Raw genomic sequence first — 57,671 nt, 5'->3', positions numbered from 1 at the left:
TAGCATTTATCGCTGTTTTAGATTATTTTTACCAAAAATTTGACTATGAAAAAAATCTGAGAATGTCGAAGCAAGATATTAAAGATGAATATAAGAATACAGAGGGAGATCCCCTCATTAAATCAAAAATTAAGCAACGCCAACGTGAAATGGCGATGCGCCGAATGATGCAAGAAATTCCAAACGCAGATGTCGTTATTACAAACCCGACACATTACGCGATTGCATTAAAATATGACGATGCGACAATGGAAGCACCAAAAGTAGTTGCTAAAGGTACAGATTATGTAGCGCAAAAAATTAAATTAATTGCGAAAGAACATGATATTGTGATGGTAGAAAATCGACCGTTGGCTCGTGCAATGTATGATCAAGTTCAAATTGATCAACGCATTCCAGATGAGTTTTTTAAAGCAGTTGCTGAGGTACTCGCATATGTTTATCGTATTAAACAAAAAATTTAGGGAGGTACAACAATGAAAATTCGCGATATCGGTGTTTTAAGTGCAGTCATCATGATTGTCGCAATGCTTGTAGTACCTTTGCCACCTTGGTTAATTAGTTTTTTAATCATTGTGAACTTAACATTGGCCTTACTCGTATTACTAACTTCTATGACGATGAAAGAAGCTTTACAGTTCTCGATTTTCCCATCTCTACTACTATTATTAACCCTATTTCGATTAGGTTTAAACGTGTCTACAACGCGAGCTATTTTATCACATGGTGACGGGGGTAACGTAGTAGAAACATTTGGTACATTCGTTGTCGGCGGAAATATTCTCGTTGGTCTCGTTGTGTTCGTCATCCTCGTAATTATACAATTTATTGTTATAACGAAAGGGTCAGAGCGTGTTTCAGAAGTTGCAGCTCGTTTTACATTGGATGCGATGCCAGGGAAACAAATGGCCATTGATGCTGATTTGAATGCGGGATTAATTTCTGAAAAAGATGCACGCGAACGACGTGAAAAAGTAAGTAATGAAGCAGATTTCTATGGTTCAATGGATGGTGCGACAAAATTCGTAAAAGGTGATGCCATTGCTGGTATTATCATTGTATTAATCAACTTAATCGTTGGGATGATTATTGGAATTGTTCAAATGGATATGGATTTTACAGAAGCAATTACACATTTCTCTACATTAACTGTAGGTGATGGTCTTGTTTCACAAATTCCAGCTTTACTTATTTCAACTGCTACAGGTATTGTGGTAACACGTGCTGGGTCAAAAGGTGACTTAAGTGAAGATATCACAGGTCAGTTATTATCAAACCCTAAATTGTTATACATAGCAGCAGCTACAATTTTACTTCTTGGTTTTGTAACACCGATTCAAATTATCTTTACAGTACCGGTAGCGGCAGTTGTGGCATTTATAGGCTACCGTATTCAAAATATGAATAAAGAAACAGAAGAAGCTATTGAGGAAATTGAAGAAGAAGTGACAACAGATAACTTGAAGAGCCCAGAGAATGTGGTGAACTTATTAAATGTAGATCCGATTGAATTTGAATTTGGTTACGGATTAATTCCATTAGTAGATGCATCACAAGGTGGCGATTTACTAGATCGTGTTGTGATGATTCGTCGTCAATTAGCGTTAGAGTTAGGTATTGTCATTCCGGTAGTGCGTATTCGAGATAACATTCAATTACAGCCGAATGAATATCGAATTAAAATTAAAGGGAATGAATTAGCAAAAGGTGAATTATTATTAGATCACTATTTAGCGATGAGTCCTGGTGATGATGATTCAATTGATGGAATTGATACAATTGAGCCTTCATTTGGTTTACCTGCTAAATGGATTAATGAGCAAGTAAAAGAAGATGCAGAAATGCTAGGTTATACAGTAGTCGATCCGCCTAGTGTCGTATCAACTCATTTAACTGAAATTATTCGTGCGAATGCCTCTGAACTATTAGGTCGTCAAGAAACAAAACAATTAATTGATCACTTACGAGAAACTTCTCCAATTTTAGTTGAAGAATTAACACCTACACCAATGAGTATAGGGGAAATTCAAAAAGTATTATCTAAATTATTGGATGAAAGTGTATCTGTACGTAATTTGCCAATTATTTTTGAAACACTGGCAGATTATTCGAAATTAACATCAGATGTAGATGTGTTAACTGAGTATGTACGTCAATCTTTAGCACGTCAAATTACGACACAATATGCTGGAAATCAACAAGAATTGAAAGTACTAACGGTTTCAGCAAAGATTGAAAAAGCGATTGCAGATAGTATTCAACAAACAGATCATGGGAATTATTTAGCTCTCGACCCACAAATGTCACAAGCCATTTTAGAATCGATTGCAGCTGAATTAGAGCGTGTATCATTTATTGATCAGTCACCGGTTATTTTATGTTCACCAGCAGTAAGAATGTATGTACGTCAATTAACCGAACGTTATTTCCCACAAATTCCGATTTTATCTTATAATGAATTAGATGCTTCAATTGAAATTCAAAGTGTTGGAGTGGTGAATGTAGAATGAAAATGAAGAAATATATAGCTCAAACAATGCCAGAAGCCATGAAAAAAGTTAAAAATGATTTAGGAGATGACGCAGTTGTCGTCAGCTCCAAAGTCATTTATACAAAAGGCTTTTTAGGTCTATTTAAGAAAAAACAATTTGAAGTACTTGCAGGTGTTGATGCGGTTGAAGTAGCCGATACAAGACCTGATTTAGATGTGTTTGAAAAACAACGTGATTTTGAAGAAAAATACGCGTTGAGTCAACAAAATGAAGCTATTCAAAAGCAATTAAATGAATTAAAAAAAATGATTAAGCAAACATCAACTCAGAAAACGATTAATCATATCCCTGCGATTATTCAACCAATTTATATGCACTTACAAAAGCAAGAATTGAATGAAGAACTCATCACAGAAATTTGTGATGAGCTTTTTGACATCGTGCGAAATGAGCCGGCTACAACATATGAGCAATTATTGATGCATGCACAAGAATCAATGTATAAGAAATTATCGAAGTACCCAATGGGTGGCGTTAATTTTGAACGGAAATTTGTAAATATTTTAGGTCCAACAGGTGTAGGGAAAACAACAACAATTGCTAAAATTGCTGCTCGTGCCGTATTAGAAAAAAAGAAGAAAGTGGCATTTATTACAACAGACACGTATCGTATTGGAGCAATTGAACAGTTAAAAACGTATGCTAATTTATTGCATGCGCCCGTAGAAGTTGTTTATACAAAGGAAGACTATGAACGCGCAATTAAGCAATTCTCAGGTCATGATCTCGTATTGATTGATACGGCGGGTCGAAATTATAAAGAAGCGAAATTTATCGCCGATTTAGAAGAATTAATTGATACAAAACAAAATGTTCAAAATTATTTAGTACTCGCTTTAACGGCGAAACAGCTTGATATGGCAACGATTATTGAACAATTTTCGACATTTGACATCCAACAACTCATTTTTACAAAGATGGATGAAACAAATACTATTGGCTCAATGGTGAATTTAATGGTTAAATATAATAAAGGACTTGCTTACTATACGGATGGTCAAGAAGTACCAGAAAATATTGAAGAAGGTTCTGTGTCTAAACTCGTGGAATTAATTTTTCAAGGAGTTGAATCATAATGGATCAAGCAGCCCTATTGAGAGAAAAAATGCAACAACAACAGACGACAGTTTGTAAAACAATTGCTGTCGTCAGCGGTAAAGGCGGTGTAGGAAAAAGTAACTTTACTACAAACTTTGCACTTACTCTAGCACAACAAAATCATCGTGTCCTAATTGTAGATATGGATATTGGTATGGGGAATATCCATATCTTATTAGGAAAAACAGCTAGAAATAGTTTAACGAACTATTTACAAGGAGAGTGTTCCATACAAGAGGTTATTCATCAAGATGAAAAGAATTTAGATTTTATCGCTGGTGGTTCCGGAATGTCTTCGCTATTACAATGGTCAGACTTTATGTTTGAGCGTCTTATTTTTGCTTTTAATGAGCTACAAAAGAACTACGACTTTATTCTCTTTGATATGGGAGCGGGTGCTACAGAATGGTCATTGCAATTTATGATGTCTGTCCATCATATCGTAGTAGTGTCTACAACAGAACCGACATCCATTACAGATGCTTATTCCATGATGAAGTATATACATATGAAGGATGAAGAAAAAGATTTTTACCTAGTATGTAATCGTGCATTATCAAAAGATGATGGACTCTTAACGTTGGAAAGGCTGAAAACAACGATGTCTCGTTTTTTAGCAAAAGAGGTATTAGAATTAGGAATGATTCCAGAAGATTTACAAGTTCGTAAAGCAATTAATCAACAGATTCCTTATAAAAAGCGATATCCTACTTGCCAAGCCTCTAAAGCAATGGACGGAATTGTCGAACGCTATTTGACGAATGATTTAAATAATCCAATTCAATTGACGCAAGAAAATCAATTTATTTCAAAATTAAGAGGTCTATTTTCTAAAAGGAGGTCCTGAGTCCATGAAAAAATTGCTCATCGTAGATGATTCAGCCTTTATGAGAAAACTAATTACAGAATTTTTTTCAGAAAATGCACATATAGAAGTGGTTGGGACTGCACGTAATGGTAGAGATGCTTTAGAAAAAGTGAGAATACTAAATCCAGATGTTTTGACAATGGATGTTGAAATGCCAGAAATGACAGGTGTTGAGGCCGTAAAGCAGTTAATGATTGAAAATCCAAAACCAGTCGTCATGCTTTCATCTACTACGACAGCAGATGCAGCTATTACGATGGAAGCAATAGCGAATGGTGCAGTAGATTTCATTGCCAAGCCAAGTGGTACAATTTCACTTGATTTAGACAAAATTAAGGATGATTTAATTGAAAAAGTCATTGCCGCATCAAATATACCAATAGAGAAGTTACGCAGAAAAGAACGTATATCAAAAATACCAATCAAGAAACCGATATTTGAAAAACCTATAATAGTAGAAAAGAGAATACAAGAAAAGACAAATCAAGTTTGGCATAAAAACCATAAAAAAATTATTTTGATTGGTACATCTACAGGTGGACCAAGAGCACTTCAAGAAGTTTTAACACGATTACCAAAAGATATAAAGGCACCCATCCTAATCGTACAGCATATGCCACCAGGTTTTACAAAATCTTTAGCAAAAAGATTGGATCAACTATCCGATATAACAGTTAAAGAAGCTGAGCAGGGTGATTTATTACAACCAGGCACAGCTTATATTGCACCTGGAGGTTATCAAATGACCGCTAGAAAAGTAGGTATGACATATTCAATTCATATTGATGAACATGCTCCAGTCGTAGGCGGGCATAAACCAGCAGTAGACGTGTTATTTGATAGTGTAGCTACATTAACAGACATTGATCGTATTGCTGTCATTATGACCGGTATGGGTGCAGATGGTTCTAAGGGAATTAAAATGTTAAAGCGATCTGGGAATACACGTGTTATTTCAGAAGATGAGCGTACGTGCGTAGTATATGGTATGCCGAAATCGGCAGAAAAAACGGGGTTAGTTGATCGCGTTGCACCATTAGACGAAATACCTCAAGCTATTTTGAATTATTTATACTAGGAGGGGAACTATGGATACAAATCAATATTTAGAGGTATTCATTGATGAAAGTAATGAGCATCTACAATCATGTAGTGAAAGTTTATTAGTATTAGAACAAAATCCAGACAATATCGAGATTGTAAATGATATTTTCCGTAACGCACATACATTAAAAGGTATGTCAGCGACGATGGGATTTGAAGATATTGCCGATTTAACACACAAAATGGAGAATGTTTTAGATGCAATACGTAATCATAAAATTCAAGTAACAGCTGAGTTATTAGATGTAGTTTTCGAATCAGTAGATCACTTAGAAGAAATGGTGTCTGATATTTCAAATGGTGGAGACGGTAAAAAAGATGTCACACAAACAGTTGAAAAGTTAAAACGCTTAGAATCAGGCGAATCAATCGAAAATATTGAAACAGTCGTAGCTGCTGCACTTTCTGAAACTGTAACTGAAGTAGCTGAATCAAAACTCATCTTTGATGACTTTGAACAAACAGTTTTAGAACAATCAATGGAACAAGGATTTTCAGCTTATGAAATCAATATCTCATTACGTGAAGACTGCCTATTAAAAGCAGCGCGTGTATATATGGTATTTGAGATTTTAGAAAAGTTAGGTGAGGTTATTAAATCTACGCCGACAGTTGAAAAATTAGAAGAAGAAAAGTTTGATACGGACTTTTCAGTTGCTTTTGTAACAAAAGAAAATCAAGACGATTTAAAACAAAAGCTTATGAAAGTTTCAGAAGTAGATGTTGTTAATGTACAACCTGTTCAATTGAAGAAGATGGAAATGCCAAGTGATGTAGTAGAAAAGAAAGTGGAAGAAGTAGCGGCAGTAGAGACGCCAAAGCCAACTCCTACAAAAGCCACACCGACAAAAACAGAAGCACCAAAAACCGTGAAAAATAATAATTCAAGTAAAACAATTCGCGTCAATATCGAGCGTTTAGATATCTTAATGAATCTATTTGAGGAATTGGTTATTGATCGAGGACGTTTACAATCCATTTCAATGGAATTAAACCATAACGAATTAAACGACACAGTAGAGCGTATGACACGCGTGTCGGGCGATCTTCAAAATATTATTTTAAATATGCGTATGGTTCCTGTAGAAACGGTATTTAACAGATTCCCTAAAATGGTTCGTCAATTATCGCGAGATTTAAAAAAGAAAATCAATTTAGAAATTATTGGTGCTGAAACAGAATTAGATCGTACAGTGATTGATGAAATTGGTGATCCACTTGTTCACTTAATCCGTAATGCATTGGATCATGGTATCGAATCGCCAGAAGAGCGTTTAGCAGCTGGAAAACCAGAAACAGGTTCAGTCGAATTGCGCGCATATCATAGTGGTAACCACGTATTTATTGAAATTGAAGATGATGGTGCTGGTATTGATCGTGAACGCGTATTACAAAAAGCAATTTCTAAAGGTGTCGTAACTGAAGAAGCAAGTCATTCTATGACAGATAATCAGATTAATGAGTTGATTTTAGCTTCTGGTTTCTCAACAGCTGAAGTTATCTCAGATGTATCAGGACGAGGCGTTGGTTTAGATGTTGTGAAATCAACAATTGAGTCATTAGGTGGAAGTATTAGTATTGAGTCTGAACATGGTAAAGGTTCATTATTCTCAATTCAGTTACCATTAACATTATCAATTATCTCAGTTATGCTTGTTGAAATCGAAAAAGAAGTGTATGCAGTGCCGCTATCTTCAATTATTGAAACATCGATTATTAAACGTAGCGATATTTTAAATGCACATAATCAAAAAGTCATTGATTTCCGAGGTAAAGTTGTGCCACTTGTTTTCTTAGATGAAATCTTTGAAGTACCGCGTGAAGATCATGAAGATGATGGATTCCTATCTGTTGTTTTAGTGCGTAAGGGCGATCGTATTGCAGGTTTAGTTGTGGACTCATTTATTGGACAACAAGAAATTGTATTAAAATCTTTAGGAAACTACTTAACGAATGTATTTGCGATTTCTGGAGCAACAATTTTAGGAAATGGACAAGTTGCATTAATTGTTGATTGTAACGCACTTATTAAATAGAAAGAGGTGTCAGCTATGACAGAATTATTAGATACAGAAGTCGTAAAAGTCATCGTCTTTCAATTAGGCGATAAGGAATATGCTATTCCAGTATCACAAGTACAGGGAATCGAAAAAACGGTCTTTATTACACGTGTGCCAAGTACCGTACATTATGTAAAAGGTGTTATTAATTTACGTGGTGTAGTAACACCGATTATCGATTTACGTGAGCGTTTTGGTATTCATTCAGATGTTCAAGGTGAGGATACACGTATCATTATTATTTCATACGCAGATATGGAAGTTGGATTAATCGTTGATGCAGCAAATGATGTAATGGACTTACCTAAAAATGCAATCGAACCACAACCAGAAGTGGTTGGGTCATTAGAAGAAGAATTCATTGCTGGCGTAGCAAAAATTGATAAACGTTTGCTTATTTTATTAAACTTAGAAAAAGTACTAAATACCTTAAAGTAAAGAAGGTAGATGAATATGACAAATATTACTTCATTTCATTTAGATGTATTAAAAGAGATTGGCAATATCGGTGCAGCACACGCAGCAACTGCATTATCAGGATTATTAAATACAAAAATTGATATGCGTGTACCAGCAGTTGAGATGGTTTCGTTTGATGAAATGGTTGAACGTGGCGGTGGTGCTGAACAAGTAGTCGCAGGAACTTATTTACAAATTGATGGAGATGCAGAAGGTGGTATGTTCTTCATCCTACCAATTGAACAAGCAAATCGTTTTATACGTCGTTTAATTCATGATGAACATTTTGATTTACAGAAACAAAATAACTTGGAGCTAGGCGTATCAGCAATGCAAGAGTTAGGAAATATTTTGTCAGGTTCATATCTATCTGCATTGTCAGATTTTACAGGGCTTAAAATTTATCCCACTCCACCCGCTTTAAGTGTTGATATGTTCGGTGCCATCATTAGTTTTGGATTAATTGAACTGTCACAAATAAGTGATCATGTAATTGTGATTGATACATCGATTTTTGAAGAAACGATGACAGAAGATGAACAAGTTAATGGACATTTCTTTTTACTACCAAACCCAGAGTCTTTTAAAGCCATTTTTAAAGCATTGGGAGTGTCGTAAAATGATTATTGGAAGTCAAAGTGTTGTCAAAGTGGGCATTGCCCAAATGGACATCGTAACAGCACCCTCAACAATTCGAACATCAGGACTTGGTTCATGCGTTGGGGTGGTTGTTTACGATCAATCTAAAGGTATTGCAGGACTTATTCATATTATGTTACCAGATTCAAAAGTAGCTAAAAGTGGAACGATGAATATTGCGAAATTTGCAGATACAGGCATTCCAGCATTAATTGAAGCATTAAAAAAAGCTGGAGCTTCATCTTATAAACTAAAAGCAAAAATTGCAGGCGGCGCGCAAATGTTTCAGTTTACATCTTCAAATGATACGATGCGTATCGGACCTCGTAACGTAGAAGCAGTAATCGAGCAATTAAGAAAATATATGATTCCTGTATTAGCACAAGATACAGGTGGGAATAGTGGAAGAACAATTGAATTTAATCCTGAAACGGGTTTGTTAAATATTAGAACAGTAAATCAAGGGGTGAAAGATCTCTAATGTTTGGTTCAATATTTTATAACTTTTGGTTTGCTTTAGCAGGTTTCACAATTTACTTTTTTGCGCGATTTCAAAGTAATCAAGCTCCTCTAACAACTATTTTATACGGTTTAATGTGGGCAGCTATTGCTTTTATAGTGGCTTATATTGTACGTGCATTAATTGCTTATATTATAGCGACACCTTCAGATCAGTTAGAACAGCCTGATGAAGGTGTTGAATCAGGTACAGAAGCTATAGCAAAAGAGGAAAGAAGTAGCGAAGAGTCATTACCTTCACCAGAACCGACTGTTGAGTTTTCAGATGAACAGTCAGAGGAGATTGCTAAAGCGATTCAAACAATGATGCAAGATGGAAAATAAAAAAGAAGAGGCTAGGAAACATGTTATCTTCCTTTTTTAGAGTTCGCAACGAAAAACTGGAACCGCGCCACAGCGCGATTCCAGTTTTTCTTATGCTCATGTGGGATGTGTTTTTTGTACTTATGTCCCAACCTCTTCTTTTTATCTTATGAATTAGTTACAGCTTGTTTTGAGACATTTACTTGTTGAGCTAGCCACTGCATCGCAATATGTGCGTGTAATGCTGCACCGTATTTAAAAATTTCTTCCTGCTGTTGCATACGTGGGTTATGGACAGGCGCATTTCCTTCTTTTCCTGTTCCTAACACGATGAATGTAGCAGGTACTTCTTGTGAGATATGTGAGAAGTCTTCTGAACCACTCAACATACCTAAATCTACAACTTGTTCTTTTCCAACAATCTCTTCAATGAATGGAGTAAGTAACTTTACCATTGTTGGATCATTATAAGTTGTTGGTGTATGAAACTCAGTTACTGTGTAATCACCGCGCCATGCTTTTACTGTATGGTCAATCATTTCTGGGATTCGTTTACATAAGTGGTCACGAATTGTTTGGTTATAACTACGCATATTTCCTTGTAATACAGCTTTATCAGGAATAACATTCGTGACAGTCCCACCGCTCATCGCACCAACTGAAAAAGTAACGTGCGCGCTCGGGTTAGCCTCTCTTGTAAATAATAGATTTAAACTTGTATATAGTTGATTCATAATCATATTCGCATCAATTGTCTTATGCGGTTGCGAGCTATGACCACCATTTCCTTGAATATCTACAATATAAGAATCCATCGCTTGGGAGACGATTCCCTCGTGAATTGAAACTGTACCCGCTTCTTGATCAGGCATGATATGAATAGCAAAGGCGGCGTTCACTTTTGGATGTTCAAGCAATCCATCATCTAACATGAGTTTAGAACCGAATCCCCATTCTTCACCAGGTTGGAACATCAATTTAACAGTACCTTGTAAGTCAGCTTCATGTGCTTTTAATATTTGCGCCGCACCAAGTAGCATCGCAACATGGGAATCATGTCCACATGCATGCATTTTCCCAGGTCTTGTTGATTGATAAGAAACGTCTACTTCTTCCTCAATCGGTAAAGCATCCATGTCAGCACGAAGTAATATACAAGGTTCACCCTGTCCGATTGTAGCTACAACCCCTGTACAATGTGCTTGCTCTGGGAACCCAGCACGTGCATATTTTTCTCTTACCTCATCTGGTAGTACACCACAAGGCTTCCCTTCAATCCCCATCTCCTGTAAACGATTTAAGATGTATTGCTGTGTTTCAGGTAATTCAAATCCTAATTCTGGATGTTGATGCAAATGGCGACGGTCAGAAATAATTTGTTGTTCAATTTTTTCGGCTTGTTCTAAAATCGTATGCATATTAAATACCTCCTTCATTTGTTATGGTTGTTGTTTCAACTGTTAATTCCTCATCTGCTTTTGGTTTTGTTTTAATTGCGACTGTAAATAAAATGATTTCTGCAACAGTTAATCCAAGTAATACATAAATTAATAAATCGTATGATTGATTAATTGAATAAATGGCACCTGATACAATCGGTGTAATCGCTGCTCCAAGTGATGTGAAGATCGCAACGATTCCATATTTTGCACCATAGTCTTTTTCGCCGAATAAAGCGCCTGTTAAATAAGCAGGTGTTACTGTAACAGCAGTGCCGCCAATACCCATACCAATCGTGAATAAGATACCTGGGATCAGTAGGTTTCCGTGCATCATAAAGAATAATGCTGCGAAAGAGCCAATACAAATAATCGTAATTGTAATAAATAAGCCGAGTGAGTCATATAATTTACCAATTAGTAATTTACCACCGATGACCATAATAGAACCAAGTGAAAGAAGTAGTGCCGCATGTTGTGGTGAAGCACCTAAGTCGGTTAAATATGGAACCATGTTGATAATCAATCCATTGATAACAATACCTGCAACTAAAATAGCTAGACAGAAGCACCAGAAAGATAGAGATAAAAATGTTCTCTTTTGTGAAACACCTGATATAGGTTTGTGAGCGTTTTCATTTGTTGGTATATCTTTCGCGCCTAAAGGTAACAAACCTTTGCTTTCAGGTGTAAGTGTGACAATGAAAAGTGTAAATGGAATAATCGCTACAATGATGATGATCCCAATTGTTAAGTAAGCTGTGCGCCATCCAAAGTCTGTAATTAACCAAGAGGTAATCGGACTTAAGATTGCACCACCTAAACCTGTACCTGCTAAAGCAATACCAAGTGCTAGACCTCGTTTTTCAACGAACCAGTTTGTAATTAATACAGACACAGGAATCATTGCAGCACCAGCAAGAGCAGCTCCCATAGGAATTGCGAATAAATAGAATTGCCAAGCAGTTGAAGAAAATGAAAAACCAATATAAGAAATAGCACCGAATAATGTGAAAGTCGTTAAATAAATACGAATTGGAATACGCTTCATTAAACGACCAGCAAGAGGAGCAGCAACCATCGATGCGAGCGCCATAATCGTGTAATAATTCATAAAATCAGCACGTTCCATTTTTAAATCTTCCGTAACAGGTTTAATAAACAAGGATACTAAGTTTGCAATTGGTGCGTATAAAAAAGTCATAATCATAATTGAAGCGAGTAAAATCCACCAACCGTAAAAAATCTTCCCATCTTTTTTCATAAGTATTTCCCCTTTGTTTTAAAATGGCGAATATTCAGTTTTTTAATTGCAATTATGTTTCAAGAAAGTGTTGCTTTATAATATTAGCTAAATTATATATTATATATTATATATAATTTTATAAAATGTCTACTTGAAATAGAAGATTTGGTAAAATTAAATTATCTTTAACGTGAGAACGAAAAAATGAGGGGCTGACAAGCTGTGGAATTAAAAAATTATTATATGTTAGATGAAGAACAAAAAGAGTTATTACCTTATACAATAGCTAATCAAATTTTACTTAAAGTATTTACAGGAGAACTAAAACATGGCGAACGAGTGAAAGAATCAAATGTTGCAATGGCTCTTGGTGTAAGTAATATTCCTGTTAGAGAATCGTTTTATATTCTAGAAAATTTAGGTGTATTAGAACGCTTACCCCGTAAAGGCGTACGTGTAAAAGAATTTACGGATAAAGAATTTATTGCCTATACAGATGCCTTAGTAGAATTAACGTGGATTATATTGACATATGCACAACAACTTTGGACAACTGAGCAAATTGAAAACTTAAAACAATTAGCAGTAGAAGCAAAATCTAGTTTAAACGAAAGAAATATTGTGGCATATATTTTAGATTGTGATCGTATTCTACGTTTAATGACAGAAGTAGCAGATAATCTAGCATTTAAAAAGATGTACAATGATATTTCTTGTATCACACTAACATACTGCCGTGTGTATTGGACGGACTTCAATCGTTTAGAAGAGCGTTATGAAAGTTTGTTGCAAACAATCGAAGCGATTGAAAAAAATGATATTGAGATGGCAAAAGAACAAGTGGAAATTTTCATTCGAAAGCAAGAACCTTCACTATATCGTTACAAAAAAGTATAGAAGGTTAAGAAGTTCCTTGTTTAAGTTCCCATTTGTAAAAAGTATTTGTTATAATATTTCATAAGTATTGAACGAAGAAATGGAGGGCGTAGCAGATGCAATCGGCTTCAACGCAAGAAACGAAACTATGGCAAGATTGGTCCGCTCACAAAGATCCTCGTGCTGGCGATTTGCTCATGAAAAAATATAAATCTTTAGTGTCATATCATGTGCAACGAATTAGTACAGGATTACCTAAAAGTGTATCAAGAGATGAACTAATGAGCCTCGGGATGATGGGACTTTTTGATGCGCTTAATAAATTTGACATTACACGCGACTTAAAATTTGATACCTATGCATCTTTTCGCGTGCGTGGTGCAATCATTGATGGTTTAAGAAAAGAAGATTGGTTACCAAGATCAGCACGTGAAAAAACGAAAAAGTTAGATGCGAAAATTGAGGCGATGGAACAGCGTCTAAAGCGTCATGTTACACCAGAAGAAGTAGCAAAAGAATTGGATGTACCAATCGAAGAAGTATATCAAACGATGCAAGAGCATCTTTTTTCGAATGTCTTATCAATCGATGAACAACTACAGGACTTTGATGAAGTCGATAATAAAAGTTTCGTCATTCGAGATGAAGTAACAAAAACACCCGAACAGCAAGCGGTTCAAACAGAGTTGTTGCAAGATTTAGCAGAAAGTATTAAGCATCTTAACGAAAAAGAACAGCTTGTATTAAGTATGTTTTATACAGATGAATTAACATTAACTGAGATTGGTGAAGTATTAAATTTATCGACATCACGTATTTCTCAAATTCATTCTAAAGCGTTATTTAAACTAAAAAATTTATTACAGGATGAAATGAATAATACGTGATTTTTTAGTGTGTAGAGGAGAGATGAGCGATGAGTTTAAAAGGCATAGAGTTACAAATTGCGATACCTAAGACTTTTGATGCGGGAAAACAAGTTGAACAAGCGCAGCAACAAGTAAATGCTGGGCAAGACTTGGCAAATGCAGCTTTGAATAAACAAATCGAAAAGAATCACACCTCTTTGTTAGAATCTGAAAAGCTCAAAGAATTGCGACAAGATGAACCGAAAGATCAAGAGAGAGAAAGAAAAGAAAAAGAAGAACGCGAAGAAAATGAAAAACTAAATAAAAATCGAACAAAGCATCCCTATAAAGGAAACTTTTTTGATTTTAGTGGATAAGGAGGAGAGAATGAGATGGTAATCATAGTGACGATTCTATTCATTCTCCTTTTACTTTGTTTTTATTTTTTAGTATTACTCAATATGAAGATGAATCGTTTTAAACAAAATGAACAACGACAAGAGCGATTAATTGAAGAGATGGAAGCGTCAATCTCGTCGTTCTTAGTGGATATTGAAGATGAGAATGCGCGATTGATTGAAGCTTTAAAGAAACAAGCATCACCTTCTAAACAAGCGCCAAATGATCAAGTAACTGAAAAACGACAAGTAAAAGAAGAAGTAATAATTGACGTGCAAGAAAAAGATACGAAAGAACCAACGTTCACACTACCAAAATCTTATGCAAAAAAAGCATATGGCGTACAAACTTCAAAACAGCCAGTACCAGAAGAAAAGCTTCAAACGATTGATGAACGGGTAAAGGAAATGTATATGCGCGGTAAGTCAATTGATGAAATTGCAAAAGAACTAAACCGAGGTAAAACCGAAGTGGAGTTAATGATTAAGTTCCAAGAAAAAAACAAGTAAAATAACTTGTCACACTGTTAATATTATGGTACTATTACAAACGGTGTTAAATACACACGTATTCTGATGCAATGAGTGGTGCTCTTTCAATGAAGGAGTTCTCATGCAGTGGATGAATGCGGAGGAAATCAAATACAAAACCTTTAGGAGGCAATACAAATGTCAGTAATTTCAATGAAACAATTACTAGAAGCTGGTGTACATTTCGGTCACCAAACTCGCCGTTGGAACCCAAAAATGAAAAAATTCATCTTTGTGGAGCGTAACGGTATCTACATCATCGATTTACAAAAAACAGTTAAAAAATTAGAAGAAGCTTACGACTTCATGCGTCAAGTTGGTGCAGACGGTGGTAAAGTTCTTTTCGTTGGTACTAAAAAACAAGCTCAAGAAGCAATTAAAGATGAAGCTGAACGTTCAGGTAACTACTACATCAACCAACGCTGGTTAGGTGGTACTTTAACTAACTTCGGTACAATCCAAAAACGTGTTGCTCGTATGAAACAAATCGAGCAAATGGAAGAAGACGGTACTTTCGCTGTACTTCCTAAAAAAGAAGTTGTTCAACTTAAAAAACAACACGAACGTCTTGTGAAATTCTTAGGCGGTATCCGTGATATGAAAGCTATTCCAGATGTAATGTTCGTGGTTGACCCACGTAAAGAACGCATCGCTGTAGCTGAAGCTCACAAATTAAACATTCCACTTGTGGCAATGGTTGATACTAACTGTGATCCAGACGAAATCGATTACGTTATTCCTTCAAACGATGACGCAATCCGCGCTGTAAAATTAATCACTTCTAAAATGGCTGACGCTTTAATGGAGTCTAAACAAGGTGAAGATGAAGCTCAAGTTGAAGCTGAAGAAGCTGCTGAGTAATTTCTAGGCAAGTTTGAAATAGGTGATAAGCGGCTAAACCCTCTTATCACCTTTTTTTGAGAATATAATAGGATAGATATTAGGAGGAAAAATATCATGGCAATTACTGCTCAATTAGTAAAAGAATTACGTGAAAAAACTGGTGCTGGTATGATGGATTGTAAAAAAGCATTAGTTCAAACTGATGGTGACATCGACGCTGCTGTAGACTTCCTTCGTGAAAAAGGTCTTGCTGCTGCAGGCAAAAAAGCTGACCGTGTTGCTGCTGAAGGTACTACTTTCATCGCAGAAAAAGGTAACACAGCTGTATTATTAGAAGTAAATGCTGAAACTGATTTCGTTGCTAAAAACGAAGGTTTCCAAGTTTTAGTAAAAGAATTAGCTGACCACTTACTAGAAGTACAACCTGCTGACGTAGAAGCTGCTTTAGAATCTACGATGTCTAACGGTGCAAAAGTATCTGATCACATTTCTTCTGCAATCGCTACAATCGGTGAAAAAATCAGCTTACGTCGTTTTGTAATCGAAACTAAAACAGACGCTGACGCTTTCGGCGCTTACCTACACATGGGCGGACGTATCGGTGTATTAGCACTTGTTGAAGGTACTACTGATGCAGAAGTAGCGAAAGACGTTGCAATGCACATCGCTGCTTTAAACCCTAAATACATCTCTCATGACCAAATCTCTGCTGAAGAAGTAGAACATGAGCGTAAAGTATTAACTGAACAAGCACTTAACGAAGGTAAACCAGAAAACATCGTTGCGAAAATGGTTGAAGGTCGTCTTAACAAGTACTTCAAAGAAATTTGTGTTCTTGACCAACCATTCGTTAAAAACCCAGATGTAACTGTTGGTACTTTCTTAACAACTGCTGGTGGTAAATTAACTTCTATGGTTCGCTTCGAAGTAGGCGAAGGTATTGAAAAACGTGAAGATAACTTTGCTGAAGAAGTAATGAGCCAAGTTAAAGGTAACTAATTTCAATAAACATACAATATGTCATTTCTAGGGAGCACAAGCTAAACTTCGTGTTCCCTATTTTTCAATAAAAAAGTATGATGGAGGTCCAGAAAATGCCGCAATATAAACGCGTTGTCATTAAATTAAGTGGGGAAGCTTTAGCAGGAGATCAAGGTTTTGGCCTATCGCCACAAATCGTTAAATCGGTTGCCCAACAAATTAAAGAAGTAGTAGATCTAGATGTGGAAGTTGCCCTAGTAGTAGGTGGCGGAAACATTTGGAGAGGTAAAATTGGTGCCGAAATGGGCATGGAACGAGCAAATGCCGATTATATGGGTATGTTAGCAACCGTAATGAATGCACTAGCACTTCAAGATTCATTAGAGAACCTAGGAGTCGAAACGCGCGTTCAATCATCGATTGTGATGACACAAGTTGCAGAGCCGTATATTCGTAGAAAAGCAGTTCGTCATTTAGAGAAAAAACGCGTTGTCATTTTTGCTGCAGGTACTGGGAATCCATATTTCTCAACAGATACAACAGCTGCATTACGTGCTGCTGAAATTGAAGCAGATGTCATTTTAATGGCTAAAAATAATGTAGATGGCGTATATTCAGCAGATCCAAAATTAGATACAACTGCTGTGAAATATGATCAACTAACATACTTAGAAGTTATCCAACAAGGTCTACAAGTAATGGATTCTACAGCATCTACTCTATGCATGGATAATAATATCTCATTAGTTGTATTCTCATTGATGGAAGATGGAAACATTAAGCGTGCTGTATTAGGTGAACCAATCGGTACAGTTGTAAGTAAATAATTATTAGGAGGAATTCAAATGTCTAAAACAGTTGTCGATTTAGCTTCAGAAAAAATGTCAAAATCAATCGCTGCTTTTTCACGTAATCTAGCAAGTATTCGTGCTGGTCGTGCAAATGCATCTTTACTTGATCGTATTAATGTTGAGTACTATGGTGCACCAACACCTTTAACTCAAATGGCAAGTATTACAGTGCCAGAAGCGCGTCTATTAGTTATTACACCATACGATAAAACAATCTTAGGTGAGATTGAAAAAGAAATTATGCGTTCAGATATCGGTATTACACCAACAAATGACGGTAATGTAATTCGATTAACAATTCCAGCATTAACAGAAGAACGTCGTAAGGAATTAGTAAAACAAGTAAGCAAAGAAGCAGAAGAAGCGAAAGTTGCAGTTCGTAATATTCGTCGTGATGCAAATGATGAGTTCAAAAAACTTGAAAAAGCAGGCGAAATTACAGAAGACGACTTACGTGGATACGGTGAAGACGTTCAAAAATTAACAGATCAGCACATCGCAAAAATCGATGAATTAACTGCTGAAAAAGAAAAAGAAATTCTTGAAGTATAATCATTAGAACTTTGTGGGTTTATAAGACGTCCTATTGACAAAGGGACGTCTTTTTTAAATCAATTGGAAAATACTTTTTAAAAGAGGAAATATATTCGTATTTTTGTTATGATAAGTTCAGTATACGTTCCGATTTGTAAGCTAGTGGAGGATTCTAAATGTTAGATAAACTTGGATGGAAGAAATCAGAAAAAGCAATTCAGTCAATCGATGAACGAGTGGCGAGTTTAAGCCAACAAGATGTACCGAATCATATTGCAATTATTATGGATGGAAATGGTCGCTGGGCAAATAAACGTGCGCTGCCGAGATTTTTAGGGCATCGTGAAGGCATGCAAAATATTCGACGTATTACGCGCGCAGCGAATCGTATGGGTGTTGGTGCGATTACTTTGTATGCTTTCTCAACGGAAAATTGGAAACGACCATCTAAGGAAGTAGAATTTCTTATGCGTTTACCGGAAGAGTTTTTAAATTCTTTTATTCCTGAACTCATGGATTTGAATATTCGTGTTGAGATGATTGGCGAGATGGATGGTGTACCAGAATACACAAGTCGCGCGATTCAACATGCAATGAAAGAAACAAAAAACAATACAGGTATGATACTGAATTTTGCATTCAATTATGGAAGCAGACGTGAAATTGTTTTAGCGATGCAACGTCTAGCGCAACTTGTCAAACAGGGCGATTTGCAACCAGAAGAAATTACAGAAGAAGTCATTTCGGATTATTTAATGACATCTAAGCTACCAGAGCCAGATTTATTAATTCGAACAAGTGGCGAAATTCGTCTAAGCAACTTTTTATTATGGCAGCTGGCGTATACTGAATTTTGGTTTACAGACGTACATTGGCCAGAGTTTACAGACGAAAAATTATTAGATGCAATTGAAGATTTCCAAAAGCGTAATCGTCGTTATGGTGGGTTGAAAGGAGAATAAAAAGTGAAACAGCGTATTATCACAGCCGTAATCGCTGCCGCTTTGTTTATTCCATTTGTCGTATATGGTCATTTACCATTTACGATTTTGGTCTATGCAATGGCAGCGATAGGGCTTTTTGAAATGCTAAGAATGAAAGGACTTTCCTTTTTCTCAATTCCGGGCTTGCTCGGTTTTTTAGCAATGTGTGTTGTATTAATGCCTCGTGAATGGGCAATAAAAGTAGAGGATACAACATCCTTTTCGCAGCTAGAATATCTTTCGATTTTTGTACTTTTACTACTAATTTATACAGTTGTAGTGAAAAATAAAGTAACCTTTGATGCGGTAGCATTTATTGTAGCCAGTGTGTTCTATGTTGGTGTCGGTTTCCATTACTTTATTTCAACAAGAACAGAAGGTATTGCTTATATTGTATTTGCCCTAGTTATTGTATGGTCTACAGATTCAGGCGCATACTTTGTTGGACGTAAACTAGGAAAACATAAATTATGGCCTGAAATTTCACCAAAAAAGACAATTGAAGGTTTTGTTGGTGGTATTGTCATTGCAGTGATTGCGACAGTAATTTTCCAATACTTTGCGCAATTAGATGTGAATTATGGTTTATTACTACTTGTTGCTGTTGTAGCATCGATGATTGGCCAACTTGGTGATTTAGTAGAGTCAGCAATTAAAAGACAATATGGCGTGAAGGATTCGGGTAATATTTTACCGGGACATGGTGGTATTTTAGATCGTTTTGATAGTTTGATTTTTGTTCTACCATTGTTACACTTCATTCATTTTGTTGGATAGGGGAATGAAACATGAAATCAATTAGTTTATTAGGTGCGACAGGGTCGATTGGTCAACAAACACTTGATATCGTAAAAGAACATCCAGAGTCATTTCAAATTTCAGCATTATCAGTTGGACGAAATATTGAAAAAACAAAAGAGATTATTCGAGAGTTTCAACCGAAATTAGTCTCTGTGTTACAAGAAGAAGATGCACGCGCATTACAAAAAGAGTTTCCAAAAACGGATTTTACATTTGGAAATCAAGGTTTAATTGATGTAGCTACATATGCAGACTCAACGTATTTACTGAATTCTGTTTTAGGTTCAGTAGGTTTAGAGCCTACATTAGCAGCAATTCGTCAAAAAAAAGCGATTGCGATTGCTAATAAAGAAACACTTGTAACAGCGGGACATCTTGTGATGGCAGAGGCGAAGAAATATGGTGCGCCAATTTTGCCTGTCGATAGTGAACATTCGGCCCTATGGCAAGCGATGGTTGGAGAAGATCCCAAATCGATTTCAAAACTGATTTTAACAGCTTCTGGTGGTAGCTTCCGCGACCAAACACGTGAGCAATTAAAAGATGTAACTGTAAAAGAAGCGCTAAACCATCCCAACTGGTCGATGGGTGCAAAAATTACCATTGATTCAGCTACATTAATGAATAAAGGTCTTGAAGTAATTGAGGCAGCAGTATTATATGATATGTCTTATGATGATATTGATGTTTTAATTCACCGTGAGAGCATCATCCATTCAATGGTTGAATATCATGATACATCGGTTATGGCGCAACTTGGTACACCAGATATGCGTACACCAATTCAATATGCACTAAGTTACCCAGAGCGCTTACCACGACCTAACGCACAACGTCTAGATTTAGCGAAAATAGGTCAACTTCATTTTGAAAATGTAGACTTTGAGCGTTTCCGTTGTCTTGGATTTGCTTATGAAGCAGGGCGTATGGGCGGCACGATTTTAACTGTAATGAATGCTGCAAATGAAGCGGCAGTAGATGCCTTTTTACATGAAAAAATTAAATTCTTGGAGATTGAAGATGTGATTGATCGTATGATGCAGTCTCATGAAAATATTTTAAATCCTGATTTAGAAACAATTTTACATGTAGACCAAGAAACAAGAAAATCTGTTCGAAGCATGATAAAATAAAAATGTAATACAACTTTTTAACTCGAAGAAGGTGGGAGAACATGCAAGCAGCAATTGCGTTTATTTTAGTGTTCGGTTCCATCGTATTCTTCCACGAATTAGGCCATTTTATTTTCGCAAAACGTTCAGGTATTTTAGTACGTGAATTTGCGATTGGCTTTGGACCAAAAATTATTGGGATTACAAAGGGAGAAACACTCTACACAATTCGTTTACTGCCGATGGGTGGATATGTACGAATGGCTGGAGAGGATATGGATACGACCGAGTTACAACCAGGTTATCGCATTGGTTTTTTATTAAATGATCAAGACGAAATGTCACGTATTGTGTTAAATCAGAATAAACAACTGCCCGATATGCTCTTTTTAGAAGTTGAAAAAGCAGACCTTTTAAAAGGATTATGGGTAGAAGGCTATGATGAAGATGAGAATTTAGTACGTTATAATGTAGCGCGCGATGCTGTCATTGAAGAAAATGGTCAACAGACGATTATTGCGCCTTATGACCGTACATTTAATGCGAAGTCATTAGGAAAGCGTGCAATGACGATTTTTGCAGGTCCTTTATTCAACTTTATTTTAGCGATTGTCTTCTTTATGATTATTGGTCTTGTTCAAGGTATTCCAACGAATGAACCAATTATCGCAAATGTTGTAAAAGACAGCCCTGCACAGCAAGCAGGCATGCAAAAGGATGATTTAGTCGTCTCTGTAGATGGCAAGTCCATTTCAAAATGGGAGCAACTATCAGAAGTGATTCAAAGCAGTGCGAATAAACCAATCGATTTAGAAGTAAAGCGAGATGGCAAAATCGTACCGATTGAAGTAACGCCAAAAGCAGCTGAAGTAAATAAAGAAAAAGTAGGGCAAATCGGTATTCAATATGCGAACACGTATGAAAAAAATCCGCTAAAAGCTATTCCTTATGGATTTGAACAGACGTATAATTGGATAGTGAAGATTGCTGAACTTCTAGGTCTGTTAGTGACAGGTCACTTTACGCTGGATGCTTTATCAGGACCGGTTGGAATTTATAAAGCAACAGAAGAAGTTGCAAAGTATGGCTTTATGACATTAATGAACTGGGCAGCCGTATTAAGTATTAACTTAGGTATTATGAATTTATTACCGCTACCAGCATTAGATGGCGGACGCTTATTATTCTTTGGATATGAAGCAGTTCGAGGGAAGCCAATTGATAAACAAAAAGAAGGTATGGTTCATTTTGTCGGTTTTGCATTGTTGATGGTATTAATGATTGCTGTGACATGGAACGATATACAAAAATTCTTCTTTTAATTAAAGAGAGAAAATAGAATAGCCAAAAGGTGAGGTTAACGAATGAAACAATCAAAAACATTTATTCCAACTTTACGCGAAACACCAGCAGATGCTGAAGTAAAATCGCATCAGTTGTTATTACGCGCAGGATTTATCCGTCAAAATACAAGTGGAGTATACTCTTATTTACCGTTAGCTCGTAAAGTGCTTTCTAAGATTGAAAACATTGTACGTGAAGAAATGGATGCTATTGGTTCAAATGAAATTTTAATGCCTGCTTTACAATCAGCAGAGCTATGGGAAGAGTCAGGTCGTTGGGAAGCATATGGTCCAGAACTAATGCGTTTAACAGACCGTCACAACCGTCAATTTGCATTAGGACCAACACATGAAGAAGTTGTTACATCACTTGTTCGTGACGAGTTGAAATCGTACAAAAAATTACCATTAACGCTATATCAAATTCAAACAAAATTCCGTGATGAAAAACGCCCTCGTTTTGGTTTGTTACGTGGACGCGAATTTATCATGAAAGATGCTTATTCATTCCACGCATCATATGACAGTTTAGATGAAACATATAACGATATGGTGCAAGCTTATACAAATATCTTTAACCGTCTTGGTTTGAACTTCCGTGCAGTAATTGCTGACTCTGGTTCAATTGGTGGTACAGCAGGTACACATGAGTTCATGGTACTTTCTGAAATCGGTGAAGATACAATTGCTTACTCAGATTCTTCAGATTATGCAGCAAATATTGAAATGGCTGAAGTAAAAGTAGAATATAGCCATTCAGATGAAGACATGAAAGAATTAGAAAAAGTAGCAACACCAGACCAAAAAACAATCGAAGAAGTATCAGCTTTCTTAGATATCGTATCTGAAAATATTATTAAAACATTAGTATTTAAAGTAGACGAAGAATTAGTTGTTGTTTTATGTCGTGGCGACCACGAAGTAAATGACATTAAATTAAAAAATGCATTAGGTGCAACTTCTGTTGAACTAGCAGAAGATGCTGAAATTCATGAATTACTTGGTAGCCATATTGGTAGCCTAGGTCCAATTAAATTACCAATCGGTGTGAAAGTCGTTGCAGACCATGCGATTAAGTCGATTCGTAACGGTGTAGCTGGAGCGAACGAAGATGGTATGCATTATATCAATGTAAATCCAGGTCGTGACTTTGCGATTGATCGCTATGAGGATATCCGTTTCATCCAAGTTGGGGACCCATCTCCAGATGGTGAAGGTACAATTAAGTTTGCAGAAGGAATCGAAGTAGGACATGTCTTCAAATTAGGCACAAAATACTCTGATTCAATGAAAGCAACATTTTTAGATGAAAACGGTCGTGCGCAACCATTCATTATGGGTTGTTACGGTATTGGTGTATCACGTATTCTATCTGCAGTAGCAGAACAATGCCAAGATTCATACGGGTTTGTATGGCCAAAACAAATTGCGCCTTATGATGTGCATTTAATCTCGGTTAATCCAAAAGATGAAGCACAATTAGAACTAGGTGAAGAACTGTACAAATTATTAAAATCATATCGTTATGATGTATTATTTGATGAACGTGCAGAACGTGCGGGCGTTAAATTTACAGATGCAGATTTAATTGGTTTACCTGTTCGTATTACAGTAGGTAAAAAAGCTTCTGAAGGTATTGTAGAAGTGAAAATTCGTCATAGCGGCGAAACATTCGAATGTGCAAAAGAAGAAGTTGTGGATCGAATCAACAACATTTTTCAAACACTATAAGTCGATTGAAAAATACGTTATAAACGAATGAAGGAGGAAGGTTGTCTCTAAAAGTCATGTGTATAGATGACTTTTCAGGGCAGCCTTTTCGACTTTTAAACGAAAGGAGATTTATATGTCACAAGAAGCAGCAGAAGCACGTCAACAGTTTCATATTTTGTTACAACAAATTGGTTTAACTGAAGACCAAGATCTTCACTATGTAGAAGGCGGTGAATTACAGCGCTTAACGGTTCAAAAATCAAAACGTGTATGGTTATTTGCTTTGAAACTACCTCGTATTTTACCATATAGCTATTTTGCGCGTTTTGAGCAACATGTGATGAATGCTTTTAAAAGTATTGCAACAACACAATTAGCCATTACAGTTGCACAACCTGAAATAGATGAGGAGCTTATTCGTTCTTATTGGACGCGCGTCGTACAAGACCAAGATGAATTATCGCCCCCATTACGTGAAATTTTATCGAAGCAAGTGCCTGAAATGATGGGACAGAAGCTGGTTCTATATTGTAACCAAGACTTTGAACAAGCAACACTACGTAATAAATATGCAGAAAAATTAAGCGAAACTTATCAGCAATATGGATTCCCATCATTACACTTTGATTTCCAAGTGAAAGATGTTACACAGGAAATGGCGGAAGCACAGCAAAAATTCTTAGAACAGCGTCGTATTGAAGAAGAAGAAATTTCGAAAAAAGCAGTGGAAGACTTACAAAAACGTGAGAAGGAACGTCAACAAAATCCAGATGGTATTGATGTATCAAATCAACCATTCCAACTAGGTATTCCAATTAAGAATGATGAGAACTTTATGGAAATCCATCAAATTCAAGATGAAGAACGTCGCGTCATTATCGAAGGATTTGTATTCGATGCAGAGGTGAAAGAGCTGCGTAGTGGTCGTTCATTACTGACATTAAAAGTTTCAGACTACACAGATTCGATTCTTGTGAAGATGTTTTCGCGTGATAAAGAAGATGCTGCTATTATGCAGATGGCGAAAAAAGGGATGTGGGTGAAGGTACGAGGTTCTGTACAAAACGATACATTCGTGCGTGATTTAATTGTGATGGCACAAGATATCGTGGAAACAAAACCAGTTATTCGACAAGATACGGCACCTGAAGATGAAAAGCGTGTTGAACTGCATCTACATACACCAATGAGTACGATGGATGCTGTTACACCAACGGCTGATTTAATTGCAGCAGCTGCAAAATGGGGACACCCAGCCATTGCAATTACCGATCACAACGTAGCACAGTCATTCCCTGATGCGCATAATGCGGGGAAAAAGCATGGCGTAAAAGTGATTTATGGTGTCGAAATTAATCTTGTAGATGATGGTGTACCAATCGCTTATGATGAACAACATATCGCTTTAGAAGATGCGACATATGTCGTCTTTGACGTTGAGACAACAGGTCTATCTGCAGCCTACGATACAATCATCGAATTAGCAGCTGTTAAGATTGTGAATGGTGAAGTAGTGGACAAGTTTGAGAGTTTTGCAAATCCACACCATAAATTATCTTCTACAACGATTGAATTGACAGGTATCACAGATGATATGGTACAGGATGCACCGGAAGTCGTCGATATGATTGCGAAATTCCATGACTTTATTGGTGATGGCATTGTTGTTGCACATAACGCATCATTTGATATTGGTTTCTTATACGAAGCATACAAACAAGCGAATATTGATGATTTCCATCACCCTGTAATTGATACATTAGAATTGGCACGTTTTTTACATCCAACGATGAAGAACCACCGTTTAAATACATTATGTAAAAAATTCAATATCGAATTAACACAGCATCACCGTGCGATTTATGATACGGAAGCAACAGGTTACTTACTACTTCATTTAATGAAGGAAGCAACTGCAAAAGGAATTGCATATCACGATGACTTTAATAAGTATATCGGTGGTGGCGATGCTTACAAACGTGCACGACCAATGCATTGTACGGTACTTGCAAAAACAAATGATGGTCTAAAAAATATGTTCAAAATGTTGAGTGAATCTTACACAGAAACATTCTACCGTATGCCACGTATTAAGCGTTCAACACTACAGCGTTATCGCGAAGGTTTAATTGTAGGGTCAGGGTGTAGTAAAGGGGAATTCTTTACAGCAGTCATGCAAAAATCATTAGATGAAGCAATCGAAATTGCGAAGTTCTATGATTATTTAGAAGTACATCCACCAGCAGTGTATGCGCCACTTATTGAGTCAGAGTTAATTAAAGATGAGTGGAACATGCAAGATATTATCCGTAAAATTATTAAAGTTGGTAAGAAGCTAGATAAGCCTGTTATTGCGACAGGGAACGTGCATTACCTACACAAAGAAGATGCGATTTTTAGACAGATTCTGATTCGTTCACAGGGCGGTGCGAATCCTTTAAATCGAAATACACTGCCAGACGTACATTTTAGAACAACGAATGAAATGCTCGACGAATTTGCTTTTTTAGGTGATGACGAGGCAAAAAGAATCGTTGTAGACAATTCACGCGCACTAGCGGAACAAATGGATGAAGTTATTCCATTAAAAGATGATTTATATACACCAAAAATTGATGGTGCAGAAGATGAAGTACGTCGTATGACATATGAGATGGCCCATTATATTTATGGTGAGGAATTACCTGAAATTGTAGAAAAACGAATTGATAAAGAATTGAAGTCGATTATCGGTCATGGTTTCTCTGTAATCTATTTAATTTCACATAAGCTTGTAAAAAAATCATTATCTGATGGTTATTTAGTAGGTTCGCGTGGTTCTGTAGGTTCGTCACTCGTTGCGACCTTTATGGAGATTACAGAAGTAAATCCATTGCCACCACACTATGTCTGTCCAAACTGTAAAAAATCAGAGTTCTTCGATGATGGTTCTGTAGGTTCGGGCTACGATTTACCGAATAAAAATTGTCCAGATTGTCATGTTCCATACAGTAAAGATGGACAAGATATTCCGTTTGAAACTTTCTTAGGGTTCAAGGGAGACAAGGTACCCGATATTGATTTGAACTTCTCAGGTGAGTATCAACCACAGGCGCATAACTATACAAAAGTATTGTTTGGTGAAGACTATGCATTCCGTGCTGGAACAATTGGTACAGTAGCTGAAAAGACAGCATATGGTTATGTAAAAGGATATGGAACAGACCATAATATTAACTTTAGAGGAGCAGAAGTAGACCGCCTCGTTCAAGGTTGTACAGGCGTGAAACGAACAACAGGACAGCATCCAGGTGGTATCATTGTTGTACCGAACTATATGGATATTTTCGATTTTACACCGATTCAATATCCAGCAGATGATCAAGGTTCAGAATGGCGAACAACACACTTCGACTTCCATTCAATTCATGATAATATTTTAAAACTCGATATACTTGGACACGATGATCCGACTGTTATTCGTATGTTACTTGATTTAACAGGGATTGACCCGAAAACCATTCCAACAGACGATCCAGAAGTAATGGCAATCTTCCAAGGACCCGAACCACTTGGTGTAACACCTGAACAAATTAAAGCAAAAACAGGAACGTATGGTATTCCTGAGTTTGGTACGAAGTTTGTACGTGGAATGTTAGAAGAAACGAAACCATCTACTTTCTCAGAGTTAGTTCAAATTTCAGGACTTTCACATGGAACAGATGTATGGCTTGGTAATGCAAGTGAGCTGATTGAAAATGGAACGTGTGTATTATCTGAAGTAATCGGTTGTCGTGATGATATTATGGTTTATTTAATCTATCAAGGGTTAGAACCTTCATTAGCCTTTAAAATTATGGAGCATGTGCGTAAAGGTAAAGGGTTAACGGAAGATATGGAAGAAGCGATGATGGCTGAAAATGTACCGAAATGGTATATCGAATCATGTAAGAAAATTAAGTACATGTTCCCGAAAGGTGCGACACGTTGGCAGTACAACCCTAACAGAAATGTTGGATAAAACTGCCCCGTTAAGAAAACGAAGACATTAAACTAAAACAGTTTTCTTATAGAGAACTGTATAAAACGATTCGGAAGGTGAAATCCCTTTCCACTACTTACAGGGAGTAGTGAAACACCCTAAACACTGCGACTGGCTTGGAATTTCTCACAAAGGAAAAGTCAGAGAGCTCGCTAAAGTTCATCTCGAAAGCATGACAAGTAGATGTCAGTAGAGGTGGGGGTCCTATAAAAGTTGCTATGGTAAGGAGACGAACTCTCGCTTGGAAAGGCTCGTAAGGACAGCTTCACTGAGAAGTGGAGACTACTGCTTGCAGTAGTTCATCTGTGGTCATCCTATCTTTTGGGGGTGTGACTGCGTTTATCCATTCGAAGGATATTCGGCACAGCAAGTAACCTGCTTTTGCTGTACTAGGTGACGGGTCAGAGAGAGTACCTAAGGCAACCATAATGAAGGGATAGTTTTATACGGAACGTGTGAAGGCTACTAGACTGATGGAGAAGCCAAATGAAGTCTTGAAAGTAGGAAATGACTTTCTTAAAGTAGCTGGCAGCAGCCCGTAGTAGTGTTGAAGCATTTGTAATGGATGTGGAGCGAAGGGGCATAGTCAAACGAAGGATTTATAAACAATCGCTAATGCTAAGAAACTCCGTTGAGAATAAATTACTTGGTAAGTGTAACTAATACGATTTTATTGTAGAGGTGACTACCATTGAAACTTAGCATACCGAAATCAGAAGAAGAATTTCAACAATTAAAAGATAGGTTATATGAAGAAACGAAAGTAGCTCTATCTCAAAATAAACAACCAATTTTTAAAGGTATGCTTGAAGTAGCACAATGTGACGTTGTGATTCTAACTGCAATTCATAAACTGAAGAGCAATAAAGGTAGCAATACTGCTGGTGTAAATGAAAAAACGATGCGTACTGATATTCTAAATAAAGACTTTAAAAAAGTCTTAAAGGAAGTTAAAAATCAGTTTCAGCAATATACACCGAATATGGTTAGAAGAGTACACATCCTAATAGATAATGGAGAAACAAGACCACTTGGAATTCCAACTATCACTGATAGAGTAGTTCAGGAGTGCATTCGAAGTGTATTAGAACCAATATGTGAAGCTCAATTTTTCGAGCATTCTTATGGTTTTAGACAATGGAGAAGTACAGAACATGCACTCAGTCGAGTAACAGATGTCGTACAGAAAACAGGTTATCATTGGGTTATTGAAGGCGATATTTCAAAATTTTTCGATACAGTCAATCATACGAAATTGATTAAAATACTTTGGTCGTTTGGCATTCAAGATAGACGCATTTTAATGATGATAAAAGCAATGCTTCGATCAGGCGTGATGGATGAGATTATAAAAAATGATTTAGGAACTCCACAGGGTGGTATTATTTCACCACTATTAGCAAATGTATATTTAACTCCTTTTGATAACTTTGTTACAAGAGAGTATGAACGAAAAAAGTTGAGAAAAAAATACAGTTCAGGACAGCGAAGTTTGATACTGCGGGGATTGTCTGGGAAACCTAGAATTAAACCAATTCCATGTTACCTCATTCGTTATGCGGATGATTGGGTAGTTGTAACGAACAGTAAAGAGAATGCTGAAAAACTTGTATATAAATACGAAAAGTATTTGCGGGGAACCCTGAAACTTACACTTTCCACAACAAAGACGAAAATTACAAATGTTCGTTCAAAAGCTATTGAGTTTTTAGGTTATAAATATAGACAAGTCCGAGGAAAAGCACAAAAAGGCTATATTTCTAGAACAAAGCCGATTGAAGATAAATTCGATAAGAAAATGATCGAATTGCTAAAAGACATTAAGATGCTGAAAAAATGTAAAGATACCGAAACACTTATTTCAGATGTAAACATCATCAACTCAAAAATACGGGGGCTTATAAACTATTATCAAGTGACAACTTGGGGTTCTGAGTCTATGAAAAAGTATAATCAACGAGTGAGATGGGCGGCTTATAGAGCGATTAGGCGAAGGCTTGGTGCAAAAAGTGCTAAAGGGAAAAACAAAAAGGTTGACTGGATAAGTGCCAACCTTTGTACAAACTTATTAGAACTGCATAGCAACTATACCACAGCTTTACCAGCACTGAAATATAAAGAGCATGTAATTGGTATAACAGACTTAGCGTTTATTAAGTTTCAACAACCTACTTTGTTTAATCAAATGGAAACACCATTTACTAAAGAAGGTAGGAAACGTCATTTAACACGATTAAGAAAAAGACCAAAACAGTTTCGTATGGATTTTATATTCGGTGCAGATGCCATGGCAACACGAAGATTATTGGCTAGTAAGAAAAAGAAAAAACGGTTGTATAACTTTGAGTTTTATCTAAATAGGGCATATGCTTTTAATCGAGATAAAGGGAAATGTAGAATATGTGGAAAAGAAATTGCTCCACATGAAATTGAGACACATCATGTTAATCCGAATTTAACAACTGAACTTGTTAATCGGGTAAACAACTTAGCTTCATTACATGATATTTGTCACAATGACATGCATAATTCCTCATTAACTGAAACTTTATTATTTGCTAAAGGTTATACTACAACTTCAGTAAAGAAAATTCTTAACTTCAGAAATAAAATAGCGATGAAGTAGTTTATAAACGTTTGATGGAACGCCGTATGAATCGAAAGGTTCACGTACGGTGTGAAGTGGGGGAAAATGAAGTCCTAACGAGTAAGGTCGAGGATGGACTTACCTATCACTATCCCATGCGGCTGCCTATGTCTTAATGGCGGTGCGTATTGCTTATTTCAAAGTTCATTTCCCAATCGTTTACTACTGTGCGTACTTTACAGTTCGTGCCTCTGATTTTGATTTACTTGCGATGGTGAATGGCTCTGAAACAATCAAAGCACGTATTGAAGAAATTGAGAGCAAGGGATTAGAGGCATCGGTTAAAGAGCGCTCTTTACAAACAGTTTTAGAACTTGCTTTAGAAATGACAGAACGTGGTTTAACAATTCAAAAAGTGGATTTATATCGCTCAAAAGCAACAGAATTCGTCATTGATGGGGATTCTTTAATTCCACCATTCAATGCGATTCCAGGCTTGGGAAATAACGTAGCTGAAGCGATTGTACGCGCAAGACAAGATGGTGAATTTTTATCAAAAGAAGATTTACAAATTCGTGGTCGCGTATCGAAAACATTGATTGAGTATATGGATAAATTAGGTTGTTTAGAAGGTATGCCAGATGCCAATCAATTATCGCTATTCTAGGGTTTACTTGCATAAATCGTGAATTGATGCTAAAATAAAAACAATTACTTTGTTGATAGAACAGACGGCAAAAGAGTGGGGATTCCTCACTCTTTTCTGTTTGTATTTATCAGTAACTCTAAAGTCAGGAGGATTGTATGAGCAAAATTACTACGGAAATCGAAGAACTTGTAAAGCCAATCGTTGAGGAGCTTACATTGGAGCTAGTAGAGGTTGAGTTTGTAAAAGAGGGGCGCGATTGGTTTTTACGTGTATATGTTGATACTCCTGAAGGCAATATTGATATCGATCAATGCGCACAAGTGAGTGAGCGTTTAAGCGAAAAGTTAGATGAAAAAGATCCGATTTCACAAAATTATTACCTTGAAGTATCTTCTCCAGGAGCAGAACGCCCTTTAAAAAAGGAAGCTGATTACATTCAAGCAATTGGCCAATACGTTCACATCAAGACATACGAAGCAATTGATGGCAAAAAAGTATTTGAAGGTTACTTAACATCTTATACAGATGAAGGTGCCGCATTAGACATGTTAATCAAAACAAGAAAAGTAAAAGCATTAATTCCGAAAGAGAAAATTGCGACAGCTCGCTTAGCAATTGATTTTTCTAAAGAACAATAATCTAGGAGTGAAACAAAAATGGGCAAGGAACTAGTAGGTGCTCTTAAAGCGCTTGAAGAAAAAGGAATCTCACGTGAAATTATCGTAGATGCAATTGAAGCGGCATTAATTACAGCATATAAGAAGAACTATGACGAAGCGAATGTACGTGTTGACTTAAATCTTGATAAAGGAACAATGCATCTGTATTCACGCAGAGAAGTTGTTGAAAAGTCAGAAGATGATTTATTAGAAATGTCTTTAGAAGATGCACGCCAAATCAACCCAGCGTATGAGATTGGTGACATTGTTGAAACAGAGGAAGTGCCACGCGACTTCGGACGTATTGCAGCAACAACAGCAAAACAAATTATGACACAACGTTTCCGCGAAGCAGAACGTGGCTTAATTTATGAAGAGTATGTAGATCGTGCAGACGATATTATCAACGGTGTTGTAGAACGTCTTGATGCACGTAATATCTATGTAGGAATTGGCAAAATCGAAGCGGTATTATTACCGAACGAGCAAATTCCAGGTGAATCATATGAGCCACATGATCGTATTAAAGTGTACATTACAAAAGTAGAACGTTCTTCTAAAGGACCTCAAGTATTCGTTTCAAGAACACACCCAGGTTTATTACGCCGTCTATTTGAATTAGAAGTACCAGAAATTTTTGAAGGTACAGTTGAAATCAAAACAATTGCACGTGAAGCAGGAGATCGTTCAAAAATCTCTGTTATCGCGCATAACGATGAAGTAGATCCAGTTGGTGCATGTGTTGGTACAAAAGGTGCACGTGTCCAAACGATTGTAAATGAATTAAACGGTGAGAAAATTGACATTGTAGAATGGTCAGAAGATCCAGTTGAATTCGTAGCGAACGCACTTAGCCCATCAAAAGTATTAGATGTTCAAGTAAATGAAGAAGAAAAATCAACATTAGTTGTCGTACCAGATTACCAACTATCATTAGCAATTGGTAAACGCGGTCAAAATGCACGTTTAGCAGCGAAATTAACAGGTTGGAAAATCGATATTAAATCTGAAACAGACGCAACAGAGCAAGGCCTATATGACCCAGCGAATGCAACAATCGTTGTAAAAGAAGAGCCATCTGTAGAAGAAGATCTAGAAATCGATTTATATCACGACGAAGATTAATTGAAAGGTGTTTAGAAGATGCCAGTCAATCGAAAAGTACCATTAAGAAAATGTTGTGCAACAGGTGACATGTTACCGAAAAAGGACATGGTACGTGTTGTACGTTCAAAAGAAGGCGAAGTATCCGTAGACGAGACTGGTAAAAAGTCTGGTCGCGGTGCTTACGTATCGAAATCAGAAGCTGCAGTAGAAGCAGCAAAGAAGAAGAATGTTTTGAAAAATCAATTAGAAGTTGAAATTCCAGAACATATCTATGATGATTTGCTAGCAGTTATTCGAAAGGGTAAATAACATGACAACTGAACAAGCCATTTTAAATTTACTAGGAATTGCAGCGAGAGCAAGACAAGTAGTATCAGGCGAAGAACAAGTGGTGAAGGAAGTTCGAGGACAATCGGCTAAACTTGTGATTTTATCCACAGATGCTTCAAAGAATACGCAAAAAAAGTTGCGCGATAAATGTAACTCATTTCAAGTTGAATTGCATGAATTTAGTACACGTGAAGTACTAGGTCATGCGACAGGTCGAGAAACACGTGTATCCTTAGCAATTATGGACCGCGGTTTTGCGAAAAAACTGTCGGAGTTATTCCAACAACTTGAATCACAATAATGCAGTACATGAGGAATCAAGACAGAAGCTGTCAAATAAGATCCAAGTGTGAAAGTCCTTATTTCACCAAGTCATCAATGAGCGCCAAGGGACAGCCAGGAACTCGTCCTGCTATTAGTTCGATGACGATGTAAGAAATTAATAGCGAACACTCAAAAATTTCATATGAATAAGGATGTACTATGACAAATAACTCATCTAATAATAATAAAACAAATACTTCACGCCCGTCTTCAGGCGGCAATAACGCAGGTCGTGGCGGACAACAAAATCGTGGCGGACAAAACCGCGGAGGACAAGCAGGTGGTCGTCCACAACAACGTCGTCGTCCAGGAATTAACGGAGGTCAACGTCGTAAAAACCGTCCAGCTCCACAACCTGTAGCACCAAAAGCATTACCAGAAAAAATCACGTTTTATGAATCATTAACTGTAGGAGAGTTAGCGAAAGAGCTAGGTCGCGAGCCTTCAGAAATCGTTAAAAAATTATTCTTACTTGGTGTAATGGCAACAATTAACCAAGAATTAGATAAAGATACAATCGAATTAATCGCTACAGACTACGGTGTAGAAGTAGAAGAAGAAATTCGTATTGACCGTACTGATTTAGAAACATATTTCGAAGATGAAGAAGTAGTAGAAGATGCTGAAGCAGTAGAGCGTCCTCCAGTTGTAACAATTATGGGTCACGTTGACCACGGTAAAACAACATTACTAGACTCAATTCGTAACACAAAAGTAACTGCAGGTGAAGCAGGTGGTATCACACAACATATCGGTGCTTACCAAGTAGAAGTAGAAGGCAAAAAAATCACATTCCTTGATACACCAGGACATGCTGCATTCACAACAATGCGTGCACGTGGTGCGAAAGTTACTGATTTAACAATTCTAGTTGTAGCAGCTGATGATGGTGTTATGCCACAAACAGTTGAAGCAATCAACCATGCGAAAGCTGCAGAGGTTCCAATTATCGTTGCAGTAAACAAAATGGATAAACCTTCAGCGAACCCAGATCGTGTTATGCAAGAATTAATGGAACATGGTTTAGTAGCAGAATCTTGGGGTGGCGAAACAATCTTCGTACCAATTTCTGCACTAAAAGGTGAAGGAATTGATCAACTTCTTGAAATGATTTTATTAGTTTCAGAAGTAGGCGAATTAAAAGCGAATCCAAAACGTAATGCAATGGGTACTGTAATTGAAGCACAACTTGATAAAGGTCGCGGTTCAGTTGCAACACTTTTAGTACAGAATGGTACATTAAAAGTAGGTGACCCAATCGTTGTAGGTCATGCTCACGGTCGTGTACGTGCGATGATTAATGACCATGGTCGTCGTGTAAAAGAAGCAGGTCCATCAACACCAGTTGAAATCACAGGTTTAAGTGATGTGCCACAAGCTGGCGATCGTTTCGTTGTATTCGATGACGAGAAATCTGCACGTCAAGTAGCAGAAGCACGTGAAATGACAGCAATCCAAGAACAACGTGGCGAAGGTCAACGTGTAACATTAGATAACCTATTCGAACAAATGAAGCAAGGCGATATGAAAGAATTAAACTTAATCGTAAAAGCTGACGTACAAGGTACAGTAGAAGCGATGGCTGCTTCATTAATGAAAATTGAAGTAGAAGGCGTTAACGTGAAAATTATTCACACAGGCGCAGGTGCGATTACAGAGTCTGATATTTCATTAGCAGCAGCATCAAATGCAATCGTAATTGGTTTCAACGTACGTCCAGATACAAATGCAAAACGTGCAGCAGAACAAGAAGGCGTTGATATTCGCCAACACCGTATCATCTACAAAGTAATCGAAGAGATTGAAGCGGCGATGAAAGGGATGCTTGACCCAGAATACGAAGAAAAAGTTGTGGGTAATGCAGAAGTACGTGAAACATTCAAAGTATCAAAAGTGGGTACAATTGCAGGTGGTTACGTTACAGACGGTAAGTTAGTACGTGACGCAGGTGTACGTGTTATTCGTGAAGGTATCGTTATTTTCGAAGGTGAATTATCTTCATTAAAACGATTCAAAGACGATGCAAAAGAAGTAGCAAAAGGTTACGAATGTGGTTTCACAATTGCAAACTTTAACGATATTAAAGTGGGCGATGTAATTGAAGCATACGTAATGGAAGAAATTAAACGCTAATGATTGTTTATGTGGAGTGTGAATTTATGATTCCAGCCGCACATTCATTAAAAGAAAAAAGAGCTGTGTTAGAAAAGATGAAAGTCCGGACCAAACAGCGTTATAATATAGCTATCTCAGAGATTGATCATCAAAATGTTTGGCAAAGAACACGCTTAGCAATCGTGACCGTTTCCTCGAATAAGCAAGCTGCTGATCGGGAAATGGATCACGCCATTGCACATTTAGAGTCGAATCCTGAGTGGGAACTTCTTGATTTATATCGAGAATATTTATGAAACTGAGGTGAATCGATTATGTCATTACGTTCAAATCGAGTAGCTGAGCAAATTAAAAAAGAGCTTGGCGATATTATTGGTCGTAAGCTAAAAGACCCTCGTGTAGGATTTGTTACAGTTACAGATGTAGAAGTAACAGGCGATTTACAACAAGCGACAATTTATATTACTAGTTTAGGTACAGAACGAGAAAAACAGGAAACATTAAAAGGGCTCGAAAAAGCAAAAGGCTTTATTCGCTCTGAAATTAGCAAGCGTATCCGTTTACGCATTGCTCCTGAACTATTTTTCGAATTTGATGCCTCAATTGAGTACGGTAATCATATTGACGATTTGTTACGCAAACTGCACGAATCTGATAGATAACAATCGTAAAAAAGAGGCTGTCCTTTATTGGATCAGCCTCTCTTTTTTATGTAAATGGAGGTATATAAATGCACGGGATTTTACCATTATGGAAAGAAGCAGGCATGACATCTCATGACTGTGTATTTAAATTAAGAAAAATTTTAGGCACGAAAAAAGTAGGGCATACAGGTACACTTGATCCAGCAGTAGAAGGTGTGCTACCGATTTGTGTAGGCAATGCAACACGTTTAGCAGAATATATTACAGACGCAGGAAAAGTATATGAAGCGGTTGTATCGATTGGAACTGCAACAACGACAGAAGATGCAGAAGGTGAAGTCGTTGCACAAGATCACACGCATAAAGTGATTACACGTGAAGCAATTGAACAAGCTTTGCACTCACTAACAGGTACAATTGAACAAACACCGCCAATGTACTCTGCTGTTAAAGTAAATGGTCGTAAACTATATGAGTATGCACGTGCTGGTCAAACAGTGGAACGTCCGACACGACTTGTCGAAATCAAAGAATTAACATTACTTGAGCCGCAAGAAGTATATGAAGGTGAAGAAGTAGCATTTTCTATTCGAATTGCTTGTGGAAAAGGAACTTACATTCGTACGCTTTCAGTTCAAATCGGTGAGATCCTTGGCTACCCAGCTCATATGAAACAACTTGTACGTACGATGTCAGGGAGTTATACACAGGATGAATGTAAAACACTTGGTGAATTACAAGAGATGAAAGAACAAGGAACATTGAATGAAGTGATTCGCCCGCTTGAAACCGCATTAACAGAATACCCACAAATTGCGATTACAGATGCAAATCGAAAAGAAATTTCGAATGGACAAGTGCTTCCAGTACACCCTTCTCTAAAAGAATCTGATAAGATAGTGTACGTGGAAAATAATCAGGCTGTAGCTATTTATGTAGTACATCCAACTAAAACAGGATTAATGAAACCCGAAAAGATGTTTCCTAAAGTAAACTAGGAGGTTACGACATGCAAGTTGTACAATTATCATATCCAAACCAAATTACTTCAGAACAATTAACAGGTCCTTACTCACTTGCGCTAGGATTTTTTGATGGCGTACATAGAGGGCATCAAGCGGTGATTAATAAAGCGAAAGAAAAAGCGGAAGAAACGGGGACAAAATTAGCAGTTATGACATTTGACCCTCACCCTTCAATTGTTCTTGGTCAAAGTAAAGAAAAAGTATTTTACATTACACCACTACAACAAAAAATCGCGATTTTAGAAGAATCGGGTGTTGATACGTTATTCGTCGTTCGGTTTACATCTGACTTTGCACAATTATCACCAGAGGAATTCGTCCAACTATTTATTAAAGACTTAGGTGTACAACATGTCACAGCAGGTTTTGATTATACATTTGGACGAAAAGGTAGTGGAACGATGACGGATATGCCCGCGCTATGTGGTGAGGACATTACCGTGCAAGTAGTTGAAAAACAAATAAAAGATGATGAGAAAATCAGCTCTACTCGTATTCGTACATTATTAAAAGAAGGTAATCTAAAAGAGGTTCATGCATTATTAGGTAGACCATATCGTACACCGGGAGTAGTAGTACATGGTGATAAACGTGGACGCACAATTGGATTCCCAACGGCAAATGTACAAGCAGATGAAGGTAGTTTTATTCCAGCAAATGGTGTCTATGTAGTCAAGGTGCGTGTACAACAAGAATGGTTTGTTGGTGTATGTAATATTGGGTACAAACCAACATTTAAAAATCCAAACGAGAAAAACTTAACAATCGAAGTGCATATCGTAGATTTTGATAAAAATATTTACGGAGAAGCAGTAGCGATTGATTGGTACGATTGGGTACGTCCAGAGCAAAAATTCAATGGAATTGAAGCACTTGTTGCACAACTCACAAAAGATAAACAAGCCGCAATCGATTTCTTTAAAGAAGCGGAGTAAGGTAGAGAGAATCGTTTATTTTACTGTGATTTTAGTTGCGTAGAGACCTTCTTTATGTTACTATTTCATAAGTGACTTGATAAAAGCACAGAACCTTTACTTGGTATTTCGATTCTCCAACGAATCACTCAGTAACAGGGGATATTTTATAATTTGGGAGGTGTATTCAAGATGGCATTAACACAAGAACGTAAAAATGAAATCATCGCTGAATACCGTACACATGAAAGTGATACTGGATCTCCAGAAGTACAAATCGCTGTACTAACTGAAGATATCAACAACTTAAACGAGCACTTACGTACTCATAAAAAAGATCACCATTCACGTCGCGGTTTATTCAAAATGGTAGGTCGTCGTCGTAACTTACTGAAATATCTTCGTGAAAACGATGTTCAACGTTACCGTGAATTAATTGGTAAACTTGGCTTACGTCGATAAAATGCAACTTGAAAAAGCGGGCTAGTCCCGCTTTTTCTTTATGTTACAGAAAAAAAGAATCACACGCCAATCCCAAAATATGAAAAATTGCTTCATCAAGTATGAAATGTTTCGCAATGAAAACACATTTTTGATAAACTAGCTAGTGATTACATAAATAAAATAAATGGCAATACGGTTTTTGAGAGAGGAGTTCAATAAATGAACGAAAAAAAGGTATATAGCTATGAGTGGGCAGGTAAGCCATTAGTTGTAGAAGTAGGTCAATTAGCAAAACAAGCAAACGGTGCAGTTATGGTACGCTACGGTGACACAGCAGTACTTTGTAACGCAACAGCTTCAAAAAAACCAAAGCAAACAGATTTCTTCCCATTAACAGTAAACTACGAAGAAAAAATGTATGCTGCTGGTAAAATTCCAGGTGGATTCGTTAAACGTGAAGGTCGTCCTTCAGAAAAAGCCGTTTTAACATCTCGTTTAATCGACCGTCCAATCCGTCCGCTATTCCCTGATGGTTTCCGTAATGAAGTACAAGTAATCTCTATGGTTATGTCGAATGATCCAGATTGTAGTTCAGAAATGGCTGCAATGCTAGGTTCTTCACTTGCATTAATGGTATCAGATATTCCATTTGATGGCCCAATCGCAGGTGTAACAATCGGTATGATCGATGGTGAATTCATTGTCAACCCAACAGTGGAACAATTAAAAAATTCAACAATTGATTTAACAGTTGCAGGTACAAAAGATGCCATTAACATGGTTGAAGCTGGCGCACTTGAAGTACCAGAAGAAACAATGTTAGAAGCGATTGTTTTCGGTCATGAAGAAATCAAAAAAGTAATTGCCTTCCAAGAGCAAGTTGCTGCTGAATGTGGTAAAGAAAAAATGGAAGTACAGTTACAAACAATCAATGAAGAATTATATGAAGAAATTAAAGCTGCACACGAAACAGAAATGAATGCAGCCATTCAAACACATGAAAAACATGCACGCGATGAAGCAATCGAAGCTGTTAAATCAGTTGTAGTAGCTGCATATGAAGAGAAATTAGCAGACGCAGAAGATCGTGATGCAACATTAAAACAAGTAAATGAAATTTTAGATAAAATGGTGAAAGACGAAGTACGTCGTTTAATCACAGAAGATAAGGTACGTCCTGATGGTCGTAAATTAGACGAAATTCGTCCTCTATCATCTGAAGTTGGTTTATTACCACGTACACACGGTTCGGGTCTATTCACACGTGGTCAAACACAAGCACTATCAATTTGTACACTAGGTTCATTAAGTGATGTACAAATTATCGATGGTTTAGGTGTAGAAGAAAACAAGCGCTTCATGCACCACTACAACTTCCCACAATTCTCTGTTGGTGAAACAGGACCAATGCGTGGACCAGGTCGTCGTGAAATTGGTCACGGTGCATTAGGTGAACGTGCATTATTAGCAGTTATTCCAGATGAAGCAGACTTCCCTTACACAATCCGTTGTGTATCTGAAGTATTAGAATCAAATGGTTCAACTTCTCAAGCGTCAATCTGTGGTTCAACACTTGCGATGATGGATGCAGGTGTACCTTTAAAAGCACCGGTAGCAGGTATTGCAATGGGCTTAATCAAAAAAGGTGAACACTACTCAATCTTAACAGATATTCAAGGTATGGAAGACCACTTAGGCGATATGGACTTCAAAGTAGCAGGTACAGCTAAAGGTGTAACAGCACTACAAATGGATATTAAAATCGACGGTTTATCACGTGAAATTTTAGAAGAAGCATTAACACAAGCAAAACACGGTCGTATGGTGATTCTTGAGTCAATGTTACAAACAATTGCTGAACCACGTGAGCACTTATCTGCATATGCACCAAAAATTAAATCAATTCATATTAAACCAGATAAAATCCGTGATGTTATTGGACCTGGTGGTAAACAAATCAATAAAATTATTGATGAAACAGGCGTAAAAATTGATACGGAACAAGATGGTACAATCTTTATCTCATCAGTTGATGAAGAGATGATTCAACGTGCACAAGATATGATCGAAAGTATCGTACGTGAAGCAAAAGTAGGCGAGTACTACTTAGGTAAAGTAAAACGTATCGAGAAATTCGGTGCTTTCCTTGAAATCTTCCCAGGTAAAGATGGTTTATTACACATCTCTGAGATTCAAGATGAGCGCACGAAAAATGTTGAAGACGTATTAAAAATCGGTGACGAGCTATTTGTAAAATGTATCGAAATCGACCGTCAAAATCGTGTCAACCTTTCTCGTAAAGTCGTTGTTCAAGAAGAAAAAGAAAAAGCAGCTGATTAATTTTTAATGTAATGAGTTGAATGCAGAAAGAGGTATGCCTTGTCGCTTTTCGAACGTAATTGAAAAGCAAAGGGTATACCTCTTTTTTAAAATAGGAGTGAAAAAATGTTAGAAAAATATACAGCTAAAAATGGTTTGCGTATTGTAGCAGAAAAAATGCCTTACGTTCGTTCTGTATCTTTTGGTATTTGGGTAAATGTCGGTTCGCGTTATGAAACACCAGAAGAGAATGGTTTAACACATTTTATTGAGCATATGCTATTTAAAGGAACGAAAACACGTAGTGCTAAACAAATTGCAGAAGACTTTGATCGCATCGGTGCCCAGACAAATGCTTTTACATCAAAAGATCAAACATGTTATTACGTTGTCGCGATGGATCAACAAATTGAAGAAGCTGTGACGATATTAGCGGATATGTTTTTCCATTCTGTATTTGATCCAGAAGAAATGGAAAAAGAAAAACAAGTGATTGCAGAGGAGATGGCAATGACAGAAGATACACCAGATGATGATGTAGATGAACGTTTGTGGGCAGCGATGTTTGAAGGACATCCACTTGGCGCACCGATTCTAGGAACAGAGAAAACATTACAATCGTTTACGCAACAACAAGTAAAGGATTTTATTCGTACGCACTATACTCCAGATCAAGTAGTGTTATCAGTTGCGGGGAATTTTGATGATGCACTCATTTCAAAACTACAAACATTATTTAACCAATTTGAAAATGAAGAATCACGCGGTGTGATTACATTCGATCAGCCTGTTTTCCATGCAGTAGAAACAACGAAGAAAAGCCAAGTTGAGCAAGCACATGTTGTCATTGGCTTCCCAGGTCTTGCTGTAACAGATGAGCAAACAATCCCGTACCTTGTCATGAATAATATCTTTGGTGATTCGATGTCGTCGCGTTTATTCCAAAAAGTACGTGAAGAAAAAGCGCTTGCTTATACGGTATATTCATATTACGCAGCTTATCAAGACACAGGTGCATTTATGATTTATGGTGGTACATCGGTGAAACAGCGTGAACTAATGGAAAAAACAATCTTTGAAGTAATTGAAGAGTTTAAACAGACAGGTATTACAGAAGAAGAATTAATTTCAGCGAAACGTCAGTTGGAAAGTGATTTATTGTTAGGGCTTGAAACATCGTATGATTACATGACACGCAACGCGAAGAATGAAATTATTTATGGTCGTGAGCGTACAATTGAAGAAGCGCTAGAATTATTAAGCCATGTAACGGTTGAGCAGGTGAATGCTCAAATTGCAGCAACTTTTAATCAACCACATGCGAAATCAATCATTAGTAATGAATTTTAAAAAATCTCCCTTATTGGGAGTTTTTTATTTGGATATGAATCGATTGTATTTTAAAAACCATTTAACACTTAAAAATAAAAAAAGAAAGAAAATGGTATTTCAATAGCCTTTTAAGTTGAAAAAAGATTTAATATACTAAATAATTGAATTATTATACACAATTCAATTGGGGTATGGTACAATTACGCCATTATATATTGGAATAGGGAGAGATGTTTGAATGGCTAAACAATTAACAGTAGCTGTTGTAGGAGCTACAGGTGCAGTAGGAACAAAGATGATGGAGCAGCTTGCGAAGCGAAAGTTTCCAGTTGGTAAGCTGAAATTACTTGCATCAAAGCGCTCAGCAGGGAATACACTGGATTTTGCTGGTCAAACATACACAATTGAAGAAGCAACACCTGAAGCTTTTGAAGATGTAGATGTTGCGTTATTTAGTGCAGGAGGTTCGGTTTCAAAAGCATTAGCAAAAGAAGCTGCAAAACGTGGTGCGGTTGTGATTGATAATACAAGTGCATTCCGTATGGACCCAGAAGTACCACTTGTTGTACCAGAAGTGAACCGCGCGGATTTAAAAGAACACAATGGAATCATTGCGAATCCAAACTGTTCAACAATCCAAATGGTTGTCGCACTAGAGCCAATTCGTCAAGCATTTGGTTTGAAAAATATTATTGTATCTACATACCAAGCCGTATCTGGTTCAGGTGTCAGTGCAATTGAAGAATTACATCAGCAAAGTCTTGCGTGGGACGAAGGTAAAAATGTAGAAGCCAATATTTTACCTGTAAAGAGCGACAAGAAGCATTTCCCAATCGCACGTAATGTACTACCACAAATTGATGTATTCACAGAAAATGGTTTTACGTACGAAGAAATGAAAATGATTAACGAAACGAAGAAAATTATGCATGATGATGCATTAGCAGTTGCAGCAACATGTGTACGTGTACCAGTTGTAGCAGGTCATTCTGAGTCTGTATTTGTAGAAGTAGATAAAGCGGGTGTAACAGTAGAAGAATTCCGTAAAGCATTAGAAAATGCACCAGGCGTTGTTGTACAAGATGATATCACGAATCAACAATATCCAATGCCGTTATTTGCAGAAGGCGAAGATCCAACATTTGTTGGACGTATTCGTAAAGACTTAGCAAATGATTGCGGATTCCATCTATGGATTGTAGCAGATAACCTATTAAAAGGTGCTGCACTGAATTCAATTCAAATTGCGGAAGCCATGTTAGAAGACGGACTACTATAATATAAAAATAATAAAGGGGTTGGATTTTTTATGAATATTGGTAATATTGGGACGGCAATGGTAACACCATTTACAAAAGACGGCGGGATGGTTGACTATAAACATTTAGCAGGCATGATTGAACATTTAATTAAAACAGGTACAGATACAATTGTTGTATTAGGTACAACAGGGGAAGTACCAACACTTTCGACAGAAGAAAAATTAGATGTATTAAAATACACAGTCGATCAAGTAAATGGACGTGTACCAGTTATCGCGGGTGTAGGTGACAACGAAACATACTACTCAAAAATTATGGCACAAAAAGCTGAAGTTGCTGGGGTAGACGGGGTTATGCTTGTAGCACCTTACTATAATAAGCCGAACCAACGTGGCATTTATGCTCACTTTGAGGATATTGCGCAATCTGTTTCAGTTCCTGTCATGCTTTATAATATTCCAGGACGTACTGGAATTAATATCGAACCAGATACAGTAGCAAAATTAAGTAAAATTCCAAACATCCAAATTATTAAAGAAGCAAGTGGTGATTTAGATCAAATGACTGAAATTCTTTCTTTAACAGATGATGACTTCACAGTATATAGCGGTGATGATGGTATTACATTACCACTTCTTGCAGCAGGTGGTCATGGCGTTATTTCTGTAGCAGCACATGTTGTTGGGGAAGATATGCAGCGTATGATTTCTTTATTCAAAGAGGGACGCCATGCAGAAGCAGCAAAAATTCACCAAGCATTATTACCATTAATTCGTGCTCTATTTGCACAACCAAGTCCAGCGCCTGTTAAATATGCATTATCGAAACTAGGTTTATGTAACGAAAATGTTCGTTTACCAATCGTTAGTTTAACAGATGAAGAAAAAGCAGCATTTGATCAAGTTTGGGATCACTATTTCCAAACACAAAAAACATTTGCTTAATTCAATAATTATAATGAGCTGTTCATCTGAAACGCATAGATGAACGGCTTGTTTTTTATTTTTTAGAAATAGAGTCTAGATTTTTTCTGAAATAAAAATAGAAGGAACCGTCATTTCTTAATTGTGAAAAACGGTTTCAAGCCTTATAATGAATGTAAGTGGTTGCTGTACGGGATTATTTTAGGAGGAAAAGAAGTGGCTAAAACTAAAAATGAAGTTATACGCGTCATTCCACTAGGTGGCGTTAGTGAAATTGGCAAAGCGATGTACGTCGTAGAAATTGACGAAGATCTATTTGTCGTAGATAGTGGATTAATGTTCCCAGAAGATGATATGTTAGGAATCGATTATGTTATTCCAGATATGTCGTTCTTAGTAGAGAACAAAGAACGTGTGAAAGGTATTTTCTTAACGCATGGTCATGAAGATGCGATTGGCTCAATTGCTTATTTATTAAATAAAGTAAATGCACCAGTTTATGGCTCTAAATTGACGATTGCTCTTGCAAAAGAACATTTAAAAGAGAAGCCTGCTCCACATCAAGTGAAGTTCTTTGAAGTAACAAATAAAAGTCGTATGAATTTTAAAACAACCTATGTAACATTCTTTAATACAACACATAGTATTCCAGATTCATTAGGTATTGTGTTCCATACATCAGAAGGTGCAATTGTACACACAGGTGAATTCAAATTCGACCAATCTGCACAAGGAAAGTATCGTCCAGATATTTCAAAAATGGCGCAACTAGGAGACGAAGGCGTATTTATTTTGATGTCAGATTCTACAGAAGCAGAACGTCCTGGTCATACAATTTCTGAAAATGTTGTAAAAGAAAGACTAGAAAAAACATTCCATCAAGCAGAAGGACGTATTTTAGTTGCTTGTTATGCTTCAAACTTTATTCGTATTCAACAAGTCTTTGACCAAGCAGTAGCACTTGAGAAAAAAGTAGCGATTGTTGGTAGAAGTTTAGAAAATACATTTGAAGTTGGAATGCGCTTAGGTTATTTATCAATCGACCCAGAATACGTAATCCCGGTAAGTAAGATGAACGATTATGAAGACCAAGAAATTGTAGCAATTATTACAGGAAATCAAGGTGAACCACTAGAAGGTTTAGAAAAAATTATCCGTAAACATCACCGCGATATCCGTTTAAAACCATCAGATACGGTTTTAATTACATTCACTCCATCTCCAGCAATGGAAGTGCAAATTTCTGAGACAATGAACACATTAGCAAAAATGGGCGTAAAAGTAATGGCTGCTGATAAGAAAGTACATGTATCAGGTCATGGTTCTCAAGAAGATTTAAAAATGATGATCAACTTAATGCGACCAAAATATTTCATTCCAATTCAAGGTGAATACCGCATGTTAATTTCACATTCGAAATTGGCACAAGAATTAGGTATGAATAAAAAACAAATTTTCATCGCAGATAAAGGCGATATCGTTGAATATAAGAACGGTAAAATGCGTATGGCAGGTCGTGTCAATGCAGGTAACGTTCTAATTGATGGTATTGGTGTCGGTGACGTAGGTAATATCGTATTACGTGACCGTAAACTATTAAGTCAAGATGGTATTTTTATTGTCGTTGTGACAATCAATAAAAAATCAAAACAAATTGCTTCAGGTCCAGAAATTTTATCTCGTGGTTTCGTATATGTACGTGAATCAGAAGAATTAATGGATGAGTCTGCGAAATTAGTTCGTGGCGTTGTAGAGAAGTATGTAAGTAAAGGTTCATATGAATGGACTGCAATCAAACAAGAGATTCGTGATACGTTGAATAGTTATCTATTCCAACAAACGAAGCGTCGTCCAATGATTATCCCAATTATTATGGAATACTAAGAAGCAACGAATAAAAGGATTTCCTTACCAATACGGGTAGGAAATCCTTTTTTGTTTTATAATAGAGAAAAGGAGGTGGAATCATGGCAACTTCAAGAAAAACAACAAAAAAACCAACTACGACAAAAAGGCAAACTACGCGAAAGAAAGCGGCACCTACTAAACGAAAAGTGACGGCAAAGAAGAAGGTACTTTCGCCTTTAATATATGAAATTATAGGACTCGCCATTATTGCGATTGCAATTGTTTCTTTTTTTAGATTAGGAATTGTCGGTGATAGTCTACAAGCGGTCATGAAATTTTTATTTGGTAATTGGTATGTGGTGGTTCCGTTTCTAATGACGGGATATGCTGTATATATGATGATTATTCGCGCATTACCAGAATTTAAAAATCGTTTTGTATGGGGATTTTCCATTTTATTAGCAAGTGCAACATTATTTAGTCAAATTGCTTTATTTAAAGAGAGTATGTCTGAAAAACAATCTGTACTAGTTCAAACATGGCGTGTATTAGTAAGTGAGAGAGGTGTACTTGAACTAGATGCATCGCTTGGTGGTGGCATGGTAGGTGGTTTATTATTTGCATTTTGCCATGTTTTATTTGATACAACGGGTGCTACAATTATGGCGTGGTTACTCGGTGTTGTCGCATTTATTCTGATTACAGGACGTGCATTAGTACCCTATCTTATGCAGCAATGGCCTATTTGGAAAGAGTCTATTGTAAGTCGTCGCAAAGAAGTAAGAGAAGCAAGAAAATATCGACGTGCTGTCAAAAAACAATTACAAGATCAAAAAGTAGAAAAAGAAACAAAAACTACAATCATTCCAATGCCTGAAAGAGAGCAAGAGCAAGCTGTAGAAGAAGTAGTAGAAGAACAACCACCTTTACCGAAAAAAGAACCGAAAATCTCTGCTTTTACGCAGCGCGTAGAGGAGACTCTTATGGAAGAACCAACAGCTGAGCAATTAGTAGAAGAAGAATTAACAGATGGTGTGGTGCTACAAGAAGAGGGAGAGCTTGAAAATAAACAATATAAATTACCTCAAATGACACTACTAAAAATGCCGAAACCAACGGATCAAAGTGGCGAATTCTCTGTTATTCAAGAAAATGCGATGAAGCTAGAGCAAACATTCCAGTCTTTTGGTGTGAAAGCAACTGTAACAGAAGTACATCTCGGTCCTGCTGTAACAGAATATGAAGTATTACCAGATCGCGGTGTAAAAGTCAGTAAGATTGTTAATTTACAAGATGATTTGGCTTTAGCACTTGCCGCAAAAGATATTCGAATTGAAGCACCGATTCCAGGAAAATCTGCTGTAGGAATTGAAGTGCCGAATAAAGAAGTGGCGATGGTCGGTTTACGCGAAGTATTAGAGGCAAAAGAAAACAATCAACCAGATGCCAAATTATTGATTGGTTTAGGGCGTGATATTTCAGGTGAAGCGAAACTTGCGCAACTCAATAAGATGCCCCATTTACTTGTAGCAGGGTCTACAGGTAGTGGTAAGTCGGTTTGTATTAATGGGATTATTGTTAGTATTCTAATGCGTGCAAAACCACATGAGGTTAAATTAATGATGATTGATCCAAAAATGGTGGAACTGAATGTGTATAATGGTATTCCTCATTTACTTGCACCTGTTGTAACAGATGCACGAAAAGCTTCACAAGCATTAAAAAAAGTTGTGTCAGAAATGGAACGTAGGTATGATTTGTTCTCACATACGGGTACAAGGAATATAGAAGGGTATAATAATCATGTGGATCGATTTAATGCAGAAAATGATGAAAAGCATCCACACCTACCTTTCATTGTTGTTATTGTAGATGAATTGGCAGATTTGATGATGGTGGCTTCCAATGATGTTGAAGATTCTATTACACGTTTAGCACAGATGGCACGTGCAGCAGGAATTCATTTAATCATTGCGACACAAAGACCTTCTGTAGATGTCATCACAGGTGTTATTAAAGCCAATATTCCATCGCGAATCGCTTTCGCTGTATCTTCAGCGATTGATTCGAGAACGATTTTAGATATGGGGGGTGCTGAGCGCTTACTTGGACGAGGAGATATGTTGTTTTTACCGGCAGGTGAATCGAAGCCTGTACGTGTACAAGGTGCTTTCGTATCGGATGAAGAAGTAGAAGAAATCGTGAATTATGTAATCGGTCAACAAAAGGCACAGTATCAAGAAGAGATGATTCCAAGTGAGGAAGAGGAAGCAACGGATCACGAAGATTTAGATGAGCTTTATTTACAAGCGGTGGACTTAGTTATTGAACAAGATACAGCAAGCGTCTCATTCCTACAACGTAAATTAAAAGTAGGTTATGCACGTGCAGCACGTATCATGGATCAAATGGAAGAGCGAGGCATCGTTGGACCAGCTGAAAAAAGTAAGCCGAGACAAGTATTGCAAAATCGATATTAATACAGATATTTGTATGTAATATGCGAGATGTATGGTTAAGGAAAATAAAAAATCAAAAAATCGAGTAAGTATTTTCGAGCATAAACGGAACTTTAAGCAAGGAAACGCGTAGTGAGAGTGAGTAGTATAGATGTATAAAAAGTGAATTATAAATAACTAAAAATATACATCTGTGACAAATAAATAGTAAAACCATGACAGTTTTAAGAAAAAAACGACTGTTTTAACACAGATTTTTTTGAAATCTATTTATTTCATGTTTTAAAAATGGTATAGTAATGTCTGATTAGCAGGAATGTTTTACGTCTGATGTCTGATGTCTAATTGGTGGTGATTTGAATGTCTATAAAATCAGATCATCGTCATTTGTATCTACAAGTGATTGATCACTTGAAGGCTGATATAGAAAATGGAGTTTTTAAAGAGAATGAAAAACTACCATCTGAATTTGAGCTTTCAAAATCACTTGGAGTCAGTCGTGCAACACTCCGTGAAGCACTGAGACTGTTGGAAGAGGAAAATATCATTGTTCGTCGACACGGAGTTGGTACGTTCGTCAATCCTAAGCCAGTATTCACTTCCGGCATTGAACAACTTAGAAGTATTTCATCCATGATTCAAGATGCAGGAATGGAACCAGGGACCATTTATTTGAATTCAACAAAGACCCTTTCGAATGAAGAAGATATTAAACGCTTTCAATGCGATGAAGGTGATTATGTATTAACGATTAAACGTGTTCGTACTGCAAATGACGAGCCAGTCGTTTACTGTGTAGATCAAGTACCTAGTCAACATATGCCTAGGGATTTTGAGAACCGACATGATTCTTCCATTTTTTCAGCTTTAGAAGAAACAGGGGAAATTCATGTAGCCTATGCGGTAACATATATTAACCCAGTCGGAGCACATCCAGAAGTATCTGCAATACTCAAGAGTGGACAAGACGTTCCACTGCTCTTATTAACACAGCTCCATTACGATGATAACGATCGTGTGGTACTGTATTCTAAAAACTACTTTAGAGCTGATAAATTCAGTTTCCACGTAGTTCGAAAACGCGTTTAACATCAACTATTCGTTCCTGCTATCGAAAATACAACTAATTACTTTTTGGGAGGACACCAAAATGAAAAAGCGTAACTTAGGTTTAGCATTAACAGCTGTTTTAGCTTCAAGTACTTTATTAGCTGCTTGTGGTTCAGATGATGCAAAAAAAGGCGATACAAAAAAAGAGGACAAAGACAACTTCACAGTTGCTATGGTAACTGATACAGGCGGTATTGACGATAAGTCATTCAACCAATCTACTTGGGATGGTATCCAAGAGTACGGTAAAGAAAACGGCCTAACAAAAGGTGACGGTGGAATTGACTACCTACAATCGAACCAAGATTCAGAATTTACTACAAATCTTCAAAAATTAGTTCGTCGTGACTTCGACTTAATTTTCGCTGTAGGTTATAAACTACACGATTCAGTATCACAAGTTGCAAAACAACAAAAAGATTCTAAATTTGCAATCATTGATGAAGTTGTTGAAGGTCAAGATAACGTAGCATCAATTATGTTTAAAGCAAACGAAGCTTCATTCTTAGCAGGTGTTGCAGCAGCATTACAAACAAAAACAGATAAAGTTGGATTCATCGGCGGTATTAAGAGTGAAGTAATCGACGGTTTCCAAGCTGGTTTTGAAGCTGGTGTTAAAGCAGCTAACCCGAAAGTAAAAGTTGACGTTCAATACGCTGGTTCATTCGGTGATGCAGCAAAAGGTCAAACAATTGCAAAACGTATGTATGATTCAGGTGCAGATATTATCTTCCACGCAGCTGGTGGTACAGGTACAGGTCTATTCACTGAAGCAAAAGAACGTAAGAAAAAAGATCCTAATGCAGACGTATGGGCAATCGGTGTAGACCGTGACCAATACGACGAAGGTAAAGTTGGCGACAAAAACATCGTATTAACTTCAGTGTTAAAACGTGTTGATATCGCTGCAAAAGACGTTTCTAACTTAGGTAAAGACGGTAAATTCCCTGGCGGTAAAACAATCACTTACGGTCTAAAAGACGATGGTGTTGGTTTAGCTGATTCTCACGGTGCAATCACTGCAGAAACACAAAAGAAAATTGACGAATATAAAGAAAAAATCATCAAAGGCGAAATCACAGTTCCTGAAAAACCAGGTAAATAATTTTGCATTACTGCATCATGGAGGAATACTCCTCCATGATGTTTTTAACATTAAAATTAATAGAGGGAAAAATATACTTTTCTGTATTTTTCGTTGTGTTAATTTTTTAACCTTTGTTAACTTATTTATTACTATATAGAGCCTGAAGGAGTGAGCACATTGGAATATGTGATTGAGATGCTGGGAATTCGCAAGCAGTTTGGGGATTTCGTTGCAAATGATGATATCACCCTTCAACTGCAAAAAGGTGAGATCCATGCCTTACTTGGTGAGAATGGAGCAGGTAAATCAACTTTGATGAACGTACTTTTTGGTTTATACCAACCAGAAGCGGGCCAAATCAAAGTAAACGGTAAAGAAGTTCAAATTACCGACCCGAATAAAGCTAATGAACTTGGCATCGGGATGGTTCACCAACACTTTATGTTAGTTGAAAATTTTACGGTGACGGAAAACATCATTTTAGGTAGTGAACCTACGAAGATGGGGTTAATCAATATTCGCAAAGCTGCGAAAAAAGTAAAAGCCCTATCGGAGCAATATGGATTGAATGTTGATCCATACGCAAAAATTGAAGATATTTCGGTTGGTATGCAACAACGTGTTGAGATTTTAAAAACGTTGTATCGTGGCGCTGAGATGTTAATCTTTGATGAACCAACCGCTTCTCTTACACCACAAGAGATTGAAGAGTTGATTCAAATCATGAAGCGTTTAATCGCTGAAGGTAAGTCAATTATCTTAATCACACATAAATTAAAAGAAATCATGGAAGTATCAGATCGCGTAACGATTATTCGTAAAGGTAAGGGAATTGGAACAGTAACAACTGCTGAGACGAACCCAGACCAATTAGCTGAGATGATGGTTGGACGACAAGTTGTTTTCAAAACTGAAAAAACACCTGCACATCCAAAAGAAGTGATTTTACAAGTGGAAAATTTAACTGTAACTGATAACCGTAATATTGAGCGCGTTAAAAACTTAAACTTATCCGTTCGAGCTGGGGAAATTGTGGGGATTGCCGGAATTGATGGAAATGGTCAATCTGAGCTAATCGAAGCAATTACCGGTCTTCGCAAGGTATCAAGTGGTAAAGTTACCTTAAAAGGAAAAGATTTAACGAATTTAAAACCGCGTAAAATTACTGAAACGGGTGTTGGACATATTCCACAAGATCGTCATAAACATGGTCTTGTACTTGATTATCCAATTAGCTATAACATTGCATTACAAACATACTATCAAAAGCCAATTTCGAAAGCCGGCATTATTGATTACAAAGAAGTAAACAAGTTAGCAAAAGCAATTATCGAAGAATATGATGTGCGTACACCAAGTCCTTCAACAGAAGCACGTGCGTTATCTGGTGGTAACCAACAAAAAGCAATTATTGGTCGTGAAGTAAATCGTGACCCAGAATTATTAATTGCGGCACTACCAACGCGTGGTCTAGATGTAGGTGCGATTGAATTTATTCACAGACGTTTAATTGAACAACGTGATAAAGGAAAAGCAGTATTACTTATTTCATTTGAATTAGATGAGGTTATGAACGTATCGGATAGCATTGCAGTTATTCATGATGGTTCAATCATCGATACAGTAAAACCACAAGAAACAACAGAACAAAAGCTTGGTTTATTAATGGCTGGTCAGTCACTACATGCTGAGCAAGATAAGGTAGGTGACGAATAATGTCTAGTCGTTTTACTGCGATTATGATTCCAATTATCTCGATTATTTTAGGTTTAATCGTTGGGGCAATCGTTATGGCTTCTACAGGCTTTAACCCAGTCGACGGTTACCTAGCATTATGGGAAGGTATTTTTGGTGACACATATAACATGGGTGAAACTGTTCGTACAATCATCCCATATGTATTTGCCGGTTTAGCGGTTGCATTTGCATTCCGTACAGGTATGTTCAACATCGGTGTTGAAGGTCAATTAATCATGGGTTGGTTAGCAGCAGCATATGTAGGGTATGCATTCAACTTACCAACAGGTTTACATGCAGTTGTGGCTATCTTAGCAGCAGCAGTAGCAGGTGGTTTATGGGCATTCATTCCAGGTCTATTAAAAGCAAAATTACAAGTGCATGAAGTAATCGTAACAATTATGATGAACTACATCGCACTTCATGTAGTCAATGCGGCGATTAGTGCAATGTCAAATGGTGGCGAAAAGACGCCAGATATTCATGATTCAGCTCGTATTTCTTCTGAATTTTTATCAAGTATTACACAATATTCACGTTTACACTGGGGCTTCATTGTCGCAATTTTAGCCGTTATTATTATGTGGTTCATTCTAGAAAAAACAAAGACAGGTTACGAATTAAAAGCAGTTGGATTCAACAAGAATGCTTCTGAATATGCAGGTATGAATGTAAGTCGTAATATCATCATGGCAATGGTTATCTCAGGTGCCTTTGCTGGTTTAGGTGGAGCGATGGAAGCGCTAGGTACATTCGGAAATATCTCACGTATGACAGCCTTCACAGGAATTGGATTTGACGGGATCGCGGTTGCATTATTAGGTGCAAACCAACCATTCGGTGTATTGCTTGGCGCAATCTTATTCGGTGGTTTGAAAAATGGTGGTACAAACATGCCAAGTGCAGCAGGTATCCCAGACGAAATCGTAACAATTGTTATTGCATTAATTATTTTCTTCGTAGCTTCAGGCTACATCATCCAATTAGCTTTATCTAAAATTGCAAAAAATAAAGCTGCTAAGAAGACTGTAAAGGAGGAGAAATAATATGAGCTTTTTAGATGTGTTGGAGTTCATTATTCCTTCTGCGATTCTATATGCTTCTCCATTAATTATCACAGCAATCGGTGGCGTATTCACTGAGCGTTCTGGTGTTGTAAATATCGGTCTTGAAGGTATTATGGTAATCGGAGCATTTATCAGTATTGTGTTCAACTTAAGTTTTGCAGATCAACTAGGTACGTGGACCCCGTGGGTAGGTCTACTTGTAGCAATGGTTGTTGGTTTACTTTTCTCATTAATTTTAGCAGTCGCAGCTGTATCACTTCGAGCTGACCAGACCGTATCTGGGGTAGCGCTGAATATGCTAGCTTTAGCAGTTGCAGTGTTTTCAACAAAATTAATTTATGAAAAAGGTCAAACAGATTCGATTAGTCAACGTTTTTCACGTTTTGATATCCCAGTATTAAGCGATATCCCTGTTTTAGGGAAGATGTTCTTTACAGACGTATATGGTACATCGATTTTAGCAATCGTCGTAGCGATTCTAGCATGGTTTGTTCTATTTAAAACACCATTTGGTTTACGTATTCGTTCTGTAGGTGAACATCCAATGGCAGCAGATACAATGGGTGTTAAAGTAACACGTATTCGTTACTATGCGGTTATGATTTCAGGCGCATTAGGTGGTATTGGCGGTGCGATTTATGCACAAGCAATCACTGGTAACTTTGCAGCTAACACTATTAGTGGTCAAGGTTTCATCGCGATTGCAGCGATGATCTTTGGTAAGTGGCATCCACTAGGTGCATTAGGAGCAGCTCTATTCTTCGGTTTAGCGCAATCACTAAGTATTGTTGGAACGTCGATTCCATATGTAAGAGATGTACCAGAAGTAGTATTATTCATCCTTCCATACGTATTAACAATCTTAGCTTTAGCTGGATTCGTTGGAAAAGCGACAGCACCAAAAGCATCAGGTAAGCCTTACATTAAAGGTAAAAGATAATAGTTGAATGACTAATTATTCTATGAAGCGTAACGATTCAAGACGAGTCGTTACGCTTTATTTTGTTTTAAAATAAAAATCATCCATAATATTTTCCTATTTAATATGAAAGGCTTACAATAAACATTATATAACTATATTTTTAAATACAATTAGTTGCCAAATAGGGAATTAGACAGGTATGATGAAAATAGCGCTTTATTTACGACAGGAGGGTTTTTATGTTTAACACAACCGAAATTGCTAAAGGTGTTAACGTTTTTACGAGAAAGACAGACCAATTTAAAACGGTGAATTTTTCAATTAAATTTAAAAAAGAATTATCAACAAAAGATACAGCCGTACGAACGGTTTTAACAAATGTTTTACAACATAGTAATGCGGTATATCAAACTGCTGCATCACTTCGTATGTATTTAGATGATTTATATGGAACGGTCATGTATTTAGATACAACGAAAAAAGGTAACGAACAAATTGTTTTATTGAATGTAGAAACTGTAAACGATCACTATTTAAAAAGTGGTGACGTATTAAATAAAGTACTAGATTTAGTGCATACAGTATTGTTTAAACCAAACTTTACAAACGATTTATTCCAATCGAGTATTGTAGAGCGTGAAAAGGCGATGGTTATTGATCGTATTCAGTCTATTTTCGATGAAAAATCACGCTATGCACAAACGCAATTACAAAAAATCTTCCGTCCAAATCACCCAGCTTCTATTTCAGTAAACGGAACAGTCGCGGATGTAGAGGCGATTACACCTCAAACTTTGAAAGATGCGTATGAAGCGATGCTTCAATATGATGATGTGGATATTTTCGTTGTAGGTGATATCAATGAAGAACAGATGGTGGCGTCATTAAAAGAAGCGTTACCTCTTGTTGACCGCCCAAACCCATATGAAAAGGTAACATTCAAAGATACAGAGCCACTAACAGATTATAAAAAAGAACAGGTAGAAATGCGTCAGGCGAAACTTCATATTGGCTATAAAGCACCTGTACGTTTTGACAATCCGAAATTCTTTACAATGCAAATTTTTAACGGTATTTTCGGTGGCTATCCACATTCAAAGTTATTTATGAATGTACGTGAAAAAGAAAGCCTAGCATACTACTGTGGAAGTTCGTATGTGTCACAGTATGGTGTATTATATGTGACGTCAGGAATTGAAGCAGAGAATGAGGAAAAGGCAGTTCGTTTAATTGATGAGCAATTACAAGCGATTCAACAAGGGGATATTTCAGATATGGAATTGAATCAAACGAAAGCCATGTTAAAAAACCAATTAAAAGAGGCATTGGATTCTGCACGTGGACAGATTGAAGTATTTGATCAATATCGTGAGTTACCAATTCCATTTACTGTAGAGGCATTAAGTGAGCAGTGGGATGCTGTTACAAAAGAAGACGTACAAGAAATAGCAAACCAAGTTGAAAAACAAACGGTATTCTTCTTAACAGGAATGGAGGAAGCATAGATGGAAAAAGTACAATTTGAACAATTAGGTGAAGAACTTTATTATGAAAAGTTAGACAATGGCTTAGACGTATATATTTTACCGAAAAAAGGCTTCTCAAAGACTTTTGTAACCTTTACAACGAAGTATGGTTCAGTTGACCGTACCTTTGTGCCACTAGGCGAAACAGAGCCTGTAACTGTACCAGATGGCATTGCGCATTTTTTAGAGCATAAAATGTTCGAAAAAGAAGATGGTGATGTATTTCAAAAGTTCTCGCAATATGGAGCATCAGCAAATGCTTTTACATCATTTACGCGTACAGCGTATTTATTCTCAGCAACGAATCATATTTACGAAAGTACAACTACTTTATTAGACTTTGTTCAGCAACCATACTTTACAGAGCAAACAGTCAATAAGGAAAAAGGGATTATTGGTCAGGAAATTACAATGTATGACGACCAACCAGACTGGCGTGCATACTTCGGTTCGATTGAAAATCTATACAAAAATCATCCTGTGAAAATTGATATCGCTGGTACGATTGAAACGATTGATGAGATTACAGCTGAACATTTATATACGTGCTACAACACATTCTATCATCCTTCAAATATGCTGTTATTCGTCATTGGCTCAGTAGAACCTGAAAAAATGATGGCGCATATTCGTGAGAACCAAGCACAAAAAACATTTGCAGAAGCGACACCGATTCAACGCATCGAAGTCGATGAGCCATTAGAAGTGAACTGTGTAGCGAATGAGTTACGTATGGATATTCAAAAACCAAAAGCATATGTATCGTTCAAAGCGCGTGAAATACATTTACAAGGGCGCGAAATGTTAAAACAAGAGTTAGCCATTCAATTAGCTTTAGACCTCATGTACGGACGTTCATCAGCGTTTTATGAAGAAATGTATGAAAAAGGGTGGATTGACGAATCTTATTCATATGATTTCTCTTTAGAAAAAGGGTTTGGCTTTGCAATGGTTGGATCAGATACGAATCATCCAGTTGAATTAGAGAATGCCATTAAAACAGTTATGAATGAGTCAGAAGTGGCACTACCGTTCGATGCAGAAAAGTTAGAACGTGTAAAACGACGCAAGATCGGTTTCTTCTTACGTGCGATGAATTCAATTGAGTTTATTGCGAATCAATTCACACGTTATAAATTTAATGATATGAATTTATTCG

The 57,671-nt window shown here is 37.0% G+C and carries 50 protein-coding genes and 1 pseudogene (2 of these 51 only partly in view); 49 read left to right on the top strand and 2 right to left on the bottom strand.

Going from position 1 to position 57,671, the window contains the following annotated elements; all coding sequences use genetic code 11:
- The 10 genes in view from flhB to ACKVQX_RS01305 are tightly spaced (at most 15 nt apart) and all read left to right on the top strand, a layout consistent with a single transcriptional unit that may run on beyond the window.
- Positions 1 to 464, top strand: the final stretch of a protein-coding gene (flhB, locus tag ACKVQX_RS01350; RefSeq protein ID WP_087680163.1) for a flagellar biosynthesis protein FlhB. The gene continues 619 nt to the left of window position 1, outside the view; only the last 464 of its 1,083 coding nucleotides appear in the window; its start codon lies off the left edge, out of view; it ends in the stop codon at positions 462 to 464.
- A gap of 12 nt (positions 465 to 476) precedes the next feature.
- Positions 477 to 2,510: a flagellar biosynthesis protein FlhA gene (gene flhA / locus ACKVQX_RS01345; protein ID WP_068454831.1), complete on the top strand. Its 2,034-nt coding sequence runs from the start codon at positions 477 to 479 to the stop codon at positions 2,508 to 2,510.
- The gene (gene flhF / locus ACKVQX_RS01340; protein WP_068454829.1) at positions 2,507 to 3,628 is read left to right on the top strand and encodes a flagellar biosynthesis protein FlhF; all 1,122 of its coding nucleotides are present in this window, start codon (positions 2,507 to 2,509) and stop codon (positions 3,626 to 3,628) included. The genes flhA and flhF overlap by 4 nt, the downstream gene beginning before the upstream one ends.
- A complete protein-coding gene (locus ACKVQX_RS01335) occupies positions 3,628 to 4,497 on the top strand; it encodes a MinD/ParA family protein (protein ID WP_231726951.1) in 870 nt (289 codons plus the stop codon). The genes flhF and ACKVQX_RS01335 overlap by 1 nt, the downstream gene beginning before the upstream one ends.
- 4 nt (positions 4,498 to 4,501) lie before the next feature.
- Complete coding sequence (locus ACKVQX_RS01330; RefSeq protein ID WP_087680162.1) at positions 4,502 to 5,596, top strand: chemotaxis response regulator protein-glutamate methylesterase; 1,095 nt, start codon at positions 4,502 to 4,504, stop codon at positions 5,594 to 5,596.
- A gap of 10 nt (positions 5,597 to 5,606) precedes the next feature.
- Entirely contained in the window at positions 5,607 to 7,658 is a 2,052-nt protein-coding gene (locus ACKVQX_RS01325) for a chemotaxis protein CheA (RefSeq protein ID WP_342302589.1), read from the top strand.
- A 15-nt stretch (positions 7,659 to 7,673) separates the two neighbouring features.
- Positions 7,674 to 8,120 carry a chemotaxis protein CheW gene (locus tag ACKVQX_RS01320; protein ID WP_068454818.1) on the top strand — a complete coding sequence of 149 codons (447 nt, stop codon included), beginning with the start codon at positions 7,674 to 7,676 and terminating at the stop codon, positions 8,118 to 8,120.
- A 9-nt stretch (positions 8,121 to 8,129) separates the two neighbouring features.
- A complete protein-coding gene (locus tag ACKVQX_RS01315) occupies positions 8,130 to 8,759 on the top strand; it encodes a chemotaxis protein CheC (RefSeq protein WP_068454815.1) in 630 nt (209 codons plus the stop codon).
- A gap of 1 nt (position 8,760) precedes the next feature.
- On the top strand, positions 8,761 to 9,261 hold the full coding sequence (locus ACKVQX_RS01310) for a chemotaxis protein CheD (RefSeq protein ID WP_068454812.1): 501 nt from the start codon (positions 8,761 to 8,763) through the stop codon (positions 9,259 to 9,261).
- Entirely contained in the window at positions 9,261 to 9,623 is a 363-nt protein-coding gene (locus ACKVQX_RS01305) for a hypothetical protein (RefSeq protein ID WP_068454809.1), read from the top strand. Before ACKVQX_RS01310 ends, ACKVQX_RS01305 begins: the two co-directional genes overlap by 1 nt.
- A 146-nt stretch (positions 9,624 to 9,769) precedes the next feature.
- Here ACKVQX_RS01305 and ACKVQX_RS01300 read toward each other — a convergent pair whose 3' ends face one another.
- Both ACKVQX_RS01300 and ACKVQX_RS01295 read right to left on the bottom strand, forming a co-directional pair.
- Positions 9,770 to 11,020 (bottom strand): M20 family metallopeptidase, encoded by a 1,251-nt coding sequence (locus ACKVQX_RS01300; protein WP_368634195.1) that lies wholly within the window; start codon positions 11,018 to 11,020, stop codon positions 9,770 to 9,772.
- Between the two features lies 1 nt (position 11,021).
- The gene (locus tag ACKVQX_RS01295; protein ID WP_342302592.1) at positions 11,022 to 12,305 is read right to left on the bottom strand and encodes an MFS transporter; all 1,284 of its coding nucleotides are present in this window, start codon (positions 12,303 to 12,305) and stop codon (positions 11,022 to 11,024) included.
- A gap of 204 nt (positions 12,306 to 12,509) precedes the next feature.
- On the opposite strand from ACKVQX_RS01295, the gene ACKVQX_RS01290 reads away from it, so the two are divergent.
- From ACKVQX_RS01290 to yfmH, 39 genes and pseudogenes are all read left to right on the top strand, one after another.
- Positions 12,510 to 13,184, top strand: a complete 675-nt coding sequence (locus tag ACKVQX_RS01290; protein ID WP_368634194.1) for a GntR family transcriptional regulator — start codon at positions 12,510 to 12,512, stop codon at positions 13,182 to 13,184.
- 95 nt (positions 13,185 to 13,279) lie between these two features.
- Positions 13,280 to 14,050, top strand: a complete 771-nt coding sequence (locus ACKVQX_RS01285) for a FliA/WhiG family RNA polymerase sigma factor (RefSeq protein WP_068454799.1) — start codon at positions 13,280 to 13,282, stop codon at positions 14,048 to 14,050.
- A gap of 29 nt (positions 14,051 to 14,079) precedes the next feature.
- The gene (locus ACKVQX_RS01280; protein WP_068454795.1) at positions 14,080 to 14,388 is read left to right on the top strand and encodes a hypothetical protein; all 309 of its coding nucleotides are present in this window, start codon (positions 14,080 to 14,082) and stop codon (positions 14,386 to 14,388) included.
- Positions 14,389 to 14,403: 15 nt separating this feature from the next.
- Complete coding sequence (locus ACKVQX_RS01275) at positions 14,404 to 14,919, top strand: hypothetical protein (protein ID WP_068454792.1); 516 nt, start codon at positions 14,404 to 14,406, stop codon at positions 14,917 to 14,919.
- A 159-nt stretch (positions 14,920 to 15,078) separates the two neighbouring features.
- Positions 15,079 to 15,801, top strand: a complete 723-nt coding sequence (gene rpsB / locus ACKVQX_RS01270) for a 30S ribosomal protein S2 (protein WP_068454789.1) — start codon at positions 15,079 to 15,081, stop codon at positions 15,799 to 15,801.
- Positions 15,802 to 15,897: 96 nt separating this feature from the next.
- Positions 15,898 to 16,782 carry a translation elongation factor Ts gene (gene tsf / locus ACKVQX_RS01265; RefSeq protein WP_068454787.1) on the top strand — a complete coding sequence of 295 codons (885 nt, stop codon included), beginning with the start codon at positions 15,898 to 15,900 and terminating at the stop codon, positions 16,780 to 16,782.
- A gap of 95 nt (positions 16,783 to 16,877) precedes the next feature.
- Positions 16,878 to 17,591, top strand: coding sequence for a UMP kinase (gene pyrH / locus ACKVQX_RS01260; protein ID WP_068454784.1), 714 nt, complete (start codon positions 16,878 to 16,880; stop codon positions 17,589 to 17,591).
- 18 nt (positions 17,592 to 17,609) lie between these two features.
- Positions 17,610 to 18,167: a ribosome recycling factor gene (gene frr / locus ACKVQX_RS01255; protein ID WP_068454781.1), complete on the top strand. Its 558-nt coding sequence runs from the start codon at positions 17,610 to 17,612 to the stop codon at positions 18,165 to 18,167.
- Positions 18,168 to 18,325: 158 nt separating this feature from the next.
- Positions 18,326 to 19,111, top strand: a complete 786-nt coding sequence (locus ACKVQX_RS01250; RefSeq protein ID WP_068454778.1) for an isoprenyl transferase — start codon at positions 18,326 to 18,328, stop codon at positions 19,109 to 19,111.
- A gap of 3 nt (positions 19,112 to 19,114) precedes the next feature.
- The gene (locus ACKVQX_RS01245; RefSeq protein WP_087680156.1) at positions 19,115 to 19,909 is read left to right on the top strand and encodes a phosphatidate cytidylyltransferase; all 795 of its coding nucleotides are present in this window, start codon (positions 19,115 to 19,117) and stop codon (positions 19,907 to 19,909) included.
- Positions 19,910 to 19,920: 11 nt separating this feature from the next.
- On the top strand, positions 19,921 to 21,066 hold the full coding sequence (dxr, locus tag ACKVQX_RS01240; protein WP_068454772.1) for a 1-deoxy-D-xylulose-5-phosphate reductoisomerase: 1,146 nt from the start codon (positions 19,921 to 19,923) through the stop codon (positions 21,064 to 21,066).
- A gap of 41 nt (positions 21,067 to 21,107) precedes the next feature.
- Entirely contained in the window at positions 21,108 to 22,367 is a 1,260-nt protein-coding gene (rseP, locus tag ACKVQX_RS01235; RefSeq protein ID WP_068454769.1) for an RIP metalloprotease RseP, read from the top strand.
- A gap of 42 nt (positions 22,368 to 22,409) precedes the next feature.
- Positions 22,410 to 24,119, top strand: coding sequence for a proline--tRNA ligase (locus tag ACKVQX_RS01230; protein ID WP_068454766.1), 1,710 nt, complete (start codon positions 22,410 to 22,412; stop codon positions 24,117 to 24,119).
- A 115-nt stretch (positions 24,120 to 24,234) separates the two neighbouring features.
- Positions 24,235 to 28,101, top strand: coding sequence for a PolC-type DNA polymerase III (locus tag ACKVQX_RS01225; protein ID WP_338838705.1), 3,867 nt, complete (start codon positions 24,235 to 24,237; stop codon positions 28,099 to 28,101).
- A 712-nt stretch (positions 28,102 to 28,813) separates the two neighbouring features.
- Positions 28,814 to 30,748, top strand: a complete 1,935-nt coding sequence (ltrA, locus tag ACKVQX_RS01220) for a group II intron reverse transcriptase/maturase (protein WP_409135945.1) — start codon at positions 28,814 to 28,816, stop codon at positions 30,746 to 30,748.
- Between the two features lie 112 nt (positions 30,749 to 30,860).
- Positions 30,861 to 31,376, top strand: a pseudogene (locus ACKVQX_RS01215) (hypothetical protein); the annotation flags it as partial.
- A 137-nt stretch (positions 31,377 to 31,513) separates the two neighbouring features.
- Entirely contained in the window at positions 31,514 to 31,996 is a 483-nt protein-coding gene (rimP, locus tag ACKVQX_RS01210; RefSeq protein ID WP_068454760.1) for a ribosome maturation factor RimP, read from the top strand.
- A gap of 18 nt (positions 31,997 to 32,014) precedes the next feature.
- Entirely contained in the window at positions 32,015 to 33,142 is a 1,128-nt protein-coding gene (nusA, locus tag ACKVQX_RS01205) for a transcription termination factor NusA (RefSeq protein ID WP_068454757.1), read from the top strand.
- A gap of 18 nt (positions 33,143 to 33,160) precedes the next feature.
- Positions 33,161 to 33,433 carry an RNase P modulator RnpM gene (gene rnpM / locus ACKVQX_RS01200; protein WP_068454754.1) on the top strand — a complete coding sequence of 91 codons (273 nt, stop codon included), beginning with the start codon at positions 33,161 to 33,163 and terminating at the stop codon, positions 33,431 to 33,433.
- Between the two features lies 1 nt (position 33,434).
- The gene (locus ACKVQX_RS01195) at positions 33,435 to 33,755 is read left to right on the top strand and encodes a YlxQ family RNA-binding protein (protein ID WP_068454751.1); all 321 of its coding nucleotides are present in this window, start codon (positions 33,435 to 33,437) and stop codon (positions 33,753 to 33,755) included.
- Between the two features lie 182 nt (positions 33,756 to 33,937).
- Positions 33,938 to 35,911, top strand: a complete 1,974-nt coding sequence (infB, locus tag ACKVQX_RS01190; protein WP_068454748.1) for a translation initiation factor IF-2 — start codon at positions 33,938 to 33,940, stop codon at positions 35,909 to 35,911.
- Positions 35,911 to 36,189 carry a DUF503 domain-containing protein gene (locus ACKVQX_RS01185; RefSeq protein ID WP_068454745.1) on the top strand — a complete coding sequence of 93 codons (279 nt, stop codon included), beginning with the start codon at positions 35,911 to 35,913 and terminating at the stop codon, positions 36,187 to 36,189. The genes infB and ACKVQX_RS01185 overlap by 1 nt, the downstream gene beginning before the upstream one ends.
- Before the next feature lie 18 nt (positions 36,190 to 36,207).
- On the top strand, positions 36,208 to 36,555 hold the full coding sequence (gene rbfA, locus ACKVQX_RS01180) for a 30S ribosome-binding factor RbfA (protein WP_068454743.1): 348 nt from the start codon (positions 36,208 to 36,210) through the stop codon (positions 36,553 to 36,555).
- 68 nt (positions 36,556 to 36,623) lie between these two features.
- Positions 36,624 to 37,535: a tRNA pseudouridine(55) synthase TruB gene (truB, locus tag ACKVQX_RS01175; protein ID WP_068454740.1), complete on the top strand. Its 912-nt coding sequence runs from the start codon at positions 36,624 to 36,626 to the stop codon at positions 37,533 to 37,535.
- Between the two features lie 11 nt (positions 37,536 to 37,546).
- Positions 37,547 to 38,497 (top strand): riboflavin biosynthesis protein RibF, encoded by a 951-nt coding sequence (ribF, locus tag ACKVQX_RS01170; protein WP_068454737.1) that lies wholly within the window; start codon positions 37,547 to 37,549, stop codon positions 38,495 to 38,497.
- 171 nt (positions 38,498 to 38,668) lie between these two features.
- Positions 38,669 to 38,938, top strand: a complete 270-nt coding sequence (gene rpsO, locus ACKVQX_RS01165; RefSeq protein WP_087680152.1) for a 30S ribosomal protein S15 — start codon at positions 38,669 to 38,671, stop codon at positions 38,936 to 38,938.
- A gap of 201 nt (positions 38,939 to 39,139) precedes the next feature.
- On the top strand, positions 39,140 to 41,260 hold the full coding sequence (gene pnp, locus ACKVQX_RS01160; protein WP_087680151.1) for a polyribonucleotide nucleotidyltransferase: 2,121 nt from the start codon (positions 39,140 to 39,142) through the stop codon (positions 41,258 to 41,260).
- Positions 41,261 to 41,365: 105 nt separating this feature from the next.
- Entirely contained in the window at positions 41,366 to 42,589 is a 1,224-nt protein-coding gene (locus ACKVQX_RS01155) for a pitrilysin family protein (protein ID WP_338838711.1), read from the top strand.
- 220 nt (positions 42,590 to 42,809) lie between these two features.
- A complete protein-coding gene (locus tag ACKVQX_RS01150; RefSeq protein ID WP_409135944.1) occupies positions 42,810 to 43,850 on the top strand; it encodes an aspartate-semialdehyde dehydrogenase in 1,041 nt (346 codons plus the stop codon).
- Between the two features lie 30 nt (positions 43,851 to 43,880).
- Positions 43,881 to 44,777, top strand: coding sequence for a 4-hydroxy-tetrahydrodipicolinate synthase (gene dapA / locus ACKVQX_RS01145; RefSeq protein WP_285216012.1), 897 nt, complete (start codon positions 43,881 to 43,883; stop codon positions 44,775 to 44,777).
- 195 nt (positions 44,778 to 44,972) lie between these two features.
- Positions 44,973 to 46,640: a ribonuclease J gene (locus tag ACKVQX_RS01140; RefSeq protein WP_068454720.1), complete on the top strand. Its 1,668-nt coding sequence runs from the start codon at positions 44,973 to 44,975 to the stop codon at positions 46,638 to 46,640.
- A gap of 83 nt (positions 46,641 to 46,723) precedes the next feature.
- Positions 46,724 to 49,084, top strand: coding sequence for a DNA translocase FtsK (locus tag ACKVQX_RS01135; RefSeq protein WP_068454717.1), 2,361 nt, complete (start codon positions 46,724 to 46,726; stop codon positions 49,082 to 49,084).
- A 339-nt stretch (positions 49,085 to 49,423) separates the two neighbouring features.
- Positions 49,424 to 50,152: a GntR family transcriptional regulator gene (locus ACKVQX_RS01130; RefSeq protein WP_068454714.1), complete on the top strand. Its 729-nt coding sequence runs from the start codon at positions 49,424 to 49,426 to the stop codon at positions 50,150 to 50,152.
- Positions 50,153 to 50,213: 61 nt separating this feature from the next.
- Entirely contained in the window at positions 50,214 to 51,278 is a 1,065-nt protein-coding gene (locus ACKVQX_RS01125) for a BMP family protein (RefSeq protein ID WP_068454711.1), read from the top strand.
- 159 nt (positions 51,279 to 51,437) lie between these two features.
- Positions 51,438 to 52,976 carry an ABC transporter ATP-binding protein gene (locus ACKVQX_RS01120; protein ID WP_068454708.1) on the top strand — a complete coding sequence of 513 codons (1,539 nt, stop codon included), beginning with the start codon at positions 51,438 to 51,440 and terminating at the stop codon, positions 52,974 to 52,976.
- The gene (locus ACKVQX_RS01115) at positions 52,976 to 54,043 is read left to right on the top strand and encodes an ABC transporter permease (RefSeq protein ID WP_068454704.1); all 1,068 of its coding nucleotides are present in this window, start codon (positions 52,976 to 52,978) and stop codon (positions 54,041 to 54,043) included. Before ACKVQX_RS01120 ends, ACKVQX_RS01115 begins: the two co-directional genes overlap by 1 nt.
- A 1-nt stretch (position 54,044) precedes the next feature.
- A complete protein-coding gene (locus tag ACKVQX_RS01110; RefSeq protein WP_068454702.1) occupies positions 54,045 to 55,004 on the top strand; it encodes an ABC transporter permease in 960 nt (319 codons plus the stop codon).
- Between the two features lie 221 nt (positions 55,005 to 55,225).
- Entirely contained in the window at positions 55,226 to 56,491 is a 1,266-nt protein-coding gene (gene yfmF, locus ACKVQX_RS01105; protein ID WP_068454699.1) for an EF-P 5-aminopentanol modification-associated protein YfmF, read from the top strand.
- Positions 56,492 to 57,671, top strand: partial view of an EF-P 5-aminopentanol modification-associated protein YfmH gene (gene yfmH, locus ACKVQX_RS01100; protein WP_409135943.1) — the 5' portion only. Its footprint extends 119 nt past the window's final position; 1,180 of the gene's 1,299 nt are visible here — the first part of the coding sequence; it begins with the start codon at positions 56,492 to 56,494; its stop codon lies beyond the right edge, outside the window.

It is taken from the genome of Kurthia sp. ISK08 (assembly GCF_046159805.1).
In the GTDB taxonomy this organism is placed as follows: domain Bacteria; phylum Bacillota; class Bacilli; order Bacillales_A; family Planococcaceae; genus Kurthia; species Kurthia gibsonii.
This window is presented reverse-complemented; position numbering and strand designations above follow the sequence as displayed.

What these genes read in the sequence shown, in the direction of transcription:
- flhA (WP_068454831.1), top strand. Translation starts at nt 477, where the DNA reads ATGAAAATTCGCGATATCGGTGTTTTAAGTGCAGTCATCATGATTGTC.
- flhF (WP_068454829.1), top strand. Translation starts at nt 2,507, where the DNA reads ATGAAAATGAAGAAATATATAGCTCAAACAATGCCAGAAGCCATGAAA.
- ACKVQX_RS01335 (WP_231726951.1), top strand. Translation starts at nt 3,628, where the DNA reads ATGGATCAAGCAGCCCTATTGAGAGAAAAAATGCAACAACAACAGACG.
- ACKVQX_RS01330 (WP_087680162.1), top strand. Translation starts at nt 4,502, where the DNA reads ATGAAAAAATTGCTCATCGTAGATGATTCAGCCTTTATGAGAAAACTA.
- ACKVQX_RS01325 (WP_342302589.1), top strand. Translation starts at nt 5,607, where the DNA reads ATGGATACAAATCAATATTTAGAGGTATTCATTGATGAAAGTAATGAG.
- ACKVQX_RS01320 (WP_068454818.1), top strand. Translation starts at nt 7,674, where the DNA reads ATGACAGAATTATTAGATACAGAAGTCGTAAAAGTCATCGTCTTTCAA.
- ACKVQX_RS01315 (WP_068454815.1), top strand. Translation starts at nt 8,130, where the DNA reads ATGAATATGACAAATATTACTTCATTTCATTTAGATGTATTAAAAGAG.
- ACKVQX_RS01310 (WP_068454812.1), top strand. Translation starts at nt 8,761, where the DNA reads ATGATTATTGGAAGTCAAAGTGTTGTCAAAGTGGGCATTGCCCAAATG.
- ACKVQX_RS01305 (WP_068454809.1), top strand. Translation starts at nt 9,261, where the DNA reads ATGTTTGGTTCAATATTTTATAACTTTTGGTTTGCTTTAGCAGGTTTC.
- ACKVQX_RS01300 (WP_368634195.1), bottom strand. Translation starts at nt 11,020, where the DNA reads ATGCATACGATTTTAGAACAAGCCGAAAAAATTGAACAACAAATTATT.
- ACKVQX_RS01295 (WP_342302592.1), bottom strand. Translation starts at nt 12,305, where the DNA reads ATGAAAAAAGATGGGAAGATTTTTTACGGTTGGTGGATTTTACTCGCT.
- ACKVQX_RS01285 (WP_068454799.1), top strand. Translation starts at nt 13,280, where the DNA reads ATGCAATCGGCTTCAACGCAAGAAACGAAACTATGGCAAGATTGGTCC.
- ACKVQX_RS01280 (WP_068454795.1), top strand. Translation starts at nt 14,080, where the DNA reads ATGAGTTTAAAAGGCATAGAGTTACAAATTGCGATACCTAAGACTTTT.
- ACKVQX_RS01275 (WP_068454792.1), top strand. Translation starts at nt 14,404, where the DNA reads ATGGTAATCATAGTGACGATTCTATTCATTCTCCTTTTACTTTGTTTT.
- rpsB (WP_068454789.1), top strand. Translation starts at nt 15,079, where the DNA reads ATGTCAGTAATTTCAATGAAACAATTACTAGAAGCTGGTGTACATTTC.
- tsf (WP_068454787.1), top strand. Translation starts at nt 15,898, where the DNA reads ATGGCAATTACTGCTCAATTAGTAAAAGAATTACGTGAAAAAACTGGT.
- pyrH (WP_068454784.1), top strand. Translation starts at nt 16,878, where the DNA reads ATGCCGCAATATAAACGCGTTGTCATTAAATTAAGTGGGGAAGCTTTA.
- frr (WP_068454781.1), top strand. Translation starts at nt 17,610, where the DNA reads ATGTCTAAAACAGTTGTCGATTTAGCTTCAGAAAAAATGTCAAAATCA.
- ACKVQX_RS01250 (WP_068454778.1), top strand. Translation starts at nt 18,326, where the DNA reads ATGTTAGATAAACTTGGATGGAAGAAATCAGAAAAAGCAATTCAGTCA.
- dxr (WP_068454772.1), top strand. Translation starts at nt 19,921, where the DNA reads ATGAAATCAATTAGTTTATTAGGTGCGACAGGGTCGATTGGTCAACAA.
- rseP (WP_068454769.1), top strand. Translation starts at nt 21,108, where the DNA reads ATGCAAGCAGCAATTGCGTTTATTTTAGTGTTCGGTTCCATCGTATTC.
- ACKVQX_RS01230 (WP_068454766.1), top strand. Translation starts at nt 22,410, where the DNA reads ATGAAACAATCAAAAACATTTATTCCAACTTTACGCGAAACACCAGCA.
- ACKVQX_RS01225 (WP_338838705.1), top strand. Translation starts at nt 24,235, where the DNA reads ATGTCACAAGAAGCAGCAGAAGCACGTCAACAGTTTCATATTTTGTTA.
- rimP (WP_068454760.1), top strand. Translation starts at nt 31,514, where the DNA reads ATGAGCAAAATTACTACGGAAATCGAAGAACTTGTAAAGCCAATCGTT.
- nusA (WP_068454757.1), top strand. Translation starts at nt 32,015, where the DNA reads ATGGGCAAGGAACTAGTAGGTGCTCTTAAAGCGCTTGAAGAAAAAGGA.
- rnpM (WP_068454754.1), top strand. Translation starts at nt 33,161, where the DNA reads ATGCCAGTCAATCGAAAAGTACCATTAAGAAAATGTTGTGCAACAGGT.
- ACKVQX_RS01195 (WP_068454751.1), top strand. Translation starts at nt 33,435, where the DNA reads ATGACAACTGAACAAGCCATTTTAAATTTACTAGGAATTGCAGCGAGA.
- infB (WP_068454748.1), top strand. Translation starts at nt 33,938, where the DNA reads ATGACAAATAACTCATCTAATAATAATAAAACAAATACTTCACGCCCG.
- ACKVQX_RS01185 (WP_068454745.1), top strand. Translation starts at nt 35,911, where the DNA reads ATGATTGTTTATGTGGAGTGTGAATTTATGATTCCAGCCGCACATTCA.
- rbfA (WP_068454743.1), top strand. Translation starts at nt 36,208, where the DNA reads ATGTCATTACGTTCAAATCGAGTAGCTGAGCAAATTAAAAAAGAGCTT.
- truB (WP_068454740.1), top strand. Translation starts at nt 36,624, where the DNA reads ATGCACGGGATTTTACCATTATGGAAAGAAGCAGGCATGACATCTCAT.
- ribF (WP_068454737.1), top strand. Translation starts at nt 37,547, where the DNA reads ATGCAAGTTGTACAATTATCATATCCAAACCAAATTACTTCAGAACAA.
- rpsO (WP_087680152.1), top strand. Translation starts at nt 38,669, where the DNA reads ATGGCATTAACACAAGAACGTAAAAATGAAATCATCGCTGAATACCGT.
- pnp (WP_087680151.1), top strand. Translation starts at nt 39,140, where the DNA reads ATGAACGAAAAAAAGGTATATAGCTATGAGTGGGCAGGTAAGCCATTA.
- ACKVQX_RS01155 (WP_338838711.1), top strand. Translation starts at nt 41,366, where the DNA reads ATGTTAGAAAAATATACAGCTAAAAATGGTTTGCGTATTGTAGCAGAA.
- ACKVQX_RS01150 (WP_409135944.1), top strand. Translation starts at nt 42,810, where the DNA reads ATGGCTAAACAATTAACAGTAGCTGTTGTAGGAGCTACAGGTGCAGTA.
- dapA (WP_285216012.1), top strand. Translation starts at nt 43,881, where the DNA reads ATGAATATTGGTAATATTGGGACGGCAATGGTAACACCATTTACAAAA.
- ACKVQX_RS01135 (WP_068454717.1), top strand. Translation starts at nt 46,724, where the DNA reads ATGGCAACTTCAAGAAAAACAACAAAAAAACCAACTACGACAAAAAGG.
- ACKVQX_RS01130 (WP_068454714.1), top strand. Translation starts at nt 49,424, where the DNA reads ATGTCTATAAAATCAGATCATCGTCATTTGTATCTACAAGTGATTGAT.
- ACKVQX_RS01125 (WP_068454711.1), top strand. Translation starts at nt 50,214, where the DNA reads ATGAAAAAGCGTAACTTAGGTTTAGCATTAACAGCTGTTTTAGCTTCA.
- ACKVQX_RS01115 (WP_068454704.1), top strand. Translation starts at nt 52,976, where the DNA reads ATGTCTAGTCGTTTTACTGCGATTATGATTCCAATTATCTCGATTATT.
- ACKVQX_RS01110 (WP_068454702.1), top strand. Translation starts at nt 54,045, where the DNA reads ATGAGCTTTTTAGATGTGTTGGAGTTCATTATTCCTTCTGCGATTCTA.
- yfmF (WP_068454699.1), top strand. Translation starts at nt 55,226, where the DNA reads ATGTTTAACACAACCGAAATTGCTAAAGGTGTTAACGTTTTTACGAGA.